The organism is Enterococcus sp. CR-Ec1, assembly GCF_002850555.1.
Classification (GTDB): domain Bacteria; phylum Bacillota; class Bacilli; order Lactobacillales; family Enterococcaceae; genus Enterococcus_D; species Enterococcus_D entomosocium.
In genome coordinates this window covers 3,688,187-3,745,857 of record NZ_CP025223.1, presented here as the reverse complement: position 1 = coordinate 3,745,857, position 57,671 = coordinate 3,688,187, and the positions used below count along the sequence as shown (strand labels likewise).

The window sequence follows — 57,671 nt, the reverse complement described above, 5'->3', positions numbered from 1 at the left end:
TGGGCAGGAAATGGTCAATGTACCAAGAATCGTTGGGAAAAGCCAAGCCGATGCAGAAGCAGACTTGAATGAAGCGGGATTGGACTCAACTTTTGAGGAAGAGGACGGCTATAATGACTCGGTACCAGCTGGACATGTTGTCCGTGTCTCTCCAGGTGCTGGAACCTCCGTCGAAGTTGGCTCTACTGTAACGGTCACGATCTCTAGAGGACCTGAACCAGATGATTCGTCCTCATCGACGCCAAGCAGTAGTTCAGATGATTCCTCTGATTCAAGCGCTACGAGTGAAAGTAGCTCAGAAAGTGATTAGAAACTAGCTAAAACCAAATACATTAACCAAGCAGCCTTCGGGGACCAAAGAATTCTCTTTTTGTTCCCCGTCCAGCTGCTTGTTTTTGTTTCTAAACCTTATAGTGAGGCACAGGTGTCTTTAAAATTTCCTTTAGTCCTGCCATTTGTGCAAGCGTACATCTTTCCAAGGATTCAAAAATTGGGTATAATGAAGGTCAGAATTAGTCAAGGGAGGGAATGAATTGAGTCATCACAATACTTCCGATTTGATTGAAGCATATTTGAAGAAAATTCTTGAAGATAGTGAAACCATTGAGATTCGTCGCGCGGAAATGGCAAATTTGTTCAACTGCGTGCCCTCACAAATAAACTACGTGATCAATACCCGCTTCACCGTTCAAAGAGGCTATGCGGTTGAAAGCAAACGCGGCGGGGGCGGCTATATTCGGATCGAAAAAGTCAAAATCACGGACAGCCACCACTACTTAAAAGAAATGAATCAACTATTCGATGAAACCATCTCGGAAAAAGATGCGTATGCAATAATCCAGAAACTTTATGAGGAAGGAATCCTGTCCAAGCGAGAAGGCAACTTATTATTGACCGTCATCGCGAAAGCAGTTCTAGGACGTTCTCCTTATGAAAATAGAACACGAGCTGATTTGCTCCATGCAATTCTAGAACGATTAAGTTACGAAGACAGGAAGTGAAAGAGATGGATGAATTATTCACCCAACGCGCGAAAGCCGTTTTGGCTATCGCCCAAGAAGAAGCAAAATACTTTAAGCACCAAGCAGTAGGTTCTGAACATATTCTATTGGCATTGGTCATTGAACAAAACGGGATTGCCGGCAAAACCTTGCGGGAAATGAATATCACAGAAAATGATATTCGTGAAGAAATCGAACATTTAACAGGGTATGGCACTGTCCGTCAATACCCAGAAAACGCCTATCTCGCGTATTCACCACGAGCAAAACATACATTTGCTTATGCAGGGGATGAAGCCAAACGCTTAGGGGCACCACAAATTGGTACCGAACACCTATTATTAGGCTTATTAAGAGACGAAGACATTTTGGCTTCTCGAATCATGCTGAATCTCGGCTTGAGTCTCGCGAAAATGCGTCAGCTTTTGAAGAAAAAAATGGGCTTCAATGAAAGCAAAACCAACGGAAGTGCTGGTCGTCGTCGTCCAGCCCAAGCCAAAGCGCAGCAAGGAACACCGACCTTGGATTCCTTAGCCCGTGATTTGACCAAATTAGCCCGTGAAAAACGGTTGGATCCTGTTGTCGGTCGTGCCAAAGAAGTCAAACGCCTGATCCAGATCCTTAGCCGTCGGACCAAAAACAACCCTGTTCTCGTGGGGGAACCTGGTGTTGGGAAAACCGCGATCGCCGAAGGCTTAGCCCAAAAAATCATCAATGGGGAAGTCCCAGAAGACATGCAAAACAAACGCTTGATGATGCTGGACATGGGGGCTTTAGTTGCCGGAACGAAATACCGTGGGGAATTTGAAGACCGAATGAAAAAAATCATTGATGAGATCTATCAAGATGGTCAAATCATCTTATTCATTGATGAATTGCATACACTAATTGGGGCCGGCGGAGCAGAAGGGGCGATTGATGCCTCGAATATTCTGAAACCAGCCTTAGCCCGTGGGGAATTGCAAACCATCGGTGCCACGACACTAGATGAGTACCAAAAATACATTGAAAAAGATTCTGCATTAGAACGCCGTTTTGCCCGGGTGCAAGTCGACGAACCGACACCAGAAGAAGCGGAAGAAATTTTACGGGGCTTGCGTCCTCGTTATGAAGAACATCATGGGGTGGAAATTTCTGATGATGCGTTACACGCCGCTGTGCAACTGTCCGTGCGTTACATCAATTCGCGCCAATTACCAGATAAAGCCATCGATTTGATGGATGAATCAGCTGCCAAAGTGCGTTTAGACAAAACCGATGAAAGTTCAGAATTGGCAGATCTGCAAAACGAGATCGCCAACTTGATCGAAGAAAAAGAAGCCGCTATTCGTCAGCAAGATTTTGAAGCAGCAGCTCGTTTACGGATCAAGGAAAAGAAATTGACCCAACAGCTGACGGAAGTAGCGTTTATGGAAGTCAAAGAAGCATCAGGCTATGCCGATAGTGTTACTGCAGAAGATGTTGCTACGGTCGTTTCCCAATGGACCGGCGTACCTTTGCAGCAGATGGAGAAAAAAGAAAGCGAACGCTTGTTGGATCTTGAAAAGATTTTGCATCAACGGGTAGTTGGCCAAGAAGAAGCAGTCAAGGCAGTCGCTCGTTCGATCCGCCGCGCCCGCAGTGGGTTGAAAGATCCGAACCGTCCAATTGGTTCCTTCATGTTCTTAGGCCCGACCGGTGTCGGGAAAACCGAGCTTGCCAAAGCCTTAGCAGAAGCGATGTTTGGTAGTGAAGATGCCTTGGTTCGTGTCGATATGTCCGAATTTATGGAAAAATACAGCACGAGCCGTTTGATCGGTTCACCGCCAGGCTATGTCGGCTACGATGAAGGTGGGCAATTGACGGAAAAAATCCGTTCAAAACCATACTCCGTCATCTTATTGGACGAGGTGGAAAAAGCCCATCCCGATGTCTTCAATATCCTCTTGCAAGTGCTAGATGATGGTCATTTGACGGATGCCAAAGGTCGGAAGGTCGATTTCCGCAACACGATTTTGATCATGACCTCTAATATCGGTGCCCAACAAATCCGCGAAGAAAAAAGCGTTGGGTTTAATGTCACTGATTTAACGAAAGATCACCAAGCGATGCAAAAACGGATCTTAGAAGAGCTGAAAAAAGCCTTCCGTCCAGAGTTCTTGAACCGTGTGGATGAAACAGTGGTCTTCCAATCCTTAGGTGAAGGGGAGATCCACGAGATCGTGAAGATCATGAGCAAAGCGATCATCAAACGATTAGGCAACCAAGACATCCAATTGAAGATCACGCCATCTGCCATTGATGTGATCGGTAAAGCTGGTTTTGATCCAGAATATGGGGCACGGCCGATTCGTCGGGCCTTGCAAAAAGAAGTCGAAGACCGTTTAAGTGAAGCACTCCTATCAGGACAAATTCATTTAGGTGACAAAGTGACGATCGGTGCTTCCAAAGGATCGATTACCCTCAATGTCAAAGAGGGACAAGCACGGGTCTTGCAACAAGTTTAAGTCGAGCCAATAACGGCAGTGGCGTTTCTATGGTCGAGCAATCGGCATCCATAGGAACGCCGCTTTTTTGTCTTGTTATGTCTAGTAGTGATCAAGAAGTCTCCACTGATTATGATTGATGATTCACAAAAAAATATCCTTATAAAAAGCTTTATGTCAATGGTTGATTAATGAATAAAGCGCTATTCGTGAAAAAAAGAGTAACTAGACCTCTTGGAAAGAATCCTGCTGTGTGATACTATGAATGAGTTGAAAAAAGGAGGAGTATTATGGTTGAGATTATCGCCACGGTGGAATCGATCGAGCAAGCACAGCAGCTGATCCCTTATGTTGATACATTGTTTTTTGGAGAAGAGACATTTGGGCTGCGCCTACCGGCCTCTTTTTCTCGTGAAGAGCAAATCAGACTGATCGACATGGCCCACGAAGCTGGAAAGAAAGTGACGATCGCGGTCAATGGCATCATGCACCCAGAAAAAATGAAGCTGATTCCAGAATACCTAGCATTTCTGAAGACCAATCAAGCCGATCAAATCGCTCTCGGAGATCCTGGGATCATTTACCGCATGAAGCAAAATCCAGAATGTGCCTTGCCATTTATCTATGCAGGGGAAACCTTAGTAACAAGCGCTCGTCAAATCAATTTTTGGGGACAAAAAGGGGCAAGGGCAGCCGTTTTAGCGCGAGAAGTTCCTTTCGAGGAAATGAAAATCATGGCCCCGCAACTAAATATTCCTGTGGAAGTATTGGTTTATGGTGCGACCTGCATTCACCAATCGAAGCGTCCGCTTTTACAAAATTATTATAACTATACCCAACAATCGGAAGAAAAGAACCACGATCGTGGGTTGTTTTTATCCGAACCGAAAAAAGAAGAAACCCACTATTCCATTTATGAAGATAGCCACGGTACGCACATTTTTGCCAATAACGACATTAATTTGCTGCTGCAGCTGGCGGAATTAGCCGAAACAGGCTTTCAAACCTGGAAGTTGGACGGAATCTATACACGAGGGGCAGCCTTTGTGGCAATTGCTAAACTGTTTGCCCAAGCCAAGACCCTTGTAGAAAGTGGGGAGTGGCAAGCAGAGCAAGCTGCTGTGCTCAGTGAACAAGTTGCCCAACTTCATCCGGCAGAACGTGGGTTAGACACTGGATTTTATGCCATCGATCCTGACGATATCAAGTAAGGAGCAAGAACAAATGACCGTTAAACAAGCATTGAAACGACCAGAAGTGTTAGCACCAGCTGGTACGTTAGAAAAATTAAAAACAGCGATCCACTATGGCGCTGACGCTGTCTATATCGGCGGCAATGCCTATGGCCTACGGAGTCGCGCGGGAAACTTTACCTATGAAGAAATGGCGGAAGGGGTAGCTTTTGCCAAAGCCCACAACGCAAAAGTCTATGTAGCAGCCAACATGGTGACTCATGAGGGCAATCAAGAAGGTGCAGGGGAGTTCTTTCGGGAATTGCGAGATGTCGGTATTTCGGCCGTGATTGTTTCTGATCCAGCTTTGATCCAGATCTGCGCAACAGAAGCGCCGGGTCTACCGATCCATTTGTCCACCCAAGCCAGTGCCACGAACTATGAAACGTTGGAATTTTGGCGAGAAGAAGGCCTAGAACGGGTCGTCCTCGCTCGGGAAGTGTCGATGGAGGAAGTCGCTGAGATCCGCAAAAATACCAGCGTGGAGATCGAAGCCTTTATTCATGGCGCCATGTGTATTTCGTATTCTGGCCGTTGTACTTTGTCCAATCATATGTCGATGCGAGACGCTAATCGCGGCGGCTGTTCGCAATCTTGCCGTTGGAAATATGATCTGTTTGACATGCCGTTTGCAACGGAACGAAACAGTTTGACCAAGAATGGGACAGTGGAAGAAGAATTCTCCATGAGTGCCGTGGATATGTCGATGATTGAACATATCCCTGATCTGATTGAAAACGGCGTGGATAGTTTCAAAATCGAAGGCCGCATGAAATCGATCCACTATGTTTCAACCGTGGCGAACGTTTATAAAGCAGCCGTGGACAGTTACATGGCCGATCCAGAGAACTATGTCTGCAAACAAGAATGGATCGATGAACTGTGGAAAGTTGCGCAGCGCGAGCTTGCGTCAGGCTTTTACTATGATACCCCGAGTGAAAATGAGCAGTTGTTTGGTCCACGTCGGAAAATTCCACAATACAAGTTTATTGGGGAAGTCATGGCATATGATCCGGCAACGAAAACAGCTACGATCCGGCAACGGAACCACTTTTCCGTCGGCGATGAAATCGAATTTTACGGTCCCGGATTCCATCACTTTCACCAAACCGTCGAAGTCATGTATAATGAAGACGGTGAATCCATCGATCGTGCACCAAATCCTATGATGCTGCTGACGATGCCGGTCAAAGAACCGGTGGAAGTCGGAGACATGATTCGGAAGAAAAAATAAGGTCGAGAGTTTCTCTCGGCTTTTTTTGTTGAATCAATCCAGCCAAAAAGGATCGATGAGAACATAGACAATCTTAAGGAGGAAACAACAAATATGGAAACATACGACTACATAGTAATTGGCGGCGGCAGCGGCGGGATCGCCTCAGCCAATCGAGCAGGAATGCACGGCGCCAAAGTATTATTGATCGAAGGCAATGAATTAGGCGGCACCTGTGTCAATGTCGGCTGTGTGCCGAAAAAAGTCATGTGGCAAGCCAGTGAGATGTTAGAAATGATCAAGCGGGACGCAACTAGCTACGGCATTTATCCACATGTGGATAAATTTAATTTTACTGAGCTTGTGGATAACCGTGAAAAATACATTGATTTTTTACACACAGCCTATCAAAAAGGCTTAGATAGCAATAATGTAGAAGTTATCCACGGTTATGCACAGTTTGTGGATAACCACACGGTTACCGTCAATGGGGAAAACTACCATGCAGCAAACATTTTGATTGCCACCGGTGGAAAACCTAGCGCGATGAATATTCCCGGCGGTGAGTACGCCATTGACTCGAATGGTTTTTTTGCGTTGCGAGAAGCACCAAAGCGTATGGTCGTCTTAGGGGCAGGCTACATCGCAGCCGAAATCAGCGGGGTCAGCCAACAGCTGGGCAGCCAAGTGGCTTGGGCGTACCGCAAAGAGCGGCCATTACGAACCTTTGACAAGATGCTTGCGGATAATCTCGTGGAGATGTACCAAGAATCAGGAATCGAAACTTATGCAGGCTACGTTGCCTCTCGTATCATTAAAGAAGGTGACGAGTATCTCGTTCACTTTGAAAATGGCGAAACCTTGACCGGCGATTGCGTCCTTTTTGCTGGTGGTCGCGTGCCGAATACGGATAAGTTAGGTCTGGAAAACACCGATGTCCAATTGGATGAAAAAGGGTTTATCATTGTGGACAAATATCAAAATACCACAGCTGACTCGATTTTTGCAGTGGGCGATGTCATTGGAAAATTAGATTTAACCCCGGTTGCGATCGCCGCCGGTCGTCGCTTGTCTGAACGCTTGTTCAACGGTCAAAGCGATGCGTACTTGGATTATCACTTAGTGCCAACGGTCATCTTTACGCATCCACCGATTGCCACGATTGGTTTATCCGAAGAAGCAGCCTTGGCAAAATATGGCCAAGAGCAGATAAAGGTGTACCGTTCGCGCTTTACACCGATGTACTTTGCTTTAAATGAGTATCGCCAAAAATGTGAGATGAAATTGGTGTGCTTAGGAGAAGAAGAAAAAATCATCGGTCTGCACGGCATCGGGATCGGTGTCGATGAAATGTTGCAAGGCTTCGCTGTAGCCATCAAAATGGGTGCTACGAAAGCAGACTTTGATCAAACCGTTGCCATTCATCCGACGGGGTCAGAAGAATTTGTGACGATGCGTTAAAAGAAAAAAAGCCTCAACGGAAAGATGATTTGTCCGTTGAGGCTTTTTTTGCGTATAAAATTCTAGCTATCAACTAAAAAGTCCCCAAAAGTAGATCAGAAATCGAACCTTGGGGGCTTATTTCAGGATGATCCCAGCTGCTGGGTTTATCCTAGATCCTTGATCAGTTCTGACGCCCAAGGATCTGAGCAGTGATCTGATAAAGATATGTTTTGGTTTCATCTTTGGTCTCAGGCAATTTCTGGATCGCTTGCAAAGCTTTTTTCGTGTAGTCGGCAGCGAGTTTCTTGGCTTCGTCAATCCCGGCGCTTTCTTGGACGATCCGATAGACTTCATGGGTATCCGCCTCAGTCATGGCAGCTTGTTTTTCCAGCAGTGGCAACAGTTGTTGGCGGTCATTTTTCAATGCCATCAACAGCGGCAAAGAATAGACGCCTTGCCGAACATCTTCCAATACTGGTTTTCCTAAGGCAGTCGCATCTTGACTGTAATCCAAGACGTCATCCATGATTTGAAAGGCAAGGCCAATGGCTTCGCCGATCTCACGGGCTTGATTGGCAAAGCGCAAGGAGGTGCCGCTTTCGTAAGCCCCGATAAAGCAGCTTAAGGCAAACAATTCAGCGGTTTTGCCGCGAATGTTTTCTAAGTAATCCTCGACGGTGACGGACAAATCGTATCGTTTGCTCATTTGCCCTAATTCGCCGGCCAGAATTTTTTCCATACTGCGGGAATTCATCTGCAAGCTTTTCATGGAGCTGGCATAATCCGCCATTAATTTAAAGCAGCAGACGAAAAGGTAATCACCAGCATAGACAGCGACATCGTTGCCAAATTCGGAACGAATGGTCGGCAGCTTGCGGCGGGTGTCCGCATGATCGACGATATCGTCGTGGATCAGCGAGGCAGTGTGGAGCATCTCGATCGAAGCCGCCAATGCGACGGCTTTTTCGCGATCTTTGTCGCTGCCATAAGCAGAAAAGAGCAGCTGATAAGCAGGACGCAGCAGTTTTCCACCTGAATGGATCATGGACAGGATCGCTTGTTCGACCTCTTTGTTTTTTAGTTTTAATGATTTTTCCATCAATTGCAAGGAGGCAGATAAGTCTGCTTGCAGTGCTGGATACTCTTGCCACATGGAATGAAGTTTCATAATTAACTCCTTTATTCTGAATCCGAGCGCCATTTGACTTTGGTCTGGCGTTCATAATCAATTTGAAAACGGCGCAGTGTTTCAACACGACGCAGCAAGTAGTTGGCGGCGATCCCGATAGCGATCCCGGACAAGATCCCAAAGAAAGACAGGACCGGCAAGTAGAGCATCACGCTCCAGGATTGAGCGATCCATGAGGCGGTGATCAACTGTCCGACGTTGTGCAAGAAACCGCCTGCCGCACTAATGCCGATGATACTGACACGCTTAGGCCCCAACTGTTTCACCAAAGACATCCCAAAGTAGCTCAGTAAGGAACCACTCATACTATATAAGAAGGTCGAAACCGTTCCTCCTAGTAACGTCGTTAAAATCAGTCTTAGCCAAATCAAGAGAAAACTGTCTTTTTTCGGCATGGTGAACAAAGCAATAATGGTAATTAAATTTGCCAAACCTAGTTTCGCACCAGGCGCAAAGGCAAATGGATAAGGGATCATATTTTCAACTAAACCAATCACGACCCCTTGGGCGACCAGCAGTGAGATGAAAATTATTCGTTGTAATCGACTCATAAGCAAACGATCAATAGATTAGATCGTCGGTCTCACTCCCATCTGCGGATTGGATTTCGATCACCAATTTATGAGGTAGACAGACGATGGTTTCCCCATTTTTACTGGCCCAGCCACGGCGCACACAAATCTGGTCGCCGCAATCAGCTTCCTTGATTCGGATCCGATCGCCTTCGATCTCCAGTAAATTGGTATCCCCGTCTTCATCTTCATAAAGATAGGTGTACGTTTTTTGACCTTCAACTAAGTCAAAACGTTTGATTTCTGTCCCATCGACCCGCAAGACGGCTTCTTTGTCCGCTGTTTGCGTCTGGCCAAAAATAAAAATCGGTAAAAAAGAGCTGAGGATCAAAACAAGTATGATGACGCCATCCCATGGTTTTAAATGGGCATCGCGGATAAATTCTTTTAGTTTCATCAAAAAAGACTCCTGTTCTTTCATGTGATGTGTCTCATTCTAGCATAAGAAGACAAGATTCTACTAGCTGAATCCTCAATAATCCACCGATTTCTGTGCAAGGACGATCAAGAAAAAGTTCTGTACTTGGAAAGAGACCAAGACACTGATTGAAAATCAGAATGTCTTAGTCTCATGAAGTCGTACAGGTATTCTATTTTGCTGGCTTATTTATTGCCATATAAGGAGCGAGGGGTACCGTACCACCATTTTCCAAGGGTACGTTGCAACCATGGGATTACCCAACGATCTAAACCGACTGCGCGTCCTGAACCGTTCATCAAGGCAAACGCAACTGGAATGAACCAGATGTTTACCCAGTAGAACATACCAGACATACAGAAAGTCAACACTAAAACGATGGTCGTTGCGTTCACTAACCAAGTGAAGAGACCAGCCATCAATGCAAGAGCTAAAGCAATTTCAAAGAAGACCATGAATTTTTGGAAGAACATTGCAACGTCGTTGTTTGGCATGATAAATTGCATAACTTTTGTGAACCAGTCAGGTGATTTTTCGATCACGATCATTGGTTGTTCACCGTAAGCATAGCTCAAACCAAAGTGTGCGGCTTGTGTCGCTGCATCGGCTGCTTCGCCGGCGCCACTAGCGGCACTTGCTGCATCGGCTGCTTCACTAGCACCACTTGCTGCATCAGCGACTGTTTGATATTCCCAAGTCCAAGGGAATACGCTGTTGCCTTGGAACCAAGAACCTTCACCGAACCAAGTACCTTCACCGAACCAAGTACCAGGTTTGAAGACTTCCCCGTTCGTACCTAAAATTTTCTTGAAGGCTTCCACGAACCAGACAAGACCATAGAAAATACGAAGCGGAACACTCCACAAGACGTTACCGTAACGAGACGTGTGACCACGGGCTACTGTCCGGTCATCTTTGATGTGGAAGATTTCATGCATCAAGTATTGGAACATGTAGTAACCAGAACGAATATCAAAGAAGTATTTCAAGTTAACGATGTGTTTCATAATGATCGCTAAGAAACCGCTCAGGTGAATCTTATTGAATAAGTTCGCCACGCCCCATTTGGCACCGATCGAAACCATAAATCCTTGGTAGTTTCCTTTGAATTTATGTTTTTCGCCGCCTTTGATGACTGAAACGATGTTCGTTGCTGCAGTGTGACCTGTTTGTTCAGCTGCTTGCACGATTTGTGGTGTTGGTGTATTCGGGAATTCTTCGAAGTAAACCAAGTCACCAATAATATAGATGTTTTTGTCTTCGTAGCCTTTTGCTTCCATGAACTCATTGGCAACTAGACGGAATCCACGAGCGGTTTCTAAACCGAAATCAGCAGCATCGCTAGTTCCTTTGACACCGGCAGTCCAGATCAATGTGTGGGTTGGGATCGTTGAACCATCTTTTAGTTTGATGTGATCAGGTGCCACTTCAACGATTGGTGCATTCAAGACAAGATCAACATTGTTTTTCTTCAAGTAGCGTTCTGCTTTGGCTGCATCGTTACGATCAAGCATGTTCAAGATCGTTGGCATTGCTTCAACAACTTTCAAGCTGATTTCACTTGGGTCCAATTTATAATCGGAAGCTAAACGATCTTTCCAATCGATCAGTTCACCGATCATTTCGATCCCAGTAAACCCAGAACCACAAACGACAAAGGTCAACATTGCTTTGCGTAATGCTGCATCTGGTTCGATCGCTGCTTTTGCGACAGTTTTTTCAATGTGTTCGCGAATACGGACAGCATCGTCAAATGACCATAAAGTAAAGCCATTTTCTTTAACACCAGGTGTACCGAAGTCATTCGGTTCGCCACCCATCCCTAAAATCAAGTAGTCAAATGAATAGCTACCTAATTTTGTTTGGACGGTTTTATTTTCTTTATCGATCCCAGTTACTGTATCGGTTACTAAACGAACATTTTTCTTGCGTGAGAACAAGCGCTGCAAGTCATATTGAATTGCGGTAGGTTCTACACGTCCTCCAGCGACTTCATGCAGTTCAGTCATCATCGTATGATAAGAGTGACGGTCGATCAATGTTATCTCAACATCATTGTCTTTTTTCAATTTCTTTGCCATGTACTTCGTAGCAGAAACGCCTGCATAACCGGCACCGACAACGACAATGTTTTTCTTTGCCATTGCAAATCTCTCCTTAATAAAAATAATCTATGATAATAATTACACAATCGTTCCTATTATATAGACAAATGGTTCATTTGTCTAACGATTCTGATGAAAAAAACGCATATTTCCTGAAATTCGTGAAAACTTGCGAAAATCAAAAAATAAGTCCTTTTTCCGTAAAAAAGCGGAAAGGAAGCGGTTGACATATCGTAAATTTACTTTACAATGTTATATGTATCACAAACTTTTTTGTGGGGAAAATAAACAAGTAAAAGGTGGATAATTATGAAAGCAAAGAAATTGATTGTAGGTATGGCGGTATTTTCATTCTCAGCAATGTTGTTAGGGGGTTGCGGAGCAGATGACAATAACACAGCTTCTTCGTCAACTAGTGAAAGTACATCACAAACTTCTGCAAGCGATTCAGCATCAACAGAAAGCACGGAAGCAACCGTTGTTGCGGGCGAGCCAATGCAAGATGGGACGTATCGTTTAGAAGAAAAGAACTATAAAAACGACTACCGTGTCACATTTGAGATCACAGTCAAAGACGGCAAAATCGTTGAATCAAAATATGACAACGTGAATGCTGATGGCGAATCAAAAACAGAAAACACTGAATACAATGAAACGATGAAAGAAAAAGCAGGCATCAGCCCAGAAGAATTTATTCCTAAATTCAATGAAGAATTAGTTGCCGCACAAAGCCCTTCTTCAATCGAAGTAGTTTCTGGCGCGACTCATTCCTTTGATTCCTTCCAAAACTATGCACAACAATTGATCCAAGCGGCGCAAGCAGGCAACACGGAAACCATTGAAATCGACAATGGTGCAGACTTGCAAGACGGAACCTATACATTAGAAGAAAAGAACTACTCAAACGGTTACCGCGTGGTCTTCTCAATGACTGTGGCTGACGGCAAAATCGCTGAATCAAACTACGACTACCTGAACGAAGCCGGCGAGTCGAAAAAAGATGATGCATCATACAACGAAAACATGGAAGCAAAATCTGGTACTGGTCCAGAAGAATTCATTCCAAACTTCAATGAAGCCTTTGTTTCTGCAGTCAATGCCGAAGATGGTTCTGTGGCAGACATGGACGTCGTTTCTGGTGCAACCCACAGCTTCCACAGCTTTGTTATCTATGCACAACAATTGTTGAATGCAGCTGAAAAAGGTGACCAAACAACCATTGAAGTCGATAACTTCGTTACTGAATAATCACAACTTTTTTGAATGAAGAGGACAGCATTCGTTTTGAATGCTGTTTTTTTGTGGGCAGCCATGAGAGGGGAAAAGTTCGTGCAAAAAAAAGCAATCTGGTGAGTACTTTTTTTAAAAAGAAATGGGTTCTTTAATGATGGAAAGCATCGATTAAGGATTCCTAAAATACCTTGAGAAATCACGGAATGCCCCTTTTCATTCTGCCAAAAAAAGGCTATTATATGAAGGTTGAAGACAATAGAAAAGAGGAAAATCATGAAAAAGAAAGTAACGTTTTTTCTGATGTTTGTTTTTTTAGGCACAATGTTGGCAGCTTGTGGCAGTAATCAGGAAGCAACGACGCTGCGGGAAGAACCATATTTTCAAGAAGAATTTTTATTAGGCACTTATACTCGAATCCGCATTTATGATGAAGGCAAAGAGGACGCTATGAAGCCAGCCTTTGACCGCATCAGAGAATTAGGCGATAAAATCACCATCAACCAAGCAGGATCAGAGATCGATGAAATCAATGCGCAAGCTGGCATCAAACCAGTGAAGGTTTCGGATGATATTTATTATTTGCTAAAAGAAGCTTACGATTACAGTGTGAGATCAGAAGGCGGCTTTAATATGGCCATCGGTGCCATCACCCAATTATGGCGAATCGGCTTTGATGATGCCCGCAAGCCAGAGCAATCTGAGATCGATGAAGCATTGAAACATATCAATTATGAACAAGTCGAGTTTAACGATGAAGATCAAACCGTTTATTTAAAAGACAAGGACATGATCCTTGACCTTGGGGCGATCGCTAAAGGCTATATCACGGACGAAGTCGTCAAAGTATTGAAGGACAATGGCGTGACTTCCGCGATCGTCGATTTGGGCGGGAATGTCTATGTGTTAGGTCATAGTAACCGCGGCACAGATGAGCCATGGAATGTCGGAATCCAAGACCCGAACAAATCTCGCGGCTCGATTATCGGTAGTATCAAAGAAACCAATAAAACAGTAGTTACTTCAGGGATCTACGAACGCTACTTAGAAGTAGACGGCAAAACGTATCACCATATTTTTGATTCTGAGACTGGCTATCCTTACGATAGCGATGTAGCAAGTGTAACTGTGATCACCGACAAATCCATCGATGGTGACGGGTTGACTACGGTGGCGTTTGATAAAGGGGTCAAAGAAGGCTTGGCTTATATCGAACAGCATACCGAAAAGGGGACCGATGCGATCTTTATCACAAAAGAAGATAAAGTGTATGTAACCGACGGTATCAAAGATACCTTTGAACTTTCAGAGGAATCAGGCTACACGATGGGTGATCGTGCGGATTTAGAATAGGAGGAGTGAAAGATGTCTCTTTCAGTGTTTTTAGAAGTAGTGGAGATCCGTACCAAAGTGGCCAGTGTCTTCCCCTTCATTATGGGTGTGTTGTTCTCGTTGGTGTATTTTCATGAATTTCATCCTTTGAATACCGCAATCTTTTTTCTGGGGATGTTGCTGTTTGATTTGACGACGACTTCCATCAACAATTATATGGATTTCAAAAAAGCCAAATCAGAAACCTACAAATACCAGCACAATGTGATCGGGCGAGAAAACATCTCAGAAGCTACTGTTCGCAATCTGATTTTTGCGATGCTGGCAGGAACCTTGTTAATTGGTCTTTACTTGTCGTTTGTCACTGGCTGGTTGCTGCTAGTGATGGGGCTGGTGGTTTGTTTCATCGGGGTCTTTTATACCTTTGGTCCCATTCCGTTATCGCGGATGCCTTTAGGCGAGGTATTCAGCGGCGTAACGATGGGATTAGGGATTTTTGCCATCACGATCTATATCAATACTATTGATCAAAAAGTGTTTTATCTGGCACTGGATTTTGCGAACGGGACCTTTGGCTTAGTGGGGAACCTCTGGGCCGTTTGTGCGATTGTGTTGGCATCCTTGCCATTGATTTTCACGATTGCTGACATCATGTTAGCCAATAACTTACGGGATCTGGAAGCCGATATCGAAAATCACCGCTACACACTGGTGTACTACATCGGTCGCGAAGCAGGTATCCGTCTGTTTCAAGGAATGATGCTAGCTTCCTACGCCGCTATTTTATTGGGCCTCTTGTTTGGTCTCTTCCAATGGCCGATTTTGCTCGTGTTTCTGACACTGCCGAAAATCCACCAAAATTTGAAAGAGCATCAAGCCAGCCTGCCCCACCCACGTAGTTTCGGCTATTCGATTAAGAACATGATTTTATTCAACAGCAGCTATGCCTTAGGCTTGCTTTTCTGTCTGTTGTGGCAATTGCTTTAAAAAAAAGATCGACCCGCTCTTGAAAGAGCAGGTCGATCTTTTTTTGAGAACCAAAATAACGTAAAAAACTTCAGAAGTCATTTGATAAAATAACGATCGTAATGCTTATTATGAAAAGATTAGGCCTGCTTCTCTGCAATCCTGATCGCAGCAATAAAGTTGGTGATGGTGGCTAATCCCGATAGAAAGGGGTGATACCTAGGTTGCTTTTTGCTTAAACCCTCGGAATAAGCAGGTCAGCTTATGGAGCATTTGTGCTTGCGATTGCTTTAACTGATTGCCTACGAAAGCAGCGAATCAGCAAGCTGGTTTGCGGTTTTTTCGCAGCATCAATACCGTTCCAAACTGATTTCTCCAGAAGAAAGCACCTTGCGCTCCGTCGCTGTGTCCACCACTAATTCACCGGTGTTGGTAATGTCTTTGGCGATCCCTTCATAGGTCACACCTTGTTGTGTAAATTGAACGGTGCGGCCCAAAACGAAGGATTTTTGCCGATAGCGGGCCATATAATCCATGTCAGGCAGTTGTGCCAATAATTGGAAGAACCGACGCCAAATTTCTTGGATCAACGCGGCTCGAGAAAAGGTTGGATACTCTTCACCAGGAAAGAGTGAGGTCGCTTTTTCCCGAATCTCTGCTGGAAACTGCTGTTGCGGAATTGAAAAACTGATGCCGATACCGATCACAACCGAAGTAATACGGCCTGTCTCAAAGTCACTGGTTGCTTCAGACAAAATACCGCAGATTTTTTTCCCATCTAAGTACAGATCGTTGACCCACTTAATGGCCGTTTCCTTCATTAGAAGGGCATCGATGGCTTCGGCAACTGCTACCGCCGCCAGAACGGTATATTGCGGCAATTCTTGAAACGCTTGGTTTGGTTTTAAAAGCAAGCTCATATAGATCCCTTGTTTTTTCGGTGAGAAAAACGGTCGTTCGAAGCGGCCATGACCGCCTGTTTGCGTTTCGGTCAAAAAAAGGGCGGGGGTTGCCAGTCCACTATCCAAAGCGGCAATCTTGGCTTCTTTCATGGTGGATTCAACAGCTTCCTTGATTTGAATCGTGGGAATCATCGGCAAGGCGGCTGCAAGTGCTGCTTGATCGTATCGATCATCCGAGACAAAGCGATAGCCGTTGGCCAAGTGTTCGAAATGATAGCCTTCTTTCTCGAGTTCTTTAATGGCTTTCCAGACTGCGGTACGAGAGATCGACAAAGCTTGGGCTAGTTTCTCTCCAGATAGCACAGTATCTTCTTTTTGTAATAAGGTCAGTATTTTTTCTTTTGTCGTCATAAGGATATCCTTCCTAATGTTTCACGTGTAACGTTTTCGTTAGCATAGCAAGAAATCGGCAAAAAGCAAAGTAGTTTCTTACGAAAAACCGTCCACACCAGCCTTGTTTTTTTCTTTAGAAAATCTTAGGAAATGGGTGCGCCAGAAAAGCATTGGAACTTCCAATGAAAGCTTGACAGAGAAGTGCTTCATCTGTATAATAAGGAGTTGCAAAAACTATCTGAACGAAAAAAGCAGAAACGAAATATTGTCCGTTTCGGCTTAGGAATAAGGAAACAAAAGTAGAAAATGCCCAATGCATCCGTTCTATTTTTGGTTTTTTTTTGCCTAAAAGCCGCAAAAAATGCTTTCTGTAACCTATATTTAATATTTGTTACAGTTTTGTAAATAATCGGATAGCCTTTTTGAAAGACTTTATGAAGAGGTGAAGAGCTTGGCTGGACACGTAGTAAAATACGGAAAGCATCGCGAACGTAGAAGTTTCGCACGGATCAGTGAAGTATTAGAATTACCGAATTTGATTGAAATTCAAACCGACTCTTACCAATGGTTCCTAGATGAGGGCCTAAGAGAAATGTTTGAAGATATTTTGCCAATCGAAGGATTCAACGGTAACTTGTCCCTAGAATTTGTGGATTATGAATTGAAAGAACCAAAGTATACAGTAGAAGAAGCACGTGCCCATGATGCAAACTATTCGGCACCATTACATGTTACTTTGCGTTTGACGAACCGTGAAACCGGGGAAATCAAATCCCAAGAAGTATTCTTTGGTGATTTCCCATTAATGACTGAACAAGGAACCTTTATCATCAACGGGGCAGAACGGGTTATCGTTTCTCAGTTGGTCCGCTCTCCGGGTGTATATTTCCATGGCAAAGTCGATAAAAACGGAAAAGAAGGCTTTGGTTCAACTGTTATCCCTAACCGCGGTGCGTGGTTAGAAATGGAAACTGATGCCAAAGATATCTCATACGTACGGATTGACCGTACCCGTAAAATTCCTTTGACGGTCTTAGTCCGTGCCCTAGGGTTTGGTTCTGATGACACGATCTTTGAAATTTTCGGCGACAGTGAATCATTACGTAACACGATCGAAAAAGACTTGCATAAAAACGCAAGCGATTCTCGTACCGAAGAAGGATTGAAAGATGTTTACGAACGTCTTCGTCCAGGCGAGCCAAAAACAGCAGACAGCTCACGCAGCTTGCTGAACGCACGCTTCTTCGATCCAAAACGTTACGACTTAGCAAATGTTGGTCGCTACAAAGTAAACAAAAAATTAGACTTGAAAACACGTCTATTGAACTTGACCTTAGCAGAAACCTTGGTTGACCCTGAAACAGGCGAGATCATTGTTGAAAAAGGCACTGTTTTGACTCACCAAGTCATGGAAACACTAGGCGCATTTATCGATAATGGCCTAAACAGTGTAACGTACTATCCATCAGAAGATGGGGTCGTTACCGAACCAATGACGGTCCAAGTCATCAAAGTCTTTTCACCAAAAGATCCAGAACAAGAAGTCAACGTGATCGGTAATGGCTATCCAGATACTGCGACACGTACCGTTCGTCCAGCAGACATCATTGCTTCAATGAGCTACTTCTTCAACTTGATGGAAGGCATCGGCAATGTCGATGACATCGACCACTTAGGAAACCGTCGGATTCGTTCTGTTGGTGAATTATTGCAAAACCAATTCCGGATCGGGCTTGCTCGGATGGAACGTGTCGTTCGTGAACGGATGTCGATCCAAGACACCGAAACCTTGACACCGCAACAATTGATCAATATTCGTCCAGTTGTCGCAAGTATCAAAGAATTCTTTGGTTCTTCTCAGTTGTCACAGTTCATGGACCAAACAAACCCACTGGGTGAGTTGACCCATAAACGTCGTCTATCTGCCTTAGGACCTGGTGGTTTGACCCGTGACCGTGCCGGCTATGAAGTCCGAGACGTTCACTATTCCCACTATGGCCGTATGTGTCCGATCGAAACGCCTGAGGGACCAAACATCGGGTTGATCAACAGCTTGGCCTCTTATGCCAAAGTCAACAAGTATGGCTTCATTGAAACACCATACCGTCGAGTTGACCGCGAAACAGGCCGTGTTACAGACAAAATCGATTACTTGACTGCCGATACCGAAGACCACTACGTTGTGGCCCAAGCAAACAGCTTGTTAAATGAAGACGGCTCTTTCGTAAACGACGTTGTTATGGCGCGTGCTACTTCTGAAAACTTGGAAGTATCGATCGATAAAGTCGACTACATGGACGTATCACCAAAACAAGTAGTCGCAGTCGCAACCGCATGTATTCCTTTCTTGGAAAACGATGACTCCAACCGTGCCTTGATGGGTGCCAACATGCAGCGGCAAGCTGTACCATTGATCAATCCGAAAGCACCTTGGGTTGGTACTGGTATGGAATACAAATCAGCACATGACTCAGGAGCTGCTTTGTTATGTAAACATGATGGGATCGTAGAATACGTGGATGCAGCCGAAGTGCGCGTTCGTCGTGACAATGGCGCATTAGACGTTTATTCTGTTACCAAATTCCGTCGTTCAAACTCAGGAACCAGCTACAACCAACGTCCATTAGTGGCACTTGGTGAAAAAGTGGAAAAAGGCGACATCTTAGCAGATGGCCCATCTATGGAACAAGGTGAAATGGCATTAGGACAAAACGTCTTAGTCGCATTCATGACTTGGGAAGGGTACAACTATGAAGATGCCATCATCATGAGCCGTCGTTTGGTAAAAGATGATGTTTACACTTCTGTCCATATTGAAGAATATGAATCAGAAGCCCGCGACACAAAATTAGGACCTGAAGAAATCACTCGCGAAATCCCGAACGTTGGGGAAGACGCGTTGAAAGACCTAGACGAAATGGGCATTATCCGCATTGGTGCGGAAGTCAAAGATGGCGATCTGCTTGTTGGGAAAGTCACTCCAAAAGGGGTAACGGAACTTTCAGCAGAAGAGCGTTTGTTGCACGCAATCTTTGGTGAAAAAGCCCGCGAAGTGCGTGACACATCTCTACGCGTGCCTCACGGCGGCGGCGGAATCGTCCACGATGTCAAAATCTTTACCCGCGAAGCTGGCGATGAATTGTCACCAGGTGTGAACATGCTGGTTCGCGTTTATATCGTTCAAAAACGGAAAATCCATGAAGGGGATAAAATGGCCGGACGTCACGGAAACAAAGGGGTCGTTTCTCGCATTATGCCAGAAGAAGACATGCCTTTCTTACCAGATGGCACACCAGTCGATATCATGCTGAACCCATTAGGGGTACCTTCTCGGATGAACATTGGACAAGTATTAGAGTTACACTTAGGAATGGCTGCGCGTCAATTAGGCATTCACGTGGCAACACCAGTCTTTGATGGTGCCAGCGATGAAGATGTTTGGGCAACGGTTGCTGAAGCAGGAATGGCCAGCGATGCCAAAACAGTGCTTTACGACGGACGTACCGGCGAACCATTTGATGGCCGCATCTCCGTTGGTGTCATGTACATGATCAAATTGGCCCACATGGTCGATGATAAATTGCATGCCCGTTCCATTGGACCTTACTCATTGGTTACGCAACAACCATTGGGAGGAAAAGCCCAATTTGGTGGACAACGTTTCGGAGAGATGGAAGTTTGGGCACTGGAAGCATACGGTGCTGCTTACACCTTGCAAGAAATCTTGACCTACAAATCAGATGACGTGGTTGGTCGTGTGAAAACATACGAAGCGATCGTCAAAGGGGAACCAATTCCAAAACCAGGTGTACCAGAATCATTCCGCGTATTAGTAAAAGAATTGCAATCACTGGGTCTAGACATGCGCGTCCTAGATATCGATGATGCAGAGATCGAACTGCGTGATATGGATGATGACGATGATGATTTAATCACCGTTGATGCCTTAACAAAATTTGCGGAGCAACAAACAGCCCGTGAATTAGAACAAAAAGCACAAACAGAAGCTAAAAATGCCGCCGACGCGTTGAACCAACAAATCGAGACAGCAGAAGATCGCTTGCAATAATAGACGGCCCTCGCTATTTCCGCCACTAGCGGAAATAGCCCCCGTTCTATCGGATATGTCCATGAAATGAAATGGAGGGAACCTTTTTTGATCGATGTAAATAAATTCGAAAGTATGCAAATCGGTTTGGCTTCTCCTGAAAAAATCAGAAGCTGGTCTTATGGTGAAGTAAAAAAACCAGAAACCATTAACTACCGTACGTTAAAACCTGAACGCGAAGGGTTGTTTGACGAGCGTATTTTCGGTCCAACCAAAGACTGGGAATGTGCTTGCGGCAAATACAAACGGATCCGCTATAAAGGCATCGTTTGTGACCGTTGCGGCGTGGAAGTAACACGTTCAAAAGTGCGTCGTGAACGCATGGGACACATTGAACTAGCAGCACCAGTATCACACATTTGGTACTTCAAAGGCATTCCTTCACGGATGGGTCTTGTCTTAGACATGAGCCCACGTGCATTGGAAGAAATCATCTACTTTGCTTCATACGTAGTGATTGAACCAGGAAACACCAGCCTTGAGAAAAAACAACTATTGACTGAACGGGAATACCGTGAAAAACGTGACCAATACGGTCAAGAATTTTCAGCAGCAATGGGTGCCGAAGCCATCAAACAATTATTAGATGGCGTTGATCTTGAAGGCGAAGTTGCTGAATTGAAAGAAGAATTGAAAAACGCGACTGGTCAAAAACGGACCCGTGCGATCCGCCGTTTGGACATCTTAGAAGCATTCCGTGCTTCAGGAAACAAACCAAGCTGGATGGTCATGGACGTTATCCCAGTTATCCCGCCTGATTTGCGTCCAATGGTGCAATTAGAAGGTGGACGTTTTGCCACAAGTGACTTGAACGACTTGTATCGTCGTGTAATCAACCGTAACAACCGTTTGAAACGCTTGTTAGATTTGAATGCACCAAACATCATCGTTCAAAATGAAAAACGGATGCTGCAAGAAGCAGTCGATGCCTTGATCGATAACGGTCGTCGCGGCCGTCCAGTTGCAGGGCCAGGGAACCGCCCATTGAAATCTCTTTCTCACATGTTGAAAGGGAAACAAGGTCGTTTCCGTCAAAACTTGCTAGGAAAACGGGTCGACTACTCAGGTCGTTCAGTTATCGTCGTTGGTCCATTCCTTAAAATGTACCAATGTGGTCTGCCAAAAGAAATGGCGATCGAATTGTTCAAACCATTCGTGATGCGGGAACTTGTTTCTCGTGAAATCGCGTCAAACATCAAAAATGCCAAACGCAAAATCGAACGTCAAGAAGACGAAGTTTGGGATGTCTTAGAAGATGTTATCAGAGAACATCCAGTGCTATTGAACCGGGCACCTACGCTTCACAGATTAGGTATCCAAGCATTTGAACCAGTCTTAGTTGAAGGCCGTGCCATTCGTTTGCACCCACTTGTTTGTGAAGCCTACAATGCCGATTTCGATGGAGACCAAATGGCCGTTCACGTACCATTGAACGAAGAAGCGCAAGCAGAAGCACGTATGCTGATGTTAGCAGCCCAAAACATTTTGAATCCAAAAGACGGAAAACCAGTTGTAACACCATCTCAGGATATGGTCCTAGGGAACTACTACTTGACGATGGAAGAAGAAGGCCGTGAAGGGGAAGGCATGATCTTCCGTGACATGGACGAAGCAGTTACGGCATGGCGCAATGGCTACGTGCATTTACACACACGGATCGCCATCAATCCAAACACTTTAGGGGACAAACCATTCACGTCTGAACAAAAACAACGCTTGATGGTAACAACGGTGGGTAAAGTGATCTTTAACTCGATCATGCCACCAGAATTCCCATTCTTGAACGAACCGACAGACTACAACTTGACGGTTCAAACACCAGACAAGTACTTTATTGAAGCTGGTACAGATGTGCCTGCCTTCATCAAAGAACAAGAGCTTGTTGGCCCATTCAAGAAGAAAAACTTAGGAAACATCATTTCAGAAGTCTTCAAACGTTTCCGCATCACTGAAACGTCACGCATGCTTGACCGTATGAAAGACTTAGGATACAGCCACTCAACAATGGCGGGTATCACCGTTGGTATCGCTGATATCATGAACTTGCACGAAAAACATGAAATCATCGACAATGCCCACAAACAAGTAGAAACGATCACGAAACAATTCCGTCGTGGATTGATTACCGATGACGAGCGTTATGAACGAGTTATTGGTGTTTGGAATGCAGCCAAAGATGAAATTCAGTTAAAACTGATGGAATCATTGGAAGCGAAAAACCCAATCTTCATGATGTCTGATTCCGGTGCCCGTGGTAACATCTCCAACTTTACTCAGCTTGCTGGGATGCGTGGATTGATGGCCGCGCCTAACGGACGAATCATGGAGTTGCCGATCATCTCAAACTTCCGTGAAGGTCTGTCTGTCTTAGAAATGTTTATCTCGACCCATGGTGCCCGTAAAGGGATGACCGATACCGCCTTGAAAACAGCCGATTCCGGTTACTTGACACGTCGTCTCGTTGACGTTGCCCAAGATGTCATCATCCGTGAAGACGATTGTGGTACTGACCGTGGTTTAGACATTCAAGCAATTCGCGAAGGAAACGAAATCATCGAATCCTTAGAAGAACGTTTGATTGGACGTTACACACGTAAATCAGTGATCCATCCTGAAACTGGCGAAGTCCTTCTAGGGGTCAATGAATTGATCACTGAAGATTTAGCTAAAGCCATCGTGGACGCTGGTATCGAAACAGTATCCATTCGCTCTGTCTTTACATGTAACACCAAACATGGTGTATGTAAACATTGTTATGGTCGCAACTTAGCCACTGGTTCTGAAGTTGAAGTTGGGGAAGCAGTCGGTACCATCGCTGCCCAATCAATCGGTGAACCTGGTACTCAGTTGACCATGCGTACCTTCCATACCGGCGGGGTTGCCGGAGACGATATCACGCAAGGTCTCCCTCGTGTCCAAGAAATCTTTGAAGCCCGTAATCCGAAAGGACAAGCGGTCATTACCGAAGTTACCGGAGAAGTCATCGATATCTCAGAAGACCCTTCAACTCGGACCAAAGAAGTGACCATCAAAGGGGAAACCGATACGCGTACGTATACCGTTCCTTATACTGCCCGGATGAAAGTAGCAGAAGGCGACTTTATCCATCGTGGTGCGCCATTGACGGAAGGTTCGATCGATCCAAAACAACTGTTACAAGTTCGCGATGTCTTGTCTGTTGAAAACTACCTATTACGGGAAGTTCAACGCGTTTACCGGATGCAAGGGGTAGAAATCGGCGACAAACATATCGAAGTAATGGTTCGTCAAATGCTGCGTAAAGTCCGCGTCATGGATCCAGGTGATTCAGGCATCTTGCCAGGAACATTGTTGGATATCGCCGACTTTAAAGACCGCAACTACGACACATTGGTAGCCGGCGGCGTTCCTGCAACTAGCCGTCCAGTCCTACTAGGGATCACGAAAGCATCTTTGGAAACCAACAGCTTCTTGTCTGCTGCGTCCTTCCAAGAAACCACTCGTGTGTTGACCGATGCAGCGATTCGCGGCAAGAAAGATCCACTTCTTGGATTGAAAGAAAATGTTATCATCGGTAAGATCATCCCAGCCGGTACTGGTATGCCTCGTTACCGTGAAATGGAACCAAAAGAAGTAACAGTTGCCAGCGAAAATGTCTACAGCATCTCAGACATCGAAGCACAAATGGCTGCTGAAGACGCATTGAACAGCCAGAACTAATCAATGCCCAGCACCTGATTGACTCAGTGTGACGGAAAAGCTTGTCATTCTTCGGAATGGCAAGCTTTTTTTGTTTAGCAAAAGGAAATATCATGAAAATGAATGCGCCCTTCTTTCCTCCTAGAAAAGGGGCATTTGGGACGATTAATGAAAGCGTTATTTTTAAAATGTCCAAATCAGTGGACATCGATTAAGAAATACTCGAGCCAAAGAAGGCTATAGTAAAGATACGGAGGGAGACAGTATGAAGCTGAGCAAGAGAGAAACACGTTTGATTGAGCAGTTTATGACACAAGGGATGAATTTGACCGCTAATGAACTAGCCACAGCTGCTAAGGTTTCAACAAAAACCATTTATCGGACGATCAAGCGGATCAATGAGGCTGCTGGTTCAGAAATCATTCGGTCTGAAATCGGCAAAGGATTTTGTTTGGATTATGAAGCGTATCTCAAAGGCACGATTGAAAATCAAGAAACGGATCAACATGATGAGCCGCTTGAGCGGCGTCATGCGATTGCACTGCATGTATTGTTTAAATCACCAAAGCGATTAATGATCAAAGAGCTGTTCGCCCCTTACTATTTGAGTGAAGCAGTGATAAGTAGTGATATCAATCGTCTTTCGGAATATTTTCAGTACTTTGAACTCCAATTGATCCGATCCGATAAGAGAATTGCAGTGATTGGTACCGAAAAAAATATCCGTCGCTGTGTCAATGATCTCTTTACGAAAACCCATGTGTGGAATGAAGAAATGGTCGCGCAAAAATATCCCATCAATGCCTTTGATATCAACTTTATTACCTCCATTCTTGAATTCATTGAGCGAAAACTCGCGAACAGTATTGCGTATCCTTACAATATGAATATTTTCTCGCATCTGTATATTCTGATTTTACGAATGAGGGAAGGAGAAATTGACCGCGAAGAGATAATTGAGGGTTTAGATGAGGAAGAACAGCATTTGATTGAACAGCACCAAGAGTTTTATCAAATTGCCAAACAAGTGATTGAAAAAATCAATGCCTATCTCGTGACGGAGCTACCAGAAAGTGAGGTATTTTATCTCTACCAGTATCTAGTGTCTTCCAGAGTGGAAAACAAACCCTTGGCAATGACCAATCTGACAAAAGAAGCCAGCGAAATCACGGAGTTTTTTACTAAGCGGATGGAAAAAGCACTGGGTATCAAATTGAACCAGCAAACAGACAAGACCAATCTACTTTGCCATATCCAGCCGATGCTCTATCGGCTAAAGAATAAAATTATCGTGAAAAATGGGCTGCTGAATGACATTCAACTAGAGTACCCAAGGATTTTTGAGCAAGTGGCACAAGTCAGCAAGGAAGTGGAGCAAACCTATGGAACGAATCCCATATCGGAAGACGAGATTGGTTTCTTGGTTCTGTATTTTGTGAAATTTAAAGTCATTCGTCGGCGCAGACAGCGAGTCTTAATTATGTGCAGCAGCGGCGTAGGGACTTCTGAACTGCTGAAAGTCAAAGTCCAACGGGCATTTCCAGAGTTGGATATCGTGGATGTGCTTTCCGCTCGTATGTACCGAAAGCATGCGCAAGACTATCAGGATATCGATCTGATCTTAACCACCATTAATTTGCCAGTAGAAACGAAGGTGCCGACGATTTTAGTCAATTCGGTATTTACCAAACAGGATGAAAAGCGAGTCAAACAACTATTAGGAGAGATGTAAAGATGAAAAACGAAAGCCAAACGATCCAAGCGTTCAGCATCGCAGATGTAATCAATCCCAATCTTATCAAGATGGAAATGGAAGCGAATTCAAAAGAAGAAGCGATCACTGAACTGTCTGAACTTTTATATGAAAACCAGATAATTACCGATTTAGCAGGGTTCACCCAAGATGTCTTTGCCCGAGAAACGGAAGGAATGACCGGTATCGGGCATGGATTGGCAATTCCTCACGGAAAGTCGGACAGTGTGAAAAAAACCTCTTTAGTGATCGGAAAAACCAAGCGTCCGCTTGAATGGGAGTCCATCGATGAAGCGCCCGTTCAAGTAATTATCTTGTTTGCAGTCAAAAATACCGATGCCAATACGATGCATATCAAGCTGCTGCAAAAGGTAGCGATGCTACTAGCGGATGAATCGTTTATTGATCGTCTCGTTGCGTCAGGGACAAAGGATCAAATGATGACCTTGCTTGCTAAAGATCCAATGGCAGAAAACTAAGAAAGGGGGAGAAAAGATGAAAATCGTTGGTGTAGCTGCTTGTACTTCAGGAATCGCTCATACGTATATTGCTAAGCAGAAAATCGAAACAGCTGCGAAAGAACTTGGTCATGAAGTCCATATCGAAACCCAAGGAACCATCGGGACGGAAAGTGAATTGACGGAAGCCGCTATTCAAGCAGCCGATGTTGTCATTATTGCGGCAGATATCAAAATCGGCGGCAGAGACCGCTTTGAAGGCAAGCGAATAGTAGAAATTCCAACTAGTATGGTGATCAAAGCGCCTAAGCGTTTGCTTGAAACAATTGAAGAAAAATTAAATCAGGGATGAATCAATAAATGTTCTGACAATTCAAATTTAAAGGGGGATGAAACAAATGATGAAACAGCTGCAGTTGAAAAAACACGCCTTAACCGCCATCTCGTATATGCTGCCGGTCGTTGTCACAGCCGGGCTTTTGATTGCGATCGGCAATCTTACCAACGGCACAGTCATTGAAAATTACGATGCTGCCTATACGATCCCGGATGCACTGGTCTCGCTGGGCGTTTTAGGGATGGGGCTGCTGGCGCCAGTGATCGCTGCCGCGATCGCCTATTCCATTGCTGATCGTCCAGGAATCGCTCCGGGTCTTTTTATGGGACTGATTGCCAATGCGATTGGCGCAGGCTTTTTAGGGGGAATGTTAGGAGGCTATCTCGCAGGTTATCTGGTCTTATTCTTAGTAAAAAACCTTAAAGTCCCACGTTGGGCACAAGGTCTGATGCCAATGATGATCGTACCGGTCTTGTCGACACTGATCGTCGGTGCTTTGATGTTCTTCATCATCGGTGTACCGATCGTGTGGGCTACGGAGGCGTTGACTACCTTCTTAACGAATCTACAAGGCTCGGGGAATTTCTTATTTGGCGCGATTGTCGGTGGCATGGCTGCCTTTGATTTTGGCGGACCCGTCAACAAAGTCGCCTCGCTATTTGCTGATGGGCTATTACTGGAAGGCATTCAAGAACCCGAAGCCGTGAAAATTTTAGCCTCAATGGTGCCGCCCTTTGGTGTTACGATCTCTTGGGTCCTCTCTCGTCTCTTACGCCGGCCCAAATATTCTACGGAAGAAGAAGACAACATCAAGATCGCTTTTCCAATGGGCCTTTGTATGATTACAGAAGGAGTGATCCCGATCGCTGCCGTCGACCCGTTTCGCGTCATTTTTTCTTGTACGGTCGGAGCAGCCGTCGGCGGTGGTCTAAGCATGGTTTGGGGCGTCGGTTCACCGGTGCCATCTGGTGGGGTCTTCATCATTCCTGCCATGACGGATCCATTGAAATTTACCATCGCACTCTTGATTGGTTCTGCCATCACCGGTGTTTTGCTGTTTGCATTGAAAAAGGCGCCCGTGGAAACGCCGATCATGGAAGAGGAAGAAGACATTGACTTTTCGTCGATTGAAATTTCCTAAAAAAAGGAGCGAAGAAAATGTATGTATCAATGAAAGAGATGCTGCAAAAAGCCAATCGAGAAAACTATGCCGTTATGGCGATCAATTGTTTCAACCTGGAAACCGCTAAAGCAGTGATCGATGCCGCTGCAGAATCACATGCACCCATCATCGTGGATTTGCTGCAAGACCATTTAAAGACCCATCTAGATCATCGTTACTTAACCCAGCCGATCATTCGAATGGCGGAAAATGCCAATGTGGAGGTTGCCATCAATCTGGATCACGGACAGGATATCGCTTTCGTCAAACAATGTCTCCATGAAGGGTTCTCAAGCGTCATGATGGATGCCTCTATGCATCCTTTAGAAAAAAACATCGCCATCACCAAAGAGATCGTACAGTTCGCACAAGCCTATAATGCCAGTGTCGAAGCAGAAGTTGGGGACATGGGAGCAGTGGCTGGGGATCAGTTTACCAGCGATGGGATGTATACCGATCCAGAGGAAGCCATCCATTTTATTCGAGCAACCGGGGTCGACTGCCTCGCCCTTTCTTACGGCTCCAGTCATGGGGATTATCCAGCAGGGTATCGCCCGGCATTTCGCTTTGACATCGTTCAAACAATCAAAGAAGCCACTGACCTGCCGCTGGTTTTGCATGGTGGCTCGGGAGCCGGCAGAGAAAATATCTTGCGTTCCGTGGCATTAGGGATCAATAAAATCAATGTAGGGGCTGATTTTATGAAAGCCCAGAGAAATGCCCTGCACCAACAGCTGAATGCTTGTCCGGAAAGCGATTATCCGACCCTGATCCACCAAACCATCGAAGCAGGAAAAACAGTCGTCAAAGAGTATATCGAATTATCTGGATCAAAAAACAAATCACTTTAAAAAAGAATGGAGCACACTTATATGTTGATCAATATGAAACAATTACTGACCGTTGCCAAAGAAAATCAATTTGCCGTGGGTGCCTTTAACGTCGCAGACAGTAACTTCTTACGCGTCGTTATCGAAGCAGCGGAAGAAAACGATGCACCAGCCATCATTGCGGTCCACCCAACAGAATTGGCCTTTACAAAGGATGAATTTTTCCACTATGCAGTTTCCAGAGCGAAAAACAGTTCTGTGCCAATCGTGATCCATATGGATCATGGTGACAGTCTGGCGAGTATTATGCGGGCGATCCATTGCGGGTTCAGCTCAGTGATGATTGATGGGTCGTTGCTGCCTTTCGAAGAAAATATTGCTCTGACAAAACAGATTACCGAGATTTGCCATCCGATTGGGGTGTCTGTCGAAGGCGAGCTGGGAACGATCGGTAATACCGGAACCTCCGTTGAAGGGGGCGTCTCCGAAGTGATTTATACTCGTCCAGAAGATGCACAAGAATTCATTGAGAAGACAGGCATTGACACACTGGCAGTTGCGATTGGAACTGCCCATGGTATTTATCCGAAAGATATCAAACCGGAATTAAAAATGGATGTCTTACAAGAAATCAAAGATCGTGTCGATATCCCATTGGTGTTGCATGGCGGATCGGCCAATCCCGATGAAGAAATCGCTCAGGCAGTGGCAATCGGTATCCAAAAAGTAAATATCTCCTCTGATTATAAATACGCCTTTTACAAAAAATGCCGTCAAATTTTAGCTGAAACAGAATTATGGGATCCAAATGCTATTTACCCAGAATGCATTGAGGCAGCCAAAGCAGTGGTTACGCAAAAAATGACCCTCTTCAATGCAATTGGGAAAGCAGCTCTGTATCGCCAGCAAAATATCCAGCCATGGCGTAGTGAACAAAACTAACCAGCAAACAAATAATGGAAACACCCTCGAAAATCGCTAAATTGCGGCTTTTCAAGGGTGTTTTTTTATTGTGCATTCTTTTCTTGCAGCATACGAATCCCCTTTTCCTGAACCTGCCGAGCGATAAACGCCAAATCATTCGAAGTCAGGTTGATGTCTGCATAATGAAATAAGTTTTTTCTGCAGGAGGGGGTCAGATTGCCGATGATCAAATCATAAGTCTCGTCCAGTTTGGTCAGAGAAAACGAGTCCAGAGGATTTAAAATCGTGATGGTTAGCTGATAAGGAATAAACTGTTGGATTTTCGTTTGGATAAATTCCGTATGGTAACTATTCGTATCATAAAACAAAGCTAAGCGAAAGCCAGCATTGGCATCGATGATTTCTTTAGCGAAATTTGGGAAAGATATATGGAAAATATAAATCAGGTAATTGATCGTACTTGGTCGAATGATCGGTAAATTTGAATGGGTCAAAAGGTGAACGATGTCTAGATTGACTGCCTGTTGGACCAAATCACAGTTGTTGACAAAACGAGCAAAGCGATCATCCAAGATGCAGTAAGGAACGCGCAAGTTGATCCCAAGAAAATAAGAAAAGACCACAGCGTCGAGTTTCTCTTCAAAGTCGGCTTCATGATAGTTGTACTTTTTAAATATACGTTTGGTCATTTGATAAAACTCTTGTTTGGTCTTACGAAAGACGTTGGGGTCCTGACCAATATGGGTCGTGACATAACCGACCATTTTCTCGACGTAGGCCCGACTGTAGCCGGTAAATTCGCTCAAATCGATTTTCTCTAAGAAATATTCGACGTGGTTTCCATTGGGGTTGGAGGCGTATAGGCGATCGCGCTTCGTGTTGATATAGATCACAAAAGCGATTTTTTTGATGTCGGAAAAATAAAGCTTTAAGGGCGTCGCTGCTGCCATGATACGGGCGATTTTCAAAAAATCCTGTTCTTGGTTGATGTTGGCATCCACAAATTCATACTGGTACTTTTCTAAGAAGAAAATCAGAAAAAACTGGCGAATGTTGTGTTCATTTCCTTTTAACTGGATGGGTTTGGTCGCGATGAAGAAATCATATGGTGCCAGAACCATGTTGATCCTCTTGATCAAACGAATGATCGACGATTTGCTTAAATTTAATTCTAGAGCCAACATATCATAACTAGTGAAACTTGATGAGAAGAGTAGTTCCAATAATTGAAATGCAGAAGAGCGAGTCAAAAACTGGCTGTATACGTCTAGCCGAGTAGCAAAGGGATGCAAGTGGAGGCGAACAGCTGAATAATCGTCAAATTGTAAGTCCAGAAACGAAAATTCATTGTCGATTTCCGCGATATAGGTTTTTGCTGCAGACATTGAAATGGAAAATTTTACTGCCAAATCGTGAAGACTCGTTCCCTGATCGTCTAATAAATACTCAATCAGCTGTAGTTTCTTTTGTGTCGTAGATGATAACAATTTCCGTAACATGATTGCCCCTGAGCCCCCTTTTAAGTAAATAGTATCACGTTTTTACATGTATTCAAAAAAATTGCGTGTTGTATTTTTTTTGAATACATCCCACCCCCAAATTTTGGGAAAATAGAAGTGTGGAATAGTAGTAATACGTTTGATACAAGTAGCAAAGACCAAAATTTTTGAATCATGGGGAGGAGGCAAAAAGCAGTTGTTTGTTGGGATATCTTGCTCACTGTTGAACAATGTTATTCGTCGAGCGCTTCCGAGATCAATTGAAAAAATTTCAATAAAAAAGGAATGAATAATTATGAAAAAACAATTTTCTATCTATATATGTTTGCTAGTCTTGCTTGGCTCCATTTTTTGTGAACCAACGATCATACTAGCAGAAGCAATCAACGCAACCGAAAGTACCGAAAGAACGACTGAAACGCTGGAAAGTACCGAGCCTGAGACGGGAACGATCGATACGGAAAAAGCACCTACGGATTCATCGACAGCGGGAGCAGTTCAGTCAGAAACGAGTCAAGCAGAAGAAGAACAAGCAACCGTCTCTAGTGAAAGTCAAGCAACCCAAGCATCTTCGACACTGAATCAAAACAGCATTCAACCCCGAGCACCAGATACTGAGGCGGAAACGGAAGCTTCTACTACCGCTGAGAATCTTAGTGCCAACCTAAACGAACGGGGAGTACAACTTTTTGACAATGTCCGAATTACTGACTTAAACGATCAACCCTTCACTGCCGAAAATCCACCGATGTATAACGGCAACATCAAAATTCATTTTGACTGGTCGTTAGCAGATACGGAAGAAATTCGCGCTGGCGATTATTATACGTATCAATTACCGGAATATTTTGCTATTCATAACACCGTTAACGGCGAATTGACCCGTTCTGGTGGGCAATCGATCGGAACCTTTACCTTAGCACTCGATGGCACGTTGACTGTTACTTTTAACGAAGCGGCACAAACACTTTCCAACCGCTCAGGGACTATCGATCTAATTACGGAATTAAGTGTGAGCACTGTCACCGAAGAAGTGACGATTCATACTGGGATCTACGATGAAGATGGTCATGAGATCATCATTACATTGCCTATTTATGAAGTCGACATCATTAAGACTGGTAACGTGACTTCCAGCGGTTCAGTGGTTTGGGAAATTATTTTTAACCAAACCAGTCGTGAATTGCATGATGTGGTGATCACCGATAAAATGCCTCAAGGTTTGTCTTATAGTACTTCGACAGGCTACTTGTACGATGAAGCCACCGAGGAGTGGGTTCGTACCGATGGCTTATATACCTTTAACAGCGTTAACAACACGTTTACCTTCAATCAAACGGTTAATCAACCGGTTCGAATCGTGATCAATAGTGCAGTCACCGATCCAACGGCTTCTTCTTTCAAAAACACGGCAACAATCAACGGCAGCGATTTTACAGAAAAAACTGCAGAAGCAACGGTTACTTACGATGAGCAATCGGAATACAAACGGTTCAAAGGCTATGATCAAGAAACGAAACGAGCATCATGGGAAATTTCCGTCACATTGGACAAAGACCAAGCCAGAGTTTTGGATCAGACCTATTCAGGAACGGATCCTGAAAAAGCCCTACATTTTTTTGTTCCAGAGACTTTGGTGATCACGGACAAAGATGGTAACTCTATCCCAGCAGAAGATTGGTCCTTTGATGGGACGTACCAGCTGGATAAAGAGGGGGAAATCGTCCGCTTTGGCATCACGTTTGCCAAAGCTGGTTACTACAAGATCCAATACGATACCCAGTTGTATGAATCTGTTCTAGCTGATACTCGTATTTACAACTACGCTTCGATCCGCGACAATCAAAATACCTCATTGACGGGCAGTGGGACAGTGACGCCAACCAAAACGATCGGTGTCGTGAAAACAGCTGGCACCAAAGACTATGAAACGAAGACTGTCGCATGGAAAATTGATGCCAATACCAATCAGCAAAAAGTCAGTGACCTAATCATCGAAGACCGCTATCAATTGATCTCTGGCGCAAACAGCAGCGCACTGGCCTTGTTGGCGGATACGCTGGTAGTGACGGCAAGCGGAGTGACCGAGCCTTTAGAGCTCAATACCGACTATACGCTAGAGCTAATCACAGAAACGAAAACGCTAGCCGATGGCTCAACGAAGGAACTTGAGACTGGTTTTCGGATCAAGCTGCAAGGGGCGTACCAAACGACCTCGGCAACGATCACGGTTAATTTCAAAACTAGCTTCGATGTTTCACAGCAGATCGCATTAGGAAGTTCTAGCAGTCGTTTTAGTAATGCAGCGTTTGTCCATTATAAAGACGAAGCCGGCAATACGTTCACGGAAGCCTCTGAATCCAATACTTGGATGGATACCAACTGGTTAAAAAATGCCTTGAAATACGGCCTATTTATTGGTGAAGGGGAAGATGTCGCCAAAGCGATTACTGCCGTATTAGGTCGGAACTTAGGAACTATTTTTGATGAGCAGACCGCCTCTAGCGATCAAGTCTATTGGATGGGGCTATTCAATACGTACAAAGAAAAAATCAACAAAGATGCAATCATCACGGACCAGCTGCAAGAAGGCCAAACCTTGAAAGACTTGGCGCTTTACACGGTCACAGTAAGTGGATATACGACGCAAGTCAGAGCACTAAAAGAGCAATTGGTGCTAAACGAGGATTACAGTTACACCTATGACCCTGACACGAAGAAAGTTACGATCACCTTGCTGAAAGAAACGTCAGAAACACTGGCGGTCTTCTTGGCAACGGAAGCAGCGGAAGATGTAATTACCTACAAAAATACCATCACGTTGACAGACAACGATACAACGTTGACCGCGGATGGCCAAGCCGATAAGTCGGCGAAAACGGACTGGTTGATGAAAAACGGTAGTCAGAATGCCGAAAACAATCGTTTGATCGATTGGGAAGTCATGATCAATGCTGACAGCCGCAAAATCCACAATGCGGTAGTGACCGATACCATCAACTACAATCAACACACCTTTTTACGAGATGCCGACGATGCCGTGATCGTAGATGTGTATGAAGCGGTCTTAAACAATGGTACGTGGGAAAAAGGAGAAAAAGTCACCTTCACCAACGAAGACAATCCGAAAATCACCTCGGATGTGGTAGCAGGGACGCAATCGTTAGTGATCGCTTTTGAAGAAATGATTGATAAACCATACTTTATCGTTTATCAAACACAACTTGACCCCGGGATTTTGAACAATGAACGGGTGACCAACAATGTCAATTTGACGGGTAGTGAGATCGAGATTCACACAGTGACCAAAGAAATCACCATCAAATCGACAGATGGCAGCGGAACGTCTTCTGGGACGAACGGTTCCTTGACAATCGTGAAATACGATGCCGATGGCACCAAAGAACGAGGGATCGATGAAGAAGCGGTTTTCCAATTAAGCCGCAAAAATGCACAAAATACCTATGAAGTCATCTTGTCGAACCTGGTGGTGAAAAACAATCAGATCATGGAAAACGGCAACGCCATTGATCGGATCGACAATCTGCGTTACGGCGATTATATGATCCAAGAAATCACCGCACCGGACGGATACGAACGAGATGCGACTCAGTACACCTTCACTATTTCTGATAAGCAAGTCAATTATGTCTTTGAACTAGCCAACAAGCGGGAAATCAAAGAAACGACCCACGCCTTGAATGTTCAGAAGCTGCTTGATGGGCGCGAGCTAAAAGACGGCGAATTTACGTTCCAACTAGTGGATGAAACTGGCTCTGTGATTTTAACACAAACCAATGATGGCAACGGTCAAGTTGCCTTTGACGCCATCACTTACAATGAGCCTGGCGAATACCATTACACGATTCGGGAAAAAGCCGGCGATGATCCAACCATCACCTATAGCGACAACGAACTAAAGGTAACCGTGACCGTCACGGAAGAAGACAGCCAGTTGATTGCGAAAGCAGTCTATGAAGGCAATCAAGTCTTCGAAAATGACTATACACCAAAAGCTGGCAGTGTCGTTTTAAGCGCTGAGAAAGTGCTGATTGGTCGTGATTTGAAAGCAGAAGAATTTGACTTCGATTTAGTCAATGAAGCAGGAACTGTACTTCAGACAAAAGCCAATGATGCCACTGGCAAGATTTACTTTGACGCTCTCGCATATGATGAAGCAGGCGAATACCGCTACACCATCCGTGAGAAAGCAGGAACTGATGATACCATCACCTACGATGCAAAAGAACTTGCGGTAGTTGTGACCGTGACGGATGAAGATGGACAGTTGACCGCAGTTGCGGAATACGAAGGCAATCAAGTCTTTGAAAACGACTATACGCCAAAAGCTGGCGAAGTGGTGCTGAATGCTGAGAAAGTATTGACCGGCCGCACGCTGGAAGCCAACGAATTTGCCTTTGAACTGGTAGATGAAGAAGGCAACGTACTTCAAACAAAAACCAATGACGCAACCGGACAAATCTACTTCGATGAATTAACGTATGACGAAGTCGGCGAATACCGCTACACGATTCGAGAAAAAGCTGACGCAGATAGTACCATTACCTATGACATGAAAGAAATTGGCGTTGTCGTGAAAGTAACCGATGAAGACGGGCAACTAGTGGCAAAAGCAACATATGATGGCAATACAATCTTTGAAAATGACTATACGCCAAAAGCTGGCGAAGTGGTGCTGAATGCTGAGAAAGTATTGACCGGCCGCACGTTGGAAGCCAACGAGTTTGCCTTTGAACTGGTAGATGAAGAAGGAACTGTTCTTCAAACAAAAGCCAATGATGCCACTGGCAAGATCTACTTTGACGCGCTCCCTTACGAGGAAGCAGGTGAGTACCACTACACCATCCGTGAGAAAGCAGGAACTGACGGTACCATCACTTACGATGCAAAAGAACTAGCGGTAGTCGTTACCGTCACCGATGAAGACGGACAATTGACCGCAGTGGCGGAATATGAAGGCAACCAAGTCTTTGAAAATGACTATAAGCCAAAAGCTGGCGGAGTGGTGCTGAATGCTGAGAAAGTATTGACCGGCCGCACGCTGGAAGCCAATGAATTTGCCTTTGAACTGGTAGATGAAGAAGGAACTGTTCTTCAAACAAAAGCCAACGACGCAACTGGCAAGATCTACTTTGACGCGCTCCCTTACGAGGAAGCCGGTGAGTATCACTACACCATTCGTGAGAAAGCAGGAACTGACGGTACCATCACTTACGATGCAAAAGAACTAGCGGTAGTTGTGACCGTCACTGATGAAGACGGACAGTTGACCGCAGTGGCCGAATACGAAGGCAATCAAGTCTTTGAAAACGACTATCAACCAAAAGCTGGTAGTGTCGTACTGAGTGCCGAAAAAGTCTTGATCGGCCGCACGTTACAAGCAGACGAATTTGCCTTTGAACTAGTGGATGAAGATGGAACTGTACTTCAAACAAAAGCCAATGATGCCACTGGCAAGATCTACTTTGACGCGCTCCCTTACGAGGAAGCCGGTGAGTATCACTACACCATTCGTGAGAAGGCAGGAACTGACGGTACCATCACATACGATACGAAAGAACTAGCGGTAGTCGTTACCGTCACCAATGAAGACGGACAATTGACCGCAGTTGCGGAATATGAAGGCAACCAAGTCTTTGAAAACGACTATAAGCCAAAAGCTGGCGGAGTGGTGCTGAATGCTGAGAAAGTATTGACCGGTCGTACGCTACAAGCAAATGAATTCGATTTTGAACTAGTCGATGAAGAAGGAACTGTTCTTCAAACAAAAGCCAATGATGCAACCGGACAAATCTACTTTGACGCTCTCGCCTATGAGGAAGCTGGCGAATACCGCTATACCATCCGTGAGCAAGCAGGAACTGACGGCACCATCACTTACGATACGAGAGAACTGGCAGTAGTCATTACCGTCACCGATGAAGACGGGCAATTGACCGCAGTGGCGGAATATGAAGGCAACCAAGTCTTTGAAAATAGCTACCAACCAAAAGCCGGCAGTGTTGTATTGAGTGCCGAGAAAGTCTTAACTGGTCGTACACTACAAGCAAATGAATTCGATTTTGAACTAGTCGATGAAGCCGGAACTGTACTTCAGACAAAAGCCAATAATGGAACTGGACAAATCTACTTTGACGCTCTCGCCTATGATGAAACAGGTGAGTACCACTACACCATTCGTGAGAAAACAGGAACTGACGGTACCATCACCTACGATGCAAAAGAACTGGTAGTAGTCGTAACGGTCACCGATGAAGCTGGACAGTTGACCGCAGTGGCGGAATATGAAGACAATCAAGTCTTCGAAAACAGCTACCAACCAAAAGCTGGCAGTGTCGTACTAAGTGCTAAGAAAGTCTTGACGGGTAGAGACTTGCAAGCCAACGAATTCGCATTTGAATTAGTGGATGAAGCTGGAAAGGTTCTGCAAACCCAACGCAATGACGCAAATGGAACGATTACCTTTGATGCATTGACGTATGACGATGCTGGGGAACATCGTTACACGATTCGTGAAAAAGCTGGCAATGACGCAACGATCATCTATGATGAAACCACCTATCAAGTAACGGTCGCAGTCAAAGAGCAAGCAGGAAAATTAGTGGCTGAAGCGGAACAAACGGCAGACATGGTATTCAACAATCGTGTCAAAGAAGGCAAAACAACGAAGCCGGGAACTGGTAACTTACCGAAAACCAATGACACCACGACCGCTGGTTGGGTCGTCTTGGGATTGTTGTTAGTAGTGATCGCAGTAGGCATCTACCTTGATCGCAAAAAACGGACGCCGTTATCATAGGCAGGGGAAGCAACAGAGCAGAAAGAGAAAGCGGGATGAGGCCAACTTGTTCCGCTTTTTCCTGCCTTGTTTTTCTTCACTTCAAAGAAAAAAAGCGTCAAAAGTATGAAACGCTAGAAAGCGAACAATCAGCAAACCAAGACTCAAGAAGGGAACGAAGGGCAACTGCGCCAATCGTTTCTTCCAGATGCTTTGATAGCTAAAAAAAGCGAGGAGACCAAGACTGCTGGCTATTAGTAAGAGAGCCAAAAGGGTCGTCGGCGTTAGCCAAATACTCCAACCTGCCAGCACTAAGAGATCGCCGCCGCCCATTTTTTCCTGCCAGACAAAAAAGACCAGTGGAACCAGCACGCCTAAAGACAGCCATTGAAAAGAAGCGCCGCTTCTAAGCTGTGCCAGCGCGAGAAGCAGGTGGGCGGGGTACAGCAGTTGCGGGTAGACGCTATAGTCTATCAAGTCGGTCAAGCTGAGTAAAAAGGCACTGGTCAGCCAGACAAAGGTCAGGAAGCTTTCGGAATCATGAAAGGCAACCCCGCAAAGTCCGCCATAGCATACGCAGGCGAAGACCCAATAAAGCGGGGGTGAAGGCCATCTTGTAGGGAGGAGAAAAAACCAATGGTTATCCGAAACTTTGTTCACCCTCGGGTAATGAGAACGAGAATCACTTTTTGGTGGATTCCAAAACAGGGTATGTAAGAGCATAAGCCAAAAGAAGCCGAGTAAAGCGCCTAAAAAAAACACGAAAATCGTCATTTTTTGATCCTCCTTATAAAGAAATACGTAAGAGAGTGAGAAATTTTCTCAAATAGATGATTTTGTTGTACTTTTTATTTGTTTCGTATTATCCTTAAAATAGATAATTTAGAGGAGGAATCGTTATGAAATTTGAACAAACAAAAGAAGTATTAAACCAACTTGTTGCTGATTTAAGCCAAATGGCTATGGTCGTTCACCAAACACACTGGTACATGCGTGGACCTGGCTTTTTGACATTGCATCCAATGATGGACGAATTCATGGATGATCTAAATGAGCAATTGGATGAAGTTTCTGAACGCTTGATTACATTAGACGGTTCACCATATTCAACTTTGCGTGAAATGGCAGAGCACACTCAAATCCCTGATGAAGTGGGTAACTGGGACCGCACGATTCCAGAACGCTTAGCTACATTGGTGGAAGGCTACCGTTATTTAGCGGACTTATACCAAAAAGGGATCGAAGTATCTGGTGAAGAAGGCGACGATCCAACCCAAGATATCTTCATCGGCTTCAAAACAGCCATCGAAAAACGTATTTGGATGATCCAAGCGCACTTAGGCGAAGCGCCATTGATCGATCCAGCGAAATCTCGCGTACGTCATTAATCAACAAAAAACCAGCGAAGAATTTTCTTCGCTGGTTTTTTTACTTGCCCGCCAATAATGCTTTAGCGGCTTCAATTTGCTGTGCCACTTGATCAAAACCGGTGCCGCCATAGGAATGACGATTTTTGACGGCGGTATAGGAATCAAGTTTTTCAAAAATATCGCTGTCGATGGCAGGATGGATCGCTTGGTAGTCTTCCAAGGAAACATCTTGCAGATAGATGCCTTTGCTCAAACACTCACTGACGAGCTTGCCGACGATCTCATGGGCTTGTCTGAAAGGCACGCCTTTGCCAGCTAAGTAATCCGCTAATTCTGTTGCGTTGGAAAAATCCTTTTCAGTGGATTCTTGCATCCGTGCTTGATTGACCTTCATCGTTGCGATCATGCCCGTCATGATCTGCAAGCTTTTCGTGATGGTTTCGGCACTGTCAAACATACCTTCTTTGTCTTCTTGGAAATCTTTGTTGTACGCCAGCGGCAAGCCCTTCATGACCGTCAAAAGACCAAAGAGGTTCCCATAGACACGTCCTGTTTTTCCACGGATCAGCTCCGCCATGTCAGGGTTTTTCTTTTGAGGCATGATGGAACTGCCAGTTGAGAAGGTATCGGTCAGTTCCACGAATTGGTACTCGTGGCTGCACCAAAGAATCAGCTCTTCACAAAAACGAGACAGATGCATCATCAATAAAGAGGCATTGCTTAAAAATTCCAAGATAAAATCACGATCGCTGACCGCATCTAGGCTGTTGCTGTAAATATTGCTGAACCCTAACTCTTGAGCGGTGAAGGCGCGATCGATGGGGAAGGTAGTTCCTGCCAAAGCGGCACTGCCTAAAGGCATCACATCGATGCGGCTCAAACTCTCACTGAAACGCTCTTGGTCACGTGTCAGCATACTGTAATAGGCTAAGAGGTGATGGGCAAAAGAAATCGGCTGTGCATGCTGGAGATGGGTATAACCGGGCATGATGGTGTAGATGTTGGCTTCGGCTTGTAAAACCAGCGCTTCTCGCAATTCAGCGATCAAAGTGATCACCTCTTGCACGACTTCTTTCAAATACAAATGCATATCGGTCGCCACTTGGTCATTACGACTACGGGCAGTATGCAATTTGCCTGCCACTGGTCCAATCAATTCATGCAAGAATGTCTCGATGTTTAAATGGATGTCCTCATTTTCAATCGTGAAGGTCAACTCGCCAGCGGCTAATTGCTGCTGAATCGTGGTCAAGCCGTCAATGATCGCTTCGCCATCGGTTTGACTGATGATGCCCGTATGGACCAGCATTTTGACATGGGCCAAACTGCCAAGAATGTCTTGCTTTGCTAACTTTTGATCAAACGTGATGGAAGCCCCAAAAGCATCGATCCATGCTTCATTTTTCCCATCGAAACGTCCGCCCCATAATTTTGCCATATTCTCACCTCAAAAAAAGATTACGGCTGAAGCGGCAGCTTCAGCCGTGCATACTTAAATCAATGTTTCTGTTAGTTGCTGTTGTGCTTGGATCTCAGCGTGCACTTTGCTTGGCAGTCCCCATAATTTGATGAAGCCGATAGCCGCATGCTGATCAAAGGTATCTGCAGAAGTATACGTTGCTAAGTTTTCATCGTACAGGCTGTTTTCAGATTTCCGTCCTTCACAAATGACGTTGCCTTTGAATAATTTCAAACGCACGATTCCGTTGACGTAGACTTGTGTGCTTTTCAGGAAGGTAATCAAGGCTTCCGTCAATGGATTGAACCATAGGCCGTCATAGATGACTTGGGCTAATTGCTGCTCAATGATTGGCTTGAAATGCGCCAATTCCCGCACGAAGACCAAATCTTCCAATTCTTTATGAGCCGTCATCAAAGCGATCGCTCCCGGACATTCATAAACTTCCCGTGATTTGATCCCCACCAGACGATTTTCGATATGGTCGATCCGACCAACGCCATGTTCGCCAGCCATCCGGTTTAGTTTCATGATCAATTCTGCTAGATTCATCGTTTCGCCATCAATGGCGGTCGGTACCCCTTGATCAAAAGTGATCTCAACGATCGTCGGTACGTCAGGAGTATCTTCTAATTCTTGCGTGATGGCGTAGGCTCCTTTTGGCGGTGTTGCCCAAGGATCTTCTAAGACGCCGCACTCACAGGCACGTCCCCACAAGTTTTGGTCGATGGAATATGGATTGTCCAAGTCAGCGGGAATCGGCACTCCTTTTTCAGCCGCATAGGCAATCTCTTCTTCTCGGGACCATTTCCATTCCCGAACCGGTGCGATCACTTTCAAGTGAGGCGCTAAAGCGGCAATCGCCACTTCAAACCGAACTTGGTCGTTGCCTTTACCAGTACAGCCGTGGGCGACGGTCGTTGCGCCAGTCGCTAATGCCAACTCCACCAATTTCTTGGCGATCAATGGACGAGACAAAGCGGAAACAAGAGGATAAGAATTTTCATAAAAAGTATTGCCTTGTAAAGCGATCAAAGCAAAATCTTGGGCGAATTCTTCGCGGGCATCGATGGCATAAGATTCAATCGCGCCAACTGCCAAAGCTTTGTCTTTAATGGATTGGGTGTCGCGACCTTCACCGATATCTAGGCAGCAAGCCACCACATCGTATCCTTGGTCCGTTAACCATTTAATTGAGACGGAGGTATCTAATCCTCCAGAATAGGCCAATATTACTTTTTCTTTCATACTTATTAACTCCTTTTCCGCGTGTTTTCAAGTGATTGAAGCTATCTTATCAGAATAAAAATAATAAATCAAGGGTAAAATTAAATATTTATACATAAAAGTGGCGATTATCAGGTTTTTATACTATTATCGGTGATTAAGGAAAAGAAGTGGATGCTCACTTTGTTAATGAAATTTTATACATAATATTCATTATGGTATTCAGTTTTAGAAACCTGCAACAACAAGTTTCGTTTTTCAGAGAAAATGGCAGAAAACGAATGGAGAAAATTTTCAAAAAGAGGCGGAATTACGTTGACATTAGGCTTTATAGAAGGTATTATGTTATATGGTATTGTTTGCCCCACAAGAGCCCCGGAAACTCAAGTGTATGTCAAACATTCGTGAAATTGAATTGGAGGAAAAAATTGTGCGTACAACATATATGGCCAAACCAGGCGAAGTAGAACGTAAATGGTACGTAGTAGATGCAACAGATGTTCCTATGGGTCGTCTTTCAGCAGTAGTAGCATCTGTCTTACGTGGTAAAAATAAACCAACATTCACACCTCATGTGGATACAGGCGATTTCGTAATCGTCATTAATGCAGAAAAAATCAAATTAACAGGTAACAAAGCAAGCGATAAAATTTATTACCGTCACTCAAACTTCCCAGGAGGATTGAAATCAGTCTCTGCTGGAGAATTACGTGCTAAAAATTCTCGTCGTTTGATCGAAACTTCTGTAAAAGGCATGCTTCCTAAAAACACTTTAGGCCGTAAACAAGGAATGAAACTTCATGTTTATGCTGGCGCTGAACACCCACATGCTGCACAACAACCAGAAGTATTGGACATCACAAACTTAATCTAATAGGAGGGAATTTCATTGGCACAAGCTCAATATATCGGCACTGGCCGTCGTAAAAATGCAGTAGCCCGCGTACGTTTAGTACCAGGTACTGGTAAAATTACTGTTAACAAAAAAGATGTTGAAGAATACATCCCACACGCAGACTTGCGTGAAGTAATCAACCAACCATTCGGCGTTACAGAAACTAAAGGTTCATACGATGTTTTTGTAAACGTAAATGGTGGTGGATACGCTGGACAATCAGGTGCAATCCGTCACGGTATCGCACGCGCATTGTTACAAGTTGATCCTGATTTCCGTTTAGCTCTTAAACGTGCTGGCTTACTTACTCGTGACGCGCGTATGGTTGAACGTAAAAAACCAGGTCTTAAGAAAGCTCGTAAAGCTTCACAGTTTTCAAAACGTTAATCGTTGGTATACCAACGATTTCAGACACTTTCTCATTGCGAGAAGGTGTTTTTTTTCGTTCTGGTAATGATTGCAAATTTTTTCAAAAAAATTCCTCCTTAAAAGTGAATATGGACTAATACTAGTCCCATTGTAGCATGCCGAATCTTTAAGATTAGTAAGAAAAAGGACTAATTTTAGTCCAAAAAGTGTGCTATTCTTGAAAGAGGAAAAAATTATTGATAAAGAAAATGTAATCGGTAGCAATATTAGATGAATCCGATTAGAAAAAGGAATTGGTCAAACCAAGCTGATTAGAGACTTACAGCTTCGTAAAATCGCTATAACTAGGGAAACGTTGGTTAAGATTGAAGGTGGCCGCCAACACATTAAGTTGGATCAATTGAGAGCTATTAGGGATATTCTACAGGTGCCTTATGAAGATTTGCTTCAATGACTACTTGTAGTCAACGATTACTGATTTATTTGGGATGGGAATAGTCCTTTATTACAAATTGCAGAATCTAATTACATTTTAAAGGCTGTTTATTGGATGAAGAAGGATCTTTATGGAAATTCAATTTCTGATTACAATGACTATATGAACCCTGTATTGAATCGAACGTATGAGATTAGGAATGTAATGGAACATAGATATTTAAAAATTCTATCATATGCAAATATTGTTTCAGAGGAGTATAAGATAGATAAGCTCGCAACAATTATTTCAGTGGAAGAATTTCATGATTTAGCAGTCAATCTTTTAAGGGCATGTAGAGAAGCGATAATTCTATTAGTTATGTTGATTAATGTGGAAGAGAAAAGGAAATCTACCAATTCTGAAGGGCTCATTATTCCAGGAAGACCTTTGCCTGAGTATAAAGATGATTGGAAGTTATAATTTCGTATCTCAAAAGCAGGAGCTATAAATTTGTGATGACTCAAACAAATATTGGAGTTATTGATAACCTATCTAATAACCAACAAGAATCGAGGAAAGTCCTATGTTTGAAAAAGAAGTGTACAAATATACTGTTAGCTGCGGAGCACCAAGAGCAGGGAGATATATCACTAAAGAAGTAGCAATGAAAAGAAGATTTGATAAGGCTGAAGATGAAGCCTTGAAGGATACATATCCACTCGAAAAAATCACTCCTATAGTAATAGAGTTTTTAAAGATGGTAGGATTTGAAAATCCAGTCAGTCTAGAAATCAAAAATGTAACTGACTTTTTAAAACCGAGAATATATTCTAAAAGTTACAACCAATTGAAAGAAAAGTATGAGTTGAATAATCGAAATCACTTAATATGGATGAAATTTACTATAGATGGGTATTTAGGCGTTGTGGCTGCAAGCGACGATATAAATTTCGATATGACTAATACATCTGGTAAAATCATCAGTCATCTAAACAAACAATGGCAACAAGATTTTGTGCTAGTTTTTCCTTTACCGAATATAGGAGATAAAGAGCGTAGCGATATTGAATGTGGTATTGGAAATTATCTTATTGATAAGGGGGTGCCAATTCTGGACTTCTATTCACATCAATATAAATAGTTTTATTCATTAAATTCGTTCTTGTTCATTTTTTTCAATCAAAAGCACGCCACGCAACTTGAATACGTTTTTGAATACGATTAGAATACCAATCAAGATGATATTTTATTAATAAAATGATTAATGCAAAAATAAGTGACATATCAGTCATAATTAACCATCATTTATATATTTAACTTCATGTTTGCAACCATATTTTAACAACTAGTATTTGTTGCAAAAAAGAGATGAATATTCGAGTGCTATTCGAGTGATTTTTGAGAGAAGAAAATTAACCAACAAAAAAAGTGTTTATCAGATAGAGTTTTGACGCAAAAAAGAGATAAATATTCGAGCGATATTCGAGTGCTATTCGAGTGATTTTTGAGAGAAGAAAATTAACCAACAAAAAAAGTGTTTATCAGATAGAGTTTTGACGCAAAAAAGAGATGAATATTCGAGCGACATTCGAGTGCTATTCGAGTGATTTTGAGAGAAGAAAATTAACCAACAAAAAAAGTGTTTATCAGATAGAGTTTTGACGCAAAAAAGAGATGAATATTCGAGCGAATGTGGATAGAGAGAAATAAAAAGCATTGTGAACGTAATACTCTGAATTAATTCTTTTAATGTATTTAAAAACTATGAGAGGTGAATTATTTGTTTAATTTAAAACCAGAAGGCAGATTTATAGAATATAAAACTGCAAGAGACAATATACCAGATGATGTATGGGAAACATATAGTGCTTTTGCAAACACTCAGGGAGGAAAAATAATTTTAGGAGTCTCGGAACCTAAAAAAGGACGATTACTTTCTTAGAACATCAAAAGGAAAAGCTTCGTAATTTACCGACTTTGAGATCTCAAATAGAAATTGATTATTATACCCGTCAATTTCCTTTATTGGACGTAGAATTGATAGAATCGATGATTTTTACTATGGAGTTAAACAAGACAATACAGCTATCATTACTCGATATGAATATGATAATCAAAAGAAAATTTATAGTATCAATCAAAAAAATGATGAAATAGATATCTATGACCCGTTTAAAGTTGAATTAAATAAGATGGTAGCGTTTTTCGATAGGGAGCTTTAATCTCAAATTTATGACACTGTCATTGCCAATGAGACATCGAAAACGTTGATATCTCAATGCATAATAGGAAATTTTTAACTTTTTGTTGTTTATAGCTAGTCACCTGTTAGAACGGGGCATGCATAGTGGCGCGCCGCTATGCAACAGGCAAAATCGCCACAAAGGATGGTCGCTTGGGGCGCAACCCTTTGTGGCGATTGCCTAGTAAGTAAAGAAAAGTGTTAGTATCTACTGTATTGACTAATAAGGTATAATAGCATAAGAATGTATGAAAAAATATCAGTATTCGAAGTAATTCATATGATAACAGAACGGGTATTGAAACAAGGAGAATAAATTTTGAACAGTCAGAAAAAAGTATCGATTTTTTCCTTTTTCTCAGGTAGTGGTTTTTTAGATTTAGGTTTTGAAAAAACAGGTTATAATATAGAATTAGTGAATGAAATATCAGCCCCTTTTTTAGAAGTCTATAGCTATTCAAGAGATAAAATGAATTTACCATTACCTAGATTTGGATACCAAAATCTTGATATAAATGAGTATTTTAACGGTCAGAGAGAAAATCTTATAAAGCATATTAAAGAGGTAAAAAAAGAAAATAGAGTCCTTGGATTTATTGGAGGCCCACCATGTCCAGATTTTTCTGTGGGGGGGAAAAACAAGGGGAAAGACGGGGAAAATGGCAAATTATCAATGAGTTATGTTGACTTGATTATTGATATGAAGCCGGATTTTTTTCTTTTTGAAAATGTGAAAGGCTTATGGAAAACTAAGCGACATAGGGAGTTTTATGAGGAATTAAAATTAAAATTGCAAAGTGCAGGGTATTGTACTACAGAAAGACTAACCAATTCTCTAGAGTTCGGTGTACCTCAAGATAGGGAAAGAATTTTTCTATTTGGAGTGCAAAAAAAATTACTGTGTGAGGAACATTATAATTTTCATGAAATATCAGATTTTCCTTGGAGAAAATATGCTCAATATGAAATGGACGAAATAAGGAATATTGATTGGCCTAATGTGAATGATTTCCAACCTAATGAATTCACTATTTGCCCAGAAAATTGTATTCCAGAACTTACTGTTGAATATTGGTTTAACAAAAACGAGGTTTATAATCATCCTAATGCACATGATCATTTTAGACCGCGTGCCGGATTAGCTAAAATGCAGGCAATTTCTGAAGGTGATGTTGGGAAAAAATCTTATAAACGATTACATCGATGGAGATATTCTCCCACTGCTGCATATGGAAATAATGAAGTTCATTTGCATCCTTATAAAATAAGAAGAATATCTGCTGCAGAAGCCCTTGCTATACAATCTTTACCTTCTGATTTTGAACTTCCTCATGATATGAGCTTATCAAATATGTTTAAAACAATCGGGAATGGTGTTCCTTTCTTGTTATCGAAAGGAATAGCGCAAACAATAATGGACTATTTATTAGATAATAAAATTATTTAAGAAGGGAAAGGTTGTTTTGGTTTATACTTTAAGTGAAATAAAATCTGATGTAACGGAATTAACTTCAAAAGAATTTTATTCTAAGCATATCTTACGTTCAGATAATTGGTATTTTGAAAAAGTTATTGGTAGAGATAAAGAAGATTCTATTAGATTGACTGATGATTTTAAAGCAATTATTAGTCAATCATTACAAATAAGCTTTCACAATATTTCTATTGTAGGTAGTAGTAAAATTGGCTGTAGTTTGGCACCAATTTCTGATTTTTCAAACAAACTATTTAGACTTTTTGACGAGAATGAATCAGATATTGACATAGCTATTGTTTCAGATAAACTTTTCCAAAATTATTGGGATCTCTTCCGGAAATCTTATAGTCCAATTAATAAAAGACATTATCAAAAAATCTCTAGAGGTATATATCGTGGATATATAAATGAGAAAAATTTAGAGCTGATAGATGGTTGCAGAAAAGAATGGAATAGCCTTGCTTCAGAATCTAAAAAAATACTTCGAAGAGATTTATATATTCAACCAGAAATTACTTATCGTTTGTATCGTAGTTGGGAAGATTTTGAAGAATATCATATTCAATCATTAAATGAAATAAAAAAAGGAGAGAGATAATGCCACAATTGTATAGTAGGAATTTCCAAACAGTCGATATAATTAATGAAGAAGTTAATAAGGAGCGTCTTGTTGTAGATACAACTTATCAAAGACGTAAGGTTTGGATGCCACAGGATAAAGTGAGATTAATTGAAACAATTCTGTTAGGTTATGTAATGCCTGAAGTTTTTTTCTGGCCAGCTGAAATTGACCCTTCTACTGGGAAAACGATTACGCATATTGTCGATGGTCAGCAACGAATTTCAGCGATTATTGAATTTATAAATGATAATTTTTCGCTAAATGAAAAGTATCTATTAGATAAGGATATCAAGTCAATTTATGGCAATAAATATTTTACTGAACTAACAGATGATGAAAAGCTAAAAATTTGGAAATATGAAGTTTTTGTAGTGAATATTGATCATCAAGTTAGTAAAGATAAAATAAAACAAATGTTTTATAGGTTGAATCTGACAAATTACAGCCTGAACTCTCAAGAAAAATTGAACAGTGTCGAGAGCGTATTCGGTGATGCATCAGAAGCTTTATCTCAACTAGATTTTTGGAAAGAGTGTAGAGTGTTCAGTGCGTCTGATGCTAGAAGAATGCAAGATGTGAGATATTGTTGTTCAATTTATATTCTAGCCAATGAAGGAATTGTTGACCAAACAGGCGATAGAAAAATAACCCAATATTATACTGATTATTGCAATAGCTTTGATGAAAAAGGAGAGTTACGCACAAAAATAGAGCAAGCTATAGATATCATACTAGAGCTATTAGATAAATCAACTCAAAGCTTTTTATCTAAGAAGGCTCAATTATACACAATGTTTTGTGTTGCTTTTAAAATGATAGAGAATGATGTAAAAGTTTCCAAAGAAATATTTGAGAAGTTTAAACTATTTGCAGAAGCGTATAGTAGATTTAGAAATGAATATGACATTGATTTTTCTCAAAGCAATCTAAATGATATTAACGAAAATATAAAAAAATATAAGTTAGCTTCTTCAGAAGGAATAAATAAAGTAAACAATCGAGTAATAAGGTTTGAAACTCTTTATAAAATTTGTATTGAATCTACTGATGATATAAAAGAACAATTAATTGAAATTGCTAAGTGTTATAGAAATGAAATAGATCCTCAGATTGTTTTATTTGAAACTTTAGATAAAGAAGATTTAGATATAGTCGAAGAAGAATAAAAAATATTTATGTTGTTTTATTAATAGAATCACGTTCTTGTTTGCAAATAATTTCTAGGTGCGTTTTATGTATGAATACAATAAAATCAATTTAAATTCATTGTTTTAGCATTTTGAAAAAAGTGCTAAAAAGAATTTGTATCACAACTAATTTTAAAGGTGTATGTTATTTTTATGCGTAACTAGTTCTTAAGAAGGCTCGTAAAGCTTTAGAATTATCTAGACATTAATCTTTGATATATCAGTATTTTCAGGCGTTTCGCACTTCACTTCGTGAGATGCCTTTTTTATTGTTCCAACCATTATTTACTAAAAGTACTATCACTATGTTATATCTTTTTAAGGTTTGAAAAGAGTCTTTTTAATTTGTTGATACATTGAGTTCGATGGCACAAATAAAATTGAAAAGGATGGTATAATGAATACAATCCAATGTTCTAAAAGGAGTTGACAAGATTAGTCTGATTAAAAATACTCGGTAAAAAATACGACTAAAATTGAGCGTGAGAAGCTTCGTAATGATGCTTTGAGCTATTCAACTTTAGATGCTGCAGAACCCTCCAATTATACAATGAAATTAGTGGAGGAATATGTGGCTGGTAACATGGAAATTGCGGATGCTTTGGAAACGGTTATTGAAAAATATCGTACAATGGGTTTAAAAAATGCTTGATCCTTATTTGATTCAAGAGACTGATGTTTTGCAAAATAAATTAGTTATAACGGATAGGGCTCTTCTTGAAAAAACTGAAGCAGATATCACGTATTTAAAATTGCTAGATATTGGCGCTTGGTTTGAAAATAAGCCGCTCAACTACAAAACATTTCTTGAGGTTCATAAATACATTTTTGGTGATCTATACGATTGGGCAGGGCAGATTAGAACGATAGATATCTATAAAGAAGAAGCTATTCTGGGAGGCGTGTCGTTAACATATGGTGAAATCCCCTCAATACAGCTTCAGATTGAAACGATTATTGATGATCTGAACCAAGGAAAGTGGTCTGATATTAGTGTGTAAGATACGATTCCGCTGTTCTCAGACTTGATTGCTCGACTATGGTTAATCCATCCGTTTAGAGAAGGAAATGCTCGTACTGTTATGCGTTTTGCCGATTTAATTGCAAATACTAAAGGATTTCCATTGAACTCAAAGCTTTTACGTGATCATGCTAATTATGTCAGAAATTCATTGGTACTCTATTGTGTTAATGAAGCACCTGAGAAAGAACACTTTTTACAAATTATGACTGATGCGATTAATGATTTTTAAATCAAGTTTTATTAACAGAATTTGTATTCAACTATCATCTCTCATGGTTCAAATTGGTTCAAGTGCTATCAGTAAAAGTCCAATTTCTTCTATTTACATCCACCTCAAAAGCTGTTAAACTTTGCTGTAAGTGGATTTGACAACATAGATGTTTGCATGTAGTACTTATTTTCGTTTTCAAAACGTTAATCTTTTTATCGAAGATTCGAGACACTCTCTTTTTGGAGAGTGTCTTTTTTCGTATCTAATAGTAAGTTTGAATAATTTTTCATTATTAAGCGGGTCTTTTTACAACCAAATAATTTGATTAATACCTCTAGCATCGATGACCATGATCGAAATTGCTCATGTGTTGTTTATAATACATTGATATCTTGTTGAGTAATGGTTTTAATCGGATGATTCTTCTTTGTCAGTAATTCTTTATTTTCATTATCCGATGTCATAAGGGTACCTTCTTCTATATTTATAAACTTCATGTCTATACGAACAACAATCTAAAATTATTGTACTATACCATGTTTATATAGACAACACAAGGAGGAAATATAAATGAACGAAAATGAAGGTGATAGAAAAGTGGAAGTGCTAATCAACGATTTATTAGCAGAACGTCAGATGTCTTTAAGAGAACTCGCAAGGTTGTCGGGAATTGAGCCATCAAATTTAAGCAATTTGGCAAATGGAAAAAGACAAAAAATTTATTTAGAACACATTGAAAGGATTGCAGATGCGTTGGAGATTGATGATATCTCGAGGATATTAAAGTTGAGTAGGAATGTCTAATTTCCCTGACTCATAGCGGGAGTAAGTGGTTTGGCTGATATTCAGTAGTTTAGCAAGTTGTTCTTGATTCAAGTCTTTGTCTTCGCGTAAGTCGCGAATTCTATGATACACAAAATCACCTCATATGATAATATTAATACGGTCAAAGAGATTACAGCATAATAACAAATTGTACACATCGATTACTTTATCCATCAAAAAACCATAAATCAATTCTGTTATTAAATCATTTCCCTCGGATTTGGTCTTGCTTTCCAAAACGGGTTTCTATACAATAGAGGGGAATAGAAACCGAATAAAAAAAGGCACCTCGTATCAGAGTTGGCGCTCCAATACGAGGCCTTGAAAAGTCAATTCGCCTGACTAATCAAGTTGCCATAGTCAATACCCTAAGGTATCGACCTGTTTATTGTACCTAATATTCTGTTCTTTTTCTAGTAGGAAAAGCAGATTTTCTGGGATTTTATGCAGGATGCCTTATGCTTATTTCGCTATGTCAAAAGGATTGGACAGTCGTCTAATCCTTTTTTTTGTGTTTCAGATGGGGAAGTTAAAATAACAGGTATTGACACATTTCATTTATAAAATAAAGTGTCAGCAAGCCTCGGTTTCTATTCGTCTATCAAATAATCAAAAAGTTCTGAGGAGGGATTCACATAGAAAGTGAAGTTGCTTGGATACTGCCGGAAGGGATTTTTTAGATAAAAGAGGGGATGAAGCAATGAGAAAGAAAGACGAGTGTTGGCTAAAAAAGCGTGTAGCAACTGATGTAGTTTCGACATATAGTTTCGAGCAGTCGGACCAATTGACGGATACGATCAAACGAGAGATGCAGTCATTATTTCCAATGTGCCGCTGTGTGGAAGAGACAAATGCAGAGTTATATTTCAAAAAGGCAACGGATGCGCTGCTTGAGGATGAAGGATTTGAGATCAGTCATGAGCACAATCAGACAGTCGTTTATGCGAACACTAGTAAAGGCTGGTTATATGGCTTCTTTGAACTTTACAAGCATGTGATTCGAACCACTGAGTTGCCAGAAAATCTGAGGTCGATTCCCAATCAAGCCATTCGTATGGTCAATCATTGGGATAATTTTGATGGGACGATCGAACGTGGGTACGCTGGAGAATCGATTTTCTTTTCAAACAATCAGTTTCGGCGAGACCATGAAACGGTACGCGACTATGCGCGTTTCTTAGCTTCCATCGGAATGAATGCGGTTTCTATCAATAACGTGAATGTTCGAGGAGATGCCAAATGGTTTATTACGGAACCGTATTTGATCGAGATTAAAAAGATCGCAGATACATTCGCTGCCTATGGGATTCGGACGTTTTTAAGTATCAACTTTGCGGCACCTTTATCCGTTGGAGGACTAATGACCGCCGATCCGTTAGCTGAGGAAGTTATTGCATTTTGGCAAAAAACAGCAGATACAATCTATCAGGTGATGCCGGATTTTGGTGGGTTTGTAGTCAAAGCTGATTCTGAAGGGGAACCGGGACCGTTTGTTTACGGGCGTGACCATAATGATGGTGCCAATATGCTGGCACGGGCGTTGCAACCCTATGGAGGGCTACTGATATGGCGCTGCTTTGTTTATGATTGTTTACAGGATTGGCGAGATCGCTCAATTGATCGTGCCAAAGCTGCCTACGACCACTTCATGAAATTAGACGGTACGTTTGAGGAAAATGTTATTTTACAGATTAAAAATGGACCGATTGATTTTCAAGTACGGGAACCCGTGACGCCGCTTTTTGGCGCGTTAAAACACACCAATCAAATGTTGGAATTCCAAGTGACGCAAGAGTATACCGGACAACAAAAGCACATTTGCTGCTTACTACCGATGTGGAAAGATGTGCTAGATTTTGATACGAAGCATCCGCTTGAACACGCCACAGTAAAGAAGATTCTACCAGAGCAAAGTCCAAATCCTAAATACTCTGGCGTGGCAGCAGTCGTCAATGTCGGCATGGATGATAATTGGACCGGACACAAGCTAGCGCAAGCTAACCTTTTTGGCTATGGCAGATTGATTTGGAACAATGAATTAAGCACAGAAGCTATTCTTTGCGAATGGATCGATTTGTCCTTTGAGTTAGATGATTCTGCAAAAAAACGACTACTTGCAATCCTCGCTACGTCCTATCAGACCTATGAAAATTATACTGCCCCACTAGGTATCGGTTTTATGGTCCGTCCCAATCATCACTATGGGCCTGATGTCGATGGCTACGAATATGATAGATGGGGGACGTATCACTTTGCGGATAGAAAGGGCATTGGCGTCAATCGAACGTTAAAAGACGGCACCGGCTATGTAAGCCAGTATGCGGATGCTTGGTGTGAAACATACGAAAATGTAGAAACTTGCCCAGATGAACTTGTCTTATTTTTCCACCATCTGCCATACGACCATGTCTTACAAAGCGGCAAAACGATCATTCAACACATTTATGACACGCATTTCGAAGGCTATGAAAAAGTAGAGGAATATGTTACCGAGTGGGCTTCCTTACAGGGACAAATCGATGAAGAAAGTTATCAAAACGTCGCCGAACGATTGCAAGAACAAGTTCGTTCTGCTAGAGATTGGCGGGATCAAATCAACACGTATTTTTATCGTAAAAGCGGCATTCCAGATGCACATGGACGTCAAATTTATGCGTAGAAAGAGAATCACGTGCTAGGCTTCAAAGAAGAGATAGCCCGTTTAGATCACTGAGAAAAAAGATTTCAACCAGAGGTAAAATTTTTTGTAATATAAGTTAGTTTATCCAACTTACTAAAAAGAATCAGGAGGAAGAGTGATGAAAAAATGGAAAAAACAATTGATAGTGGTAGGTTCTTTGCTTTCGATATCGTTGGTGTTGGCTGGATGCAATGCTGGGAGAAAAAAGACTGAGACAACGGGGAGTGGTGATCGAGTAGAAATCAGCTTTAGTTGGTGGGGAAATGACGATCGCCATCAGGCAACCCAAGAGATGATCGCTCATTTTGAAAAGGAGCATCCTGAAATTGCAGTAAAAGGAGAGCCAAGCGGCTTTGGCGATTTGGATCAAGCATTCACGACGAGGTATGCTGGCAATACTTTGGCGGATATCACGACTTTACTCTACAATTGGGTGCCGCAATTCGGGCAAAATGACGGGTTTTATGATCTTAATACAATCGATAGTTTGGATCTGTCCACCTATGATCCTGATTTTTTGGCATTCGGACAAGTTGATGGAAAGCAGGTTGCCGTTCCTTATGGGGAAAATACTTTAGTTATGTATTTAAACAAATCCGAATATGAAAGACATGGTATTGATGTCACTACATTGAAGACGTGGGACGATTATGTGGAAGCCGCTAAGAAGTTACCAGAAGGGACCTTTTGTGTCGTATCCCCAACTTGGCGTTTTCCAGTAACCATTTGGTTGCAACAAAAGACTGGAACGTCTGAGTTTGATGAACAAGGAAATATGAATTGGACAGAACAAGACTATTTAGAAGCGATGACTTGGTATAAGGAAATGGCAGATGCTGGGGTCTTCGTTTCAAGACAAGATTATTTAGAAAATGTCGGCTCAGAACCGGTATCCTTAGCCACCAACAAAAAGTGGATTGAAGGACAATATGCGGGCGGCATCGATTGGAATGCCAGTATGTCTTCTAATTATGAAGCATTGAAAGAAGTAGGGGATGAAATGGTTGTCGTTGACTACCCAATCGCAGAAGGCGGCACCGAGGTGAATTTAATGTCAAAACCTTCACTGCTTTTTGCCGTTCGGAAAAATGTCGAACATCCAGAAGAAGTAGGAACATTTTTAAATGAACTTTTAAATGGCGAGGAAGCAAATAAAATTTTGGGTCTTTCCAGAGGGATTCCTGCTTCAAGCAAAGCGATCGAAGTATTGACGGAAGATGGACAATTATCAGGCGTGATGAAAGAAGGCTTTGAGTACGCCCAAAGTGTCGCAAAAATCAACCAGACGCCGTTCTATGAAGATGGTACCTTAACGACTATTTACACTGCAGAAATGGAAGCTGTCGAATTAGGACGAACGGATTTAGAAACAGCTGCTCGCAACGTCTACACGAAAACAAAAGAACAAGCCGAAAAGCTTGCGAAAGACTATAAATTGCAATAGGCAACTATCTGCATGCTTTATGGGAGTGAATGGCTTTTGTTTGCTTCCATGAAGTGTCGTGAATCGTTGTCAAAAAGTTTGGAGGGATTTTATGAAAAAGGAAAAAGTGGGCTTGATCTATGTAACCCCTTGGATGATTGGCTTTTTACTGTTGACCGCTTGGCCGATCTTGTCCTCATTTTATTACTCACTGACCGATTATTCTTTGGCTCGTGTCGGACAGACACCTGCATTTTTAGGCATTCAAAATTATGTGAATCTCTTTAAGGATCAAACGTTTCTTGATTCGATGCGGGCGACACTGATTTATACAGTGTTTACTGTGCCTTTTCAACTAGGGTTTGCGTTGTTCGTTGCGTTTATCCTGAATTTCAAATTAAAAGCCATCAATTTCTATCGGACGGCGTATTATATTCCCTCGATTCTAGGAGGAAACGTGGCCGTTGGTGTGCTTTGGCGATCAATGTTTCAACCAGAAGGTTTGGTGAATATTTTTCTAGGAACCGTTGGCATCGAGCCAATTAACTGGTTATCGACACCTACAGGCGCAATGGTCGTCTTGATTCTCTTGAAAGTGTGGCAATTTGGTTCCTCAATGTTGATTTTCTTAGCTGCATTGAAGGAAATCCCCCAGGATTTGTATGAGTCCTCGAGTTTGGACGGCGCATCAAGGGTGACCCAGTTCTTCAAAATTACGATTCCTTTGATCACACCAACCATTTTTTTCAACTTAGTGATGCAGCTAAACAATGCCTTTCAAGAATTTAACGGTCCTTTTATTGTCACCGGTCGTGGTCCCCTCAATGTCACGTATCTGTCCTCGATGTTTATTTATGATAAAGCATTTAAAGAATTTGATATGGGCTACGCAAGTGCGGCAAGTTGGGTGTTGTTTGCGTTGATTGTTTGTTCAACGGTTCTTCTTTTCACGAGCCAAAAACGATGGGTCTATTATTCTGATGGAGGTGGGAAATAAATGGAGGCAACCCCTGTAGCATCTGCAAAAAAGAAGCACTCGAATAAGCATGGTCAAGCACTGATTCGCTATGTTTTGTTGACGGTCGTTGCACTGATTATGCTGTATCCAATTATTTGGATGGTTGGAGCGTCCTTCAAAACGAACACAGAGATTTTCACATCAATCGGCTTCATTCCTTCAACGATCGATTTCCAAGCATATATTGATGGTTGGAACACCAAGGGCGATTATACGTTCACCTTGTATTTTATCAATACCTTTAAATACGTCATTCCAAAGATTCTTTTTACCGTTGTCTCGGCGACTCTTACAGCCTATGGATTTGCTCGGTTTGACTTTCCATTCAAGAAAATCATGTTCTCGTTGTTAATGGCAACGATGTTTTTACCTCAAGTCGTAACCAGAATCCCCTTGTATCTCTTCTGGAATCGCTTGGATCTATTAGATACGTATGTTCCGTTACTGGCCAATTCATTTTTAGGACAAGAACCCTTCTTCGTGTTCATGATGATCCAGTTTATGCGTTCAATTCCACGGGATCTCGATGAAGCAGCGATCGTTGACGGTTGTTCTTCTTTCGGTGTTCTCTGGCGTGTCCTGATTCCGGCATTAAAACCTGCCCTGATTTCTTGTGTGATTTTTCAATTCGTTTGGAGTTTCAGTGATTTCTTAGGTCCATTGATTTATATCACTTCACAAGACAAATTCCCAGTATCTCTTGCGTTGCGGCTCAACGTTGACCCATCTACTAATACCCCATGGAATCAAGTGTTTGCAATGTCGGTGATCTCATTATTGCCAGCAATCATCTTATTCTTCAGCGCGCAAAAGTATTTTGTCGAAGGTGTCACAAGTTCGGGTATCAAAGGATAGGAGGTAAGTATGAATCCTTTCTTTCACGCTATTTCTGAGTGGACCGTTACCATCGTCCACTCAGCCTATCGGCTTTTGGTTTATCAGCTGTATTTCATCCTGTCGAATAGTTTACTCCTGATGCACTTGTTTTTTCTTCGATTGACTCTGAATAATATTGTCTTCTTTTGGGTACCCCTAGTATTTTTAATTGCAAGTCTGTCCGCTCAATTCGGCTTATTTAACAACCCAGAGCATTTATCGAATACAAAGAACTATTTTCAGTACTATCGAGAATGCTTGAAGAAAAACTGGGGATTATATTTCTTGTATTCTCTGATCATTCTCTTGATCCTCTTTGGACTGAAAATACTGATATTA

At 42.5% G+C, this 57,671-nt stretch carries 44 protein-coding genes and 1 pseudogene (2 of these 45 running past the window's edge); 35 read left to right on the top strand and 10 right to left on the bottom strand.

Translation table 11 applies throughout. From position 1 onward, the window contains the following. From pknB to gor, 6 genes are all read left to right on the top strand, one after another. Positions 1–310, top strand: the end of a protein-coding gene (gene pknB, locus CXM95_RS17960) for a Stk1 family PASTA domain-containing Ser/Thr kinase (protein WP_101699564.1). 1,694 nt of this gene lie to the left of the window's left edge; only the last 310 of its 2,004 coding nucleotides appear in the window; its start codon lies off the left edge, out of view; its stop codon occupies positions 308–310. A 223-nt stretch (positions 311–533) separates the two neighbouring features. Beyond that, a complete protein-coding gene (locus tag CXM95_RS17955) occupies positions 534–1,001 on the top strand; it encodes a CtsR family transcriptional regulator (RefSeq protein WP_005230319.1) in 468 nt (155 codons plus the stop codon). Between the two features lie 5 nt (positions 1,002–1,006). Beyond that, the gene (locus tag CXM95_RS17950; RefSeq protein WP_008381720.1) at positions 1,007–3,487 is read left to right on the top strand and encodes an ATP-dependent Clp protease ATP-binding subunit; all 2,481 of its coding nucleotides are present in this window, start codon (positions 1,007–1,009) and stop codon (positions 3,485–3,487) included. Between the two features lie 269 nt (positions 3,488–3,756). Further along, positions 3,757–4,677, top strand: coding sequence for a peptidase U32 family protein (locus CXM95_RS17945; RefSeq protein ID WP_086298904.1), 921 nt, complete (start codon positions 3,757–3,759; stop codon positions 4,675–4,677). A 13-nt stretch (positions 4,678–4,690) separates the two neighbouring features. Beyond that, a complete protein-coding gene (locus tag CXM95_RS17940) occupies positions 4,691–5,932 on the top strand; it encodes a peptidase U32 family protein (protein WP_008381725.1) in 1,242 nt (413 codons plus the stop codon). A 93-nt stretch (positions 5,933–6,025) separates the two neighbouring features. Continuing rightward, on the top strand, positions 6,026–7,372 hold the full coding sequence (gene gor, locus CXM95_RS17935; protein ID WP_005230323.1) for a glutathione-disulfide reductase: 1,347 nt from the start codon (positions 6,026–6,028) through the stop codon (positions 7,370–7,372). A 163-nt stretch (positions 7,373–7,535) separates the two neighbouring features. On the opposite strand, the gene CXM95_RS17930 is transcribed toward gor, so the two are convergent. The 4 genes from CXM95_RS17930 to CXM95_RS17915 all read right to left on the bottom strand — a co-directional run bounded on the left by CXM95_RS17930 (position 7,536) and on the right by CXM95_RS17915 (position 11,677). Continuing rightward, the gene (locus CXM95_RS17930) at positions 7,536–8,522 is read right to left on the bottom strand and encodes a polyprenyl synthetase family protein (RefSeq protein WP_081119194.1); all 987 of its coding nucleotides are present in this window, start codon (positions 8,520–8,522) and stop codon (positions 7,536–7,538) included. Positions 8,523–8,533: 11 nt separating this feature from the next. After that, positions 8,534–9,094 carry a Gx transporter family protein gene (locus CXM95_RS17925; RefSeq protein ID WP_005232987.1) on the bottom strand — a complete coding sequence of 187 codons (561 nt, stop codon included), beginning with the start codon at positions 9,092–9,094 and terminating at the stop codon, positions 8,534–8,536. Positions 9,095–9,104: 10 nt separating this feature from the next. Next, positions 9,105–9,512, bottom strand: a complete 408-nt coding sequence (locus CXM95_RS17920; protein ID WP_101699563.1) for a NusG domain II-containing protein — start codon at positions 9,510–9,512, stop codon at positions 9,105–9,107. Positions 9,513–9,718: 206 nt separating this feature from the next. Then, the gene (locus CXM95_RS17915; RefSeq protein ID WP_101699562.1) at positions 9,719–11,677 is read right to left on the bottom strand and encodes an NAD(P)/FAD-dependent oxidoreductase; all 1,959 of its coding nucleotides are present in this window, start codon (positions 11,675–11,677) and stop codon (positions 9,719–9,721) included. A gap of 270 nt (positions 11,678–11,947) precedes the next feature. On the opposite strand from CXM95_RS17915, the gene pplA reads away from it, so the two are divergent. The 3 genes from pplA (at position 11,948) to menA (ending at position 15,187) form a co-directional block, all read left to right on the top strand. Continuing rightward, the gene (pplA, locus tag CXM95_RS17910) at positions 11,948–12,886 is read left to right on the top strand and encodes an extracellular electron transfer flavoprotein PplA (RefSeq protein WP_101699561.1); all 939 of its coding nucleotides are present in this window, start codon (positions 11,948–11,950) and stop codon (positions 12,884–12,886) included. 258 nt (positions 12,887–13,144) lie between these two features. Beyond that, positions 13,145–14,221 (top strand): FAD:protein FMN transferase, encoded by a 1,077-nt coding sequence (locus CXM95_RS17905; RefSeq protein WP_005232994.1) that lies wholly within the window; start codon positions 13,145–13,147, stop codon positions 14,219–14,221. A 12-nt stretch (positions 14,222–14,233) separates the two neighbouring features. Continuing rightward, positions 14,234–15,187, top strand: a complete 954-nt coding sequence (gene menA, locus CXM95_RS17900; protein ID WP_008381742.1) for a 1,4-dihydroxy-2-naphthoate polyprenyltransferase — start codon at positions 14,234–14,236, stop codon at positions 15,185–15,187. A 329-nt stretch (positions 15,188–15,516) separates the two neighbouring features. On the opposite strand, the gene CXM95_RS17895 is transcribed toward menA, so the two are convergent. Next, positions 15,517–16,479 (bottom strand): biotin--[acetyl-CoA-carboxylase] ligase, encoded by a 963-nt coding sequence (locus CXM95_RS17895; RefSeq protein WP_086298897.1) that lies wholly within the window; start codon positions 16,477–16,479, stop codon positions 15,517–15,519. Positions 16,480–16,912: 433 nt separating this feature from the next. Between CXM95_RS17895 and rpoB the strand changes: the two genes are divergently transcribed. The 8 genes from rpoB to CXM95_RS17850 all read left to right on the top strand — a co-directional run bounded on the left by rpoB (position 16,913) and on the right by CXM95_RS17850 (position 29,729). Beyond that, positions 16,913–20,530, top strand: a complete 3,618-nt coding sequence (gene rpoB / locus CXM95_RS17885; RefSeq protein ID WP_008381746.1) for a DNA-directed RNA polymerase subunit beta — start codon at positions 16,913–16,915, stop codon at positions 20,528–20,530. Between the two features lie 87 nt (positions 20,531–20,617). Then, positions 20,618–24,268, top strand: coding sequence for a DNA-directed RNA polymerase subunit beta' (rpoC, locus tag CXM95_RS17880; RefSeq protein WP_034871965.1), 3,651 nt, complete (start codon positions 20,618–20,620; stop codon positions 24,266–24,268). Between the two features lie 244 nt (positions 24,269–24,512). Next, positions 24,513–25,979 carry a BglG family transcription antiterminator gene (locus CXM95_RS17875; protein ID WP_086298896.1) on the top strand — a complete coding sequence of 489 codons (1,467 nt, stop codon included), beginning with the start codon at positions 24,513–24,515 and terminating at the stop codon, positions 25,977–25,979. Positions 25,980–25,981: 2 nt separating this feature from the next. Continuing rightward, positions 25,982–26,479, top strand: coding sequence for a PTS sugar transporter subunit IIA (locus CXM95_RS17870; protein ID WP_061053488.1), 498 nt, complete (start codon positions 25,982–25,984; stop codon positions 26,477–26,479). A 16-nt stretch (positions 26,480–26,495) separates the two neighbouring features. Further along, positions 26,496–26,810, top strand: coding sequence for a PTS fructose transporter subunit IIB (locus CXM95_RS17865; protein ID WP_005230357.1), 315 nt, complete (start codon positions 26,496–26,498; stop codon positions 26,808–26,810). A 46-nt stretch (positions 26,811–26,856) separates the two neighbouring features. After that, positions 26,857–27,936, top strand: a complete 1,080-nt coding sequence (locus CXM95_RS17860) for a PTS fructose transporter subunit IIC (RefSeq protein ID WP_101699560.1) — start codon at positions 26,857–26,859, stop codon at positions 27,934–27,936. Between the two features lie 17 nt (positions 27,937–27,953). Next, positions 27,954–28,808: a class II fructose-bisphosphate aldolase gene (locus CXM95_RS17855; RefSeq protein WP_101699559.1), complete on the top strand. Its 855-nt coding sequence runs from the start codon at positions 27,954–27,956 to the stop codon at positions 28,806–28,808. 21 nt (positions 28,809–28,829) lie between these two features. Next, positions 28,830–29,729 carry a ketose-bisphosphate aldolase gene (locus CXM95_RS17850; RefSeq protein ID WP_034871971.1) on the top strand — a complete coding sequence of 300 codons (900 nt, stop codon included), beginning with the start codon at positions 28,830–28,832 and terminating at the stop codon, positions 29,727–29,729. Positions 29,730–29,794: 65 nt separating this feature from the next. On the opposite strand, the gene CXM95_RS17845 is transcribed toward CXM95_RS17850, so the two are convergent. Next, positions 29,795–31,210: a helix-turn-helix domain-containing protein gene (locus CXM95_RS17845; protein WP_101699558.1), complete on the bottom strand. Its 1,416-nt coding sequence runs from the start codon at positions 31,208–31,210 to the stop codon at positions 29,795–29,797. Positions 31,211–31,505: 295 nt separating this feature from the next. Here CXM95_RS17845 and CXM95_RS17840 point away from each other — a divergent pair, with 295 nt between their 5' ends. After that, positions 31,506–38,030 (top strand): Spy0128 family protein, encoded by a 6,525-nt coding sequence (locus CXM95_RS17840; RefSeq protein WP_101699557.1) that lies wholly within the window; start codon positions 31,506–31,508, stop codon positions 38,028–38,030. Between the two features lie 81 nt (positions 38,031–38,111). Here the strand turns inward: CXM95_RS17840 and CXM95_RS17835 are convergent, their stop codons facing one another. Then, positions 38,112–38,783 carry a prepilin peptidase gene (locus CXM95_RS17835; RefSeq protein ID WP_101699556.1) on the bottom strand — a complete coding sequence of 224 codons (672 nt, stop codon included), beginning with the start codon at positions 38,781–38,783 and terminating at the stop codon, positions 38,112–38,114. Between the two features lie 125 nt (positions 38,784–38,908). On the opposite strand from CXM95_RS17835, the gene CXM95_RS17830 reads away from it, so the two are divergent. Continuing rightward, the gene (locus tag CXM95_RS17830; protein WP_005230382.1) at positions 38,909–39,397 is read left to right on the top strand and encodes a Dps family protein; all 489 of its coding nucleotides are present in this window, start codon (positions 38,909–38,911) and stop codon (positions 39,395–39,397) included. 40 nt (positions 39,398–39,437) lie between these two features. On the opposite strand, the gene argH is transcribed toward CXM95_RS17830, so the two are convergent. Together argH and CXM95_RS17820 are read right to left on the bottom strand one after the other, a co-directional pair. Then, positions 39,438–40,817 (bottom strand): argininosuccinate lyase, encoded by a 1,380-nt coding sequence (argH, locus tag CXM95_RS17825; protein WP_101699555.1) that lies wholly within the window; start codon positions 40,815–40,817, stop codon positions 39,438–39,440. A gap of 54 nt (positions 40,818–40,871) precedes the next feature. After that, positions 40,872–42,086 carry an argininosuccinate synthase gene (locus CXM95_RS17820; protein WP_005233014.1) on the bottom strand — a complete coding sequence of 405 codons (1,215 nt, stop codon included), beginning with the start codon at positions 42,084–42,086 and terminating at the stop codon, positions 40,872–40,874. A 406-nt stretch (positions 42,087–42,492) separates the two neighbouring features. Here CXM95_RS17820 and rplM point away from each other — a divergent pair, with 406 nt between their 5' ends. From rplM to CXM95_RS17765, 11 genes are all read left to right on the top strand, one after another. Next, positions 42,493–42,939, top strand: coding sequence for a 50S ribosomal protein L13 (gene rplM / locus CXM95_RS17815; RefSeq protein ID WP_301280258.1), 447 nt, complete (start codon positions 42,493–42,495; stop codon positions 42,937–42,939). A gap of 15 nt (positions 42,940–42,954) precedes the next feature. Continuing rightward, positions 42,955–43,347 carry a 30S ribosomal protein S9 gene (rpsI, locus tag CXM95_RS17810; RefSeq protein ID WP_003128901.1) on the top strand — a complete coding sequence of 131 codons (393 nt, stop codon included), beginning with the start codon at positions 42,955–42,957 and terminating at the stop codon, positions 43,345–43,347. A gap of 256 nt (positions 43,348–43,603) precedes the next feature. Beyond that, positions 43,604–43,783: a transcriptional regulator gene (locus CXM95_RS17805; protein ID WP_233499134.1), complete on the top strand. Its 180-nt coding sequence runs from the start codon at positions 43,604–43,606 to the stop codon at positions 43,781–43,783. 27 nt (positions 43,784–43,810) lie between these two features. Then, entirely contained in the window at positions 43,811–44,227 is a 417-nt protein-coding gene (locus CXM95_RS17800) for an LA2681 family HEPN domain-containing protein (RefSeq protein ID WP_312845294.1), read from the top strand. A gap of 103 nt (positions 44,228–44,330) precedes the next feature. Continuing rightward, entirely contained in the window at positions 44,331–44,888 is a 558-nt protein-coding gene (locus CXM95_RS17795; protein WP_101699553.1) for a hypothetical protein, read from the top strand. A gap of 639 nt (positions 44,889–45,527) precedes the next feature. After that, positions 45,528–45,689, top strand: coding sequence for an AlbA family DNA-binding domain-containing protein (locus CXM95_RS17790; protein ID WP_101699552.1), 162 nt, complete (start codon positions 45,528–45,530; stop codon positions 45,687–45,689). Positions 45,690–46,308: 619 nt separating this feature from the next. After that, positions 46,309–47,436 (top strand): DNA cytosine methyltransferase, encoded by a 1,128-nt coding sequence (locus CXM95_RS17785; protein ID WP_101699551.1) that lies wholly within the window; start codon positions 46,309–46,311, stop codon positions 47,434–47,436. Positions 47,437–47,452: 16 nt separating this feature from the next. Beyond that, complete coding sequence (locus tag CXM95_RS17780; protein ID WP_101699550.1) at positions 47,453–48,064, top strand: hypothetical protein; 612 nt, start codon at positions 47,453–47,455, stop codon at positions 48,062–48,064. Then, positions 48,064–49,254 (top strand): DUF262 domain-containing protein, encoded by a 1,191-nt coding sequence (locus CXM95_RS17775; RefSeq protein ID WP_101699549.1) that lies wholly within the window; start codon positions 48,064–48,066, stop codon positions 49,252–49,254. The genes CXM95_RS17780 and CXM95_RS17775 overlap by 1 nt, the downstream gene beginning before the upstream one ends. 665 nt (positions 49,255–49,919) lie before the next feature. Next, positions 49,920–50,276: a hypothetical protein gene (locus tag CXM95_RS17770; protein ID WP_101699548.1), complete on the top strand. Its 357-nt coding sequence runs from the start codon at positions 49,920–49,922 to the stop codon at positions 50,274–50,276. A gap of 804 nt (positions 50,277–51,080) precedes the next feature. Next, complete coding sequence (locus CXM95_RS17765) at positions 51,081–51,314, top strand: helix-turn-helix domain-containing protein (RefSeq protein WP_016621137.1); 234 nt, start codon at positions 51,081–51,083, stop codon at positions 51,312–51,314. On the opposite strand, the pseudogene CXM95_RS17760 reads toward CXM95_RS17765, so the two are convergent. Then, positions 51,297–51,425, bottom strand: a pseudogene (locus tag CXM95_RS17760) (helix-turn-helix transcriptional regulator); the annotation flags it as partial. The gene CXM95_RS17765 and the pseudogene CXM95_RS17760 overlap by 18 nt on opposite strands. 610 nt (positions 51,426–52,035) lie before the next feature. On the opposite strand from CXM95_RS17760, the gene CXM95_RS17755 reads away from it, so the two are divergent. The 5 genes from CXM95_RS17755 to CXM95_RS17735 form a co-directional block, all read left to right on the top strand. Then, complete coding sequence (locus CXM95_RS17755; protein ID WP_101699612.1) at positions 52,036–53,994, top strand: alpha-glucuronidase; 1,959 nt, start codon at positions 52,036–52,038, stop codon at positions 53,992–53,994. 139 nt (positions 53,995–54,133) lie between these two features. Next, positions 54,134–55,459 (top strand): ABC transporter substrate-binding protein, encoded by a 1,326-nt coding sequence (locus CXM95_RS17750; RefSeq protein ID WP_101699547.1) that lies wholly within the window; start codon positions 54,134–54,136, stop codon positions 55,457–55,459. A gap of 91 nt (positions 55,460–55,550) precedes the next feature. Further along, positions 55,551–56,435, top strand: a complete 885-nt coding sequence (locus CXM95_RS17745) for a carbohydrate ABC transporter permease (RefSeq protein WP_101699546.1) — start codon at positions 55,551–55,553, stop codon at positions 56,433–56,435. Further along, complete coding sequence (locus CXM95_RS17740) at positions 56,436–57,311, top strand: carbohydrate ABC transporter permease (RefSeq protein ID WP_101699545.1); 876 nt, start codon at positions 56,436–56,438, stop codon at positions 57,309–57,311. A 9-nt stretch (positions 57,312–57,320) separates the two neighbouring features. Then, a protein-coding gene (locus CXM95_RS17735) for a hypothetical protein (RefSeq protein WP_101699544.1) crosses the window boundary here: on the top strand, positions 57,321–57,671 show its start. 366 nt of this gene lie beyond the right edge of the window; the window shows 351 of its 717 coding nt (coding positions 1–351); its start codon is at positions 57,321–57,323; its stop codon lies off the right edge, out of view.

Bases quoted from the DNA above. Each gene is read 5' to 3' on its own strand.
- CXM95_RS17840 (WP_101699557.1), top strand. From the start codon at position 31,506: ATGAAAAAACAATTTTCTATCTATATATGTTTGCTAGTCTTGCTTGGC.
- CXM95_RS17855 (WP_101699559.1), top strand. From the start codon at position 27,954: ATGTATGTATCAATGAAAGAGATGCTGCAAAAAGCCAATCGAGAAAAC.
- CXM95_RS17850 (WP_034871971.1), top strand. From the start codon at position 28,830: ATGTTGATCAATATGAAACAATTACTGACCGTTGCCAAAGAAAATCAA.
- CXM95_RS17835 (WP_101699556.1), bottom strand. From the start codon at position 38,783: ATGACGATTTTCGTGTTTTTTTTAGGCGCTTTACTCGGCTTCTTTTGG.
- CXM95_RS17755 (WP_101699612.1), top strand. From the start codon at position 52,036: ATGAGAAAGAAAGACGAGTGTTGGCTAAAAAAGCGTGTAGCAACTGAT.
- CXM95_RS17860 (WP_101699560.1), top strand. From the start codon at position 26,857: ATGATGAAACAGCTGCAGTTGAAAAAACACGCCTTAACCGCCATCTCG.
- CXM95_RS17830 (WP_005230382.1), top strand. From the start codon at position 38,909: ATGAAATTTGAACAAACAAAAGAAGTATTAAACCAACTTGTTGCTGAT.
- gor (WP_005230323.1), top strand. From the start codon at position 6,026: ATGGAAACATACGACTACATAGTAATTGGCGGCGGCAGCGGCGGGATC.
- CXM95_RS17765 (WP_016621137.1), top strand. From the start codon at position 51,081: ATGAACGAAAATGAAGGTGATAGAAAAGTGGAAGTGCTAATCAACGAT.
- CXM95_RS17875 (WP_086298896.1), top strand. From the start codon at position 24,513: ATGAAGCTGAGCAAGAGAGAAACACGTTTGATTGAGCAGTTTATGACA.
- CXM95_RS17925 (WP_005232987.1), bottom strand. From the start codon at position 9,094: ATGAGTCGATTACAACGAATAATTTTCATCTCACTGCTGGTCGCCCAA.
- argH (WP_101699555.1), bottom strand. From the start codon at position 40,817: ATGGCAAAATTATGGGGCGGACGTTTCGATGGGAAAAATGAAGCATGG.
- CXM95_RS17740 (WP_101699545.1), top strand. From the start codon at position 56,436: ATGGAGGCAACCCCTGTAGCATCTGCAAAAAAGAAGCACTCGAATAAG.
- CXM95_RS17775 (WP_101699549.1), top strand. From the start codon at position 48,064: ATGCCACAATTGTATAGTAGGAATTTCCAAACAGTCGATATAATTAAT.
- CXM95_RS17795 (WP_101699553.1), top strand. From the start codon at position 44,331: ATGTTTGAAAAAGAAGTGTACAAATATACTGTTAGCTGCGGAGCACCA.
- CXM95_RS17845 (WP_101699558.1), bottom strand. From the start codon at position 31,210: ATGTTACGGAAATTGTTATCATCTACGACACAAAAGAAACTACAGCTG.
- CXM95_RS17865 (WP_005230357.1), top strand. From the start codon at position 26,496: ATGAAAATCGTTGGTGTAGCTGCTTGTACTTCAGGAATCGCTCATACG.
- CXM95_RS17745 (WP_101699546.1), top strand. From the start codon at position 55,551: ATGAAAAAGGAAAAAGTGGGCTTGATCTATGTAACCCCTTGGATGATT.
- CXM95_RS17920 (WP_101699563.1), bottom strand. From the start codon at position 9,512: ATGAAACTAAAAGAATTTATCCGCGATGCCCATTTAAAACCATGGGAT.
- CXM95_RS17940 (WP_008381725.1), top strand. From the start codon at position 4,691: ATGACCGTTAAACAAGCATTGAAACGACCAGAAGTGTTAGCACCAGCT.
- CXM95_RS17915 (WP_101699562.1), bottom strand. From the start codon at position 11,677: ATGGCAAAGAAAAACATTGTCGTTGTCGGTGCCGGTTATGCAGGCGTT.
- CXM95_RS17905 (WP_005232994.1), top strand. From the start codon at position 13,145: ATGAAAAAGAAAGTAACGTTTTTTCTGATGTTTGTTTTTTTAGGCACA.
- CXM95_RS17930 (WP_081119194.1), bottom strand. From the start codon at position 8,522: ATGAAACTTCATTCCATGTGGCAAGAGTATCCAGCACTGCAAGCAGAC.
- menA (WP_008381742.1), top strand. From the start codon at position 14,234: ATGTCTCTTTCAGTGTTTTTAGAAGTAGTGGAGATCCGTACCAAAGTG.
- CXM95_RS17820 (WP_005233014.1), bottom strand. From the start codon at position 42,086: ATGAAAGAAAAAGTAATATTGGCCTATTCTGGAGGATTAGATACCTCC.
- CXM95_RS17770 (WP_101699548.1), top strand. From the start codon at position 49,920: ATGCTTGATCCTTATTTGATTCAAGAGACTGATGTTTTGCAAAATAAA.
- CXM95_RS17895 (WP_086298897.1), bottom strand. From the start codon at position 16,479: ATGACGACAAAAGAAAAAATACTGACCTTATTACAAAAAGAAGATACT.
- CXM95_RS17870 (WP_061053488.1), top strand. From the start codon at position 25,982: ATGAAAAACGAAAGCCAAACGATCCAAGCGTTCAGCATCGCAGATGTA.
- CXM95_RS17945 (WP_086298904.1), top strand. From the start codon at position 3,757: ATGGTTGAGATTATCGCCACGGTGGAATCGATCGAGCAAGCACAGCAG.
- pplA (WP_101699561.1), top strand. From the start codon at position 11,948: ATGAAAGCAAAGAAATTGATTGTAGGTATGGCGGTATTTTCATTCTCA.
- CXM95_RS17750 (WP_101699547.1), top strand. From the start codon at position 54,134: ATGAAAAAATGGAAAAAACAATTGATAGTGGTAGGTTCTTTGCTTTCG.
- CXM95_RS17950 (WP_008381720.1), top strand. From the start codon at position 1,007: ATGGATGAATTATTCACCCAACGCGCGAAAGCCGTTTTGGCTATCGCC.